The 54880-nt window shown below is 65.7% G+C and carries 52 protein-coding genes, 2 tRNA genes and 2 pseudogenes (1 of these 56 cut by a window edge); 17 read left to right on the forward strand and 39 right to left on the reverse strand.

Features of this window, described 5'->3' with window-relative positions; genetic code table 11:
* Positions 1-51: 51 nt before the first annotated feature.
* Both E5K04_RS13435 and E5K04_RS13440 read right to left on the reverse strand, forming a co-directional pair.
* A complete protein-coding gene (locus E5K04_RS13435) occupies positions 52-525 on the reverse strand; it encodes an arsenate reductase ArsC (RefSeq protein ID WP_136554979.1) in 474 nt (157 codons plus the stop codon).
* Positions 522-896, reverse strand: coding sequence for an ArsR/SmtB family transcription factor (locus E5K04_RS13440; RefSeq protein WP_136554982.1), 375 nt, complete (start codon positions 894-896; stop codon positions 522-524). Before E5K04_RS13440 ends, E5K04_RS13435 begins: the two co-directional genes overlap by 4 nt.
* A gap of 196 nt (positions 897-1092) precedes the next feature.
* On the opposite strand from E5K04_RS13440, the gene E5K04_RS13445 reads away from it, so the two are divergent.
* The 6 genes from E5K04_RS13445 to E5K04_RS13470 all read left to right on the forward strand — a co-directional run bounded on the left by E5K04_RS13445 (position 1093) and on the right by E5K04_RS13470 (position 5535).
* Positions 1093-2049, forward strand: a complete 957-nt coding sequence (locus E5K04_RS13445) for a DUF932 domain-containing protein (RefSeq protein ID WP_136554984.1) — start codon at positions 1093-1095, stop codon at positions 2047-2049.
* Between the two features lie 103 nt (positions 2050-2152).
* Positions 2153-2500, forward strand: coding sequence for a DUF3768 domain-containing protein (locus tag E5K04_RS13450; protein ID WP_136554986.1), 348 nt, complete (start codon positions 2153-2155; stop codon positions 2498-2500).
* Position 2501: 1 nt separating this feature from the next.
* Entirely contained in the window at positions 2502-2924 is a 423-nt protein-coding gene (locus E5K04_RS13455; protein WP_136554988.1) for a hypothetical protein, read from the forward strand.
* 86 nt (positions 2925-3010) lie between these two features.
* Positions 3011-3994, forward strand: a complete 984-nt coding sequence (locus E5K04_RS13460; RefSeq protein WP_136554990.1) for a YqaJ viral recombinase family nuclease — start codon at positions 3011-3013, stop codon at positions 3992-3994.
* Positions 3991-4896 (forward strand): recombination directionality factor, encoded by a 906-nt coding sequence (locus E5K04_RS13465; protein WP_136554992.1) that lies wholly within the window; start codon positions 3991-3993, stop codon positions 4894-4896. Before E5K04_RS13460 ends, E5K04_RS13465 begins: the two co-directional genes overlap by 4 nt.
* A gap of 57 nt (positions 4897-4953) precedes the next feature.
* Positions 4954-5535: a lecithin retinol acyltransferase family protein gene (locus E5K04_RS13470; protein WP_136554995.1), complete on the forward strand. Its 582-nt coding sequence runs from the start codon at positions 4954-4956 to the stop codon at positions 5533-5535.
* Between the two features lie 152 nt (positions 5536-5687).
* On the opposite strand, the gene E5K04_RS13475 is transcribed toward E5K04_RS13470, so the two are convergent.
* The 3 genes from E5K04_RS13475 to E5K04_RS13485 all read right to left on the reverse strand — a co-directional run bounded on the left by E5K04_RS13475 (position 5688) and on the right by E5K04_RS13485 (position 8486).
* The gene (locus E5K04_RS13475; protein ID WP_168929228.1) at positions 5688-7058 is read right to left on the reverse strand and encodes a dihydrolipoyl dehydrogenase family protein; all 1371 of its coding nucleotides are present in this window, start codon (positions 7056-7058) and stop codon (positions 5688-5690) included.
* A 35-nt stretch (positions 7059-7093) separates the two neighbouring features.
* Positions 7094-7552 (reverse strand): DUF6789 family protein, encoded by a 459-nt coding sequence (locus E5K04_RS13480; RefSeq protein WP_136555000.1) that lies wholly within the window; start codon positions 7550-7552, stop codon positions 7094-7096.
* A 328-nt stretch (positions 7553-7880) separates the two neighbouring features.
* A complete protein-coding gene (locus tag E5K04_RS13485; protein ID WP_136555002.1) occupies positions 7881-8486 on the reverse strand; it encodes a helix-turn-helix domain-containing protein in 606 nt (201 codons plus the stop codon).
* A gap of 43 nt (positions 8487-8529) precedes the next feature.
* Between E5K04_RS13485 and E5K04_RS13490 the strand changes: the two genes are divergently transcribed.
* The gene (locus tag E5K04_RS13490) at positions 8530-9225 is read left to right on the forward strand and encodes a B3/B4 domain-containing protein (protein WP_136555005.1); all 696 of its coding nucleotides are present in this window, start codon (positions 8530-8532) and stop codon (positions 9223-9225) included.
* A 10-nt stretch (positions 9226-9235) separates the two neighbouring features.
* Complete coding sequence (locus E5K04_RS13495) at positions 9236-9868, forward strand: LysE family translocator (protein ID WP_168929229.1); 633 nt, start codon at positions 9236-9238, stop codon at positions 9866-9868.
* A 204-nt stretch (positions 9869-10072) separates the two neighbouring features.
* Here E5K04_RS13495 and E5K04_RS13500 read toward each other — a convergent pair whose 3' ends face one another.
* The 9 genes from E5K04_RS13500 to E5K04_RS13540 form a co-directional block, all read right to left on the reverse strand.
* Positions 10073-11344: a tyrosine-type recombinase/integrase gene (locus tag E5K04_RS13500; protein WP_136555008.1), complete on the reverse strand. Its 1272-nt coding sequence runs from the start codon at positions 11342-11344 to the stop codon at positions 10073-10075.
* A gap of 192 nt (positions 11345-11536) precedes the next feature.
* On the reverse strand, positions 11537-12628 hold the full coding sequence (gene ychF, locus E5K04_RS13505) for a redox-regulated ATPase YchF (protein ID WP_136555010.1): 1092 nt from the start codon (positions 12626-12628) through the stop codon (positions 11537-11539).
* Between the two features lie 100 nt (positions 12629-12728).
* Positions 12729-13313 carry an aminoacyl-tRNA hydrolase gene (gene pth / locus E5K04_RS13510; protein WP_136555012.1) on the reverse strand — a complete coding sequence of 195 codons (585 nt, stop codon included), beginning with the start codon at positions 13311-13313 and terminating at the stop codon, positions 12729-12731.
* 97 nt (positions 13314-13410) lie between these two features.
* Positions 13411-13986, reverse strand: a complete 576-nt coding sequence (locus E5K04_RS13515; protein ID WP_136555014.1) for a 50S ribosomal protein L25/general stress protein Ctc — start codon at positions 13984-13986, stop codon at positions 13411-13413.
* Positions 13987-14050: 64 nt separating this feature from the next.
* Entirely contained in the window at positions 14051-15034 is a 984-nt protein-coding gene (locus E5K04_RS13520; RefSeq protein WP_136555017.1) for a ribose-phosphate pyrophosphokinase, read from the reverse strand.
* A 71-nt stretch (positions 15035-15105) separates the two neighbouring features.
* A tRNA-Gln gene (locus tag E5K04_RS13525) sits at positions 15106-15180 on the reverse strand.
* Positions 15181-15190: 10 nt separating this feature from the next.
* The gene (gene ispE / locus E5K04_RS13530) at positions 15191-16039 is read right to left on the reverse strand and encodes a 4-(cytidine 5'-diphospho)-2-C-methyl-D-erythritol kinase (RefSeq protein ID WP_136555019.1); all 849 of its coding nucleotides are present in this window, start codon (positions 16037-16039) and stop codon (positions 15191-15193) included.
* A gap of 40 nt (positions 16040-16079) precedes the next feature.
* Positions 16080-16646 carry a lipoprotein insertase outer membrane protein LolB gene (lolB, locus tag E5K04_RS13535; RefSeq protein WP_235844374.1) on the reverse strand — a complete coding sequence of 189 codons (567 nt, stop codon included), beginning with the start codon at positions 16644-16646 and terminating at the stop codon, positions 16080-16082.
* A complete protein-coding gene (locus tag E5K04_RS13540; RefSeq protein WP_136555021.1) occupies positions 16643-18367 on the reverse strand; it encodes a tetratricopeptide repeat protein in 1725 nt (574 codons plus the stop codon). The genes lolB and E5K04_RS13540 overlap by 4 nt, the downstream gene beginning before the upstream one ends.
* Before the next feature lie 52 nt (positions 18368-18419).
* Here E5K04_RS13540 and mutM point away from each other — a divergent pair, with 52 nt between their 5' ends.
* Complete coding sequence (mutM, locus tag E5K04_RS13545) at positions 18420-19238, forward strand: bifunctional DNA-formamidopyrimidine glycosylase/DNA-(apurinic or apyrimidinic site) lyase (RefSeq protein ID WP_136555023.1); 819 nt, start codon at positions 18420-18422, stop codon at positions 19236-19238.
* A 32-nt stretch (positions 19239-19270) separates the two neighbouring features.
* Entirely contained in the window at positions 19271-20095 is an 825-nt protein-coding gene (locus E5K04_RS13550) for a lysophospholipid acyltransferase family protein (RefSeq protein ID WP_205700374.1), read from the forward strand.
* A 1-nt stretch (position 20096) separates the two neighbouring features.
* Here E5K04_RS13550 and E5K04_RS13555 read toward each other — a convergent pair whose 3' ends face one another.
* Positions 20097-20915 carry a symmetrical bis(5'-nucleosyl)-tetraphosphatase gene (locus tag E5K04_RS13555; protein ID WP_136555027.1) on the reverse strand — a complete coding sequence of 273 codons (819 nt, stop codon included), beginning with the start codon at positions 20913-20915 and terminating at the stop codon, positions 20097-20099.
* A 62-nt stretch (positions 20916-20977) separates the two neighbouring features.
* On the opposite strand from E5K04_RS13555, the gene E5K04_RS13560 reads away from it, so the two are divergent.
* Positions 20978-23014, forward strand: a complete 2037-nt coding sequence (locus E5K04_RS13560) for a UvrD-helicase domain-containing protein (RefSeq protein WP_407920086.1) — start codon at positions 20978-20980, stop codon at positions 23012-23014.
* Between the two features lie 66 nt (positions 23015-23080).
* Here the strand turns inward: E5K04_RS13560 and E5K04_RS13565 are convergent, their stop codons facing one another.
* Positions 23081-23839, reverse strand: a complete 759-nt coding sequence (locus tag E5K04_RS13565; protein WP_136555029.1) for a c-type cytochrome — start codon at positions 23837-23839, stop codon at positions 23081-23083.
* Between the two features lie 131 nt (positions 23840-23970).
* Here E5K04_RS13565 and E5K04_RS13570 point away from each other — a divergent pair.
* Positions 23971-24047: transfer RNA gene (locus E5K04_RS13570), tRNA-Arg, on the forward strand.
* Between the two features lie 411 nt (positions 24048-24458).
* On the opposite strand, the gene E5K04_RS13575 is transcribed toward E5K04_RS13570, so the two are convergent.
* The 7 genes from E5K04_RS13575 to E5K04_RS13605 all read right to left on the reverse strand — a co-directional run bounded on the left by E5K04_RS13575 (position 24459) and on the right by E5K04_RS13605 (position 30747).
* Complete coding sequence (locus tag E5K04_RS13575) at positions 24459-24689, reverse strand: hypothetical protein (protein ID WP_136555030.1); 231 nt, start codon at positions 24687-24689, stop codon at positions 24459-24461.
* A 298-nt stretch (positions 24690-24987) separates the two neighbouring features.
* Entirely contained in the window at positions 24988-25626 is a 639-nt protein-coding gene (locus E5K04_RS16665; protein WP_168929230.1) for a hypothetical protein, read from the reverse strand.
* Positions 25623-26069, reverse strand: a complete 447-nt coding sequence (locus E5K04_RS13585; RefSeq protein ID WP_136555035.1) for a hypothetical protein — start codon at positions 26067-26069, stop codon at positions 25623-25625. The genes E5K04_RS16665 and E5K04_RS13585 overlap by 4 nt, the downstream gene beginning before the upstream one ends.
* Positions 26066-27925: an AAA family ATPase gene (locus E5K04_RS13590; RefSeq protein WP_205700375.1), complete on the reverse strand. Its 1860-nt coding sequence runs from the start codon at positions 27923-27925 to the stop codon at positions 26066-26068. The genes E5K04_RS13585 and E5K04_RS13590 overlap by 4 nt, the downstream gene beginning before the upstream one ends.
* Positions 27922-28344 (reverse strand): CHC2 zinc finger domain-containing protein, encoded by a 423-nt coding sequence (locus E5K04_RS16910; protein ID WP_136555037.1) that lies wholly within the window; start codon positions 28342-28344, stop codon positions 27922-27924. Before E5K04_RS16910 ends, E5K04_RS13590 begins: the two co-directional genes overlap by 4 nt.
* Before the next feature lie 139 nt (positions 28345-28483).
* Positions 28484-28681, reverse strand: coding sequence for a helix-turn-helix transcriptional regulator (locus tag E5K04_RS13600; RefSeq protein WP_136555039.1), 198 nt, complete (start codon positions 28679-28681; stop codon positions 28484-28486).
* Between the two features lie 500 nt (positions 28682-29181).
* Entirely contained in the window at positions 29182-30747 is a 1566-nt protein-coding gene (locus E5K04_RS13605) for a tyrosine-type recombinase/integrase (protein WP_168929231.1), read from the reverse strand.
* 451 nt (positions 30748-31198) lie between these two features.
* Here E5K04_RS13605 and E5K04_RS13610 point away from each other — a divergent pair, with 451 nt between their 5' ends.
* The 3 genes from E5K04_RS13610 to E5K04_RS13620 are packed head-to-tail and all read left to right on the forward strand — an operon-like array spanning position 31199 to position 33199.
* A complete protein-coding gene (locus E5K04_RS13610; RefSeq protein WP_136555043.1) occupies positions 31199-31819 on the forward strand; it encodes a LemA family protein in 621 nt (206 codons plus the stop codon).
* 1 nt (position 31820) lies between these two features.
* Entirely contained in the window at positions 31821-32696 is an 876-nt protein-coding gene (locus tag E5K04_RS13615) for a TPM domain-containing protein (protein WP_136555045.1), read from the forward strand.
* Positions 32696-33199: a TPM domain-containing protein gene (locus tag E5K04_RS13620; protein WP_205700376.1), complete on the forward strand. Its 504-nt coding sequence runs from the start codon at positions 32696-32698 to the stop codon at positions 33197-33199. Before E5K04_RS13615 ends, E5K04_RS13620 begins: the two co-directional genes overlap by 1 nt.
* Positions 33200-33352: 153 nt before the next feature.
* Here the strand turns inward: E5K04_RS13620 and E5K04_RS13625 are convergent, their stop codons facing one another.
* The 4 genes from E5K04_RS13625 to E5K04_RS13640 all read right to left on the reverse strand — a co-directional run bounded on the left by E5K04_RS13625 (position 33353) and on the right by E5K04_RS13640 (position 36456).
* A complete protein-coding gene (locus E5K04_RS13625; protein WP_136555049.1) occupies positions 33353-34354 on the reverse strand; it encodes a sulfate ABC transporter substrate-binding protein in 1002 nt (333 codons plus the stop codon).
* A 180-nt stretch (positions 34355-34534) separates the two neighbouring features.
* On the reverse strand, positions 34535-35587 hold the full coding sequence (gene arsB / locus E5K04_RS13630) for an ACR3 family arsenite efflux transporter (protein WP_136555051.1): 1053 nt from the start codon (positions 35585-35587) through the stop codon (positions 34535-34537).
* A gap of 24 nt (positions 35588-35611) precedes the next feature.
* Entirely contained in the window at positions 35612-36085 is a 474-nt protein-coding gene (locus E5K04_RS13635) for an arsenate reductase ArsC (protein WP_136555053.1), read from the reverse strand.
* Positions 36082-36456 carry an ArsR/SmtB family transcription factor gene (locus tag E5K04_RS13640; protein ID WP_136555056.1) on the reverse strand — a complete coding sequence of 125 codons (375 nt, stop codon included), beginning with the start codon at positions 36454-36456 and terminating at the stop codon, positions 36082-36084. The genes E5K04_RS13635 and E5K04_RS13640 overlap by 4 nt, the downstream gene beginning before the upstream one ends.
* A 123-nt stretch (positions 36457-36579) precedes the next feature.
* On the opposite strand from E5K04_RS13640, the gene E5K04_RS13645 reads away from it, so the two are divergent.
* The gene (locus tag E5K04_RS13645) at positions 36580-37443 is read left to right on the forward strand and encodes an ATP-grasp domain-containing protein (protein ID WP_136555058.1); all 864 of its coding nucleotides are present in this window, start codon (positions 36580-36582) and stop codon (positions 37441-37443) included.
* Positions 37444-37503: 60 nt separating this feature from the next.
* Here E5K04_RS13645 and E5K04_RS13650 read toward each other — a convergent pair whose 3' ends face one another.
* Positions 37504-39150 (reverse strand): methyl-accepting chemotaxis protein, encoded by a 1647-nt coding sequence (locus E5K04_RS13650; protein ID WP_235844376.1) that lies wholly within the window; start codon positions 39148-39150, stop codon positions 37504-37506.
* Positions 39151-39473: 323 nt separating this feature from the next.
* Between E5K04_RS13650 and E5K04_RS16770 the strand changes: the two genes are divergently transcribed.
* Positions 39474-39719 carry a hypothetical protein gene (locus E5K04_RS16770; protein WP_136555060.1) on the forward strand — a complete coding sequence of 82 codons (246 nt, stop codon included), beginning with the start codon at positions 39474-39476 and terminating at the stop codon, positions 39717-39719.
* Positions 39720-39722: 3 nt separating this feature from the next.
* Here E5K04_RS16770 and pepT read toward each other — a convergent pair whose 3' ends face one another.
* The 11 genes and pseudogenes from pepT to recC all read right to left on the reverse strand — a co-directional run.
* Complete coding sequence (pepT, locus tag E5K04_RS13660) at positions 39723-40937, reverse strand: peptidase T (RefSeq protein WP_136555062.1); 1215 nt, start codon at positions 40935-40937, stop codon at positions 39723-39725.
* Positions 40938-41014: 77 nt separating this feature from the next.
* On the reverse strand, positions 41015-42580 hold the full coding sequence (locus E5K04_RS13665) for an AbgT family transporter (protein ID WP_136555064.1): 1566 nt from the start codon (positions 42578-42580) through the stop codon (positions 41015-41017).
* A gap of 141 nt (positions 42581-42721) precedes the next feature.
* Positions 42722-43609, reverse strand: a complete 888-nt coding sequence (locus E5K04_RS13670; protein WP_136555066.1) for an NUDIX hydrolase — start codon at positions 43607-43609, stop codon at positions 42722-42724.
* A 50-nt stretch (positions 43610-43659) separates the two neighbouring features.
* Positions 43660-44091, reverse strand: a complete 432-nt coding sequence (locus tag E5K04_RS16915; protein WP_235844377.1) for a CZB domain-containing protein — start codon at positions 44089-44091, stop codon at positions 43660-43662.
* 143 nt (positions 44092-44234) lie between these two features.
* Positions 44235-44388: pseudogene (locus E5K04_RS17095) on the reverse strand (methyl-accepting chemotaxis protein); the annotation flags it as partial.
* A 525-nt stretch (positions 44389-44913) separates the two neighbouring features.
* Positions 44914-45345, reverse strand: coding sequence for a CZB domain-containing protein (locus E5K04_RS16925; protein ID WP_235844379.1), 432 nt, complete (start codon positions 45343-45345; stop codon positions 44914-44916).
* A 48-nt stretch (positions 45346-45393) separates the two neighbouring features.
* Positions 45394-45648 (reverse strand): annotated as a pseudogene (locus E5K04_RS16930) (methyl-accepting chemotaxis protein); the annotation flags it as partial.
* Positions 45649-46120: 472 nt separating this feature from the next.
* A complete protein-coding gene (recD, locus tag E5K04_RS13685) occupies positions 46121-47833 on the reverse strand; it encodes an exodeoxyribonuclease V subunit alpha (RefSeq protein WP_136555072.1) in 1713 nt (570 codons plus the stop codon).
* Positions 47820-49310, reverse strand: coding sequence for a polyphosphate:AMP phosphotransferase (gene pap, locus E5K04_RS13690; protein ID WP_136555075.1), 1491 nt, complete (start codon positions 49308-49310; stop codon positions 47820-47822). The genes recD and pap overlap by 14 nt, the downstream gene beginning before the upstream one ends.
* Before the next feature lie 17 nt (positions 49311-49327).
* Positions 49328-52885 carry an exodeoxyribonuclease V subunit beta gene (gene recB / locus E5K04_RS13695; protein ID WP_136555077.1) on the reverse strand — a complete coding sequence of 1186 codons (3558 nt, stop codon included), beginning with the start codon at positions 52883-52885 and terminating at the stop codon, positions 49328-49330.
* On the reverse strand, positions 52882-54880 hold the 3' portion of the coding sequence (gene recC / locus E5K04_RS13700) for an exodeoxyribonuclease V subunit gamma (RefSeq protein WP_136555079.1). Its footprint extends 1223 nt past the window's final position; only the last 1999 of its 3222 coding nucleotides appear in the window; its start codon lies off the right edge, out of view — the gene reads right to left on this strand; the stop codon is at positions 52882-52884. Before recC ends, recB begins: the two co-directional genes overlap by 4 nt.

The following is a 54880-nucleotide window of genomic DNA, read 5'->3' on the forward strand; positions in this document are numbered from 1 at the left end:
TCAATCTTTGTCATGTCAATGATCCAATGAATATTGAAATATTGCAGAAAATCAGCACACTTCGCGGCCGATGCGGTCGAGCTCGGCCTTCAGCGCGGCTTTATCCAGCGTTTCCAGCGGCAGCGCGAGCATCGCCTCGATGCGCGCGCGCAAGGTGCGGTACGCCGCCATAAAGGCCGCGTCGATTTGTTCGTCGGTACCGGTCGCGTGCGCCGGGTCGTCCACGCCCCAGTGCGTGCGCAGCACCGGCCCCAGGTAGGCCGGGCAGGTCTCGCCGGCGGCGGACGCGCATACGGTGATCACGATGTCCGGCACCGCCGGCAACACGTCCCAGCTCTTGCTGGAAACACCGTCCGTCTGCATCCCTTCACGCGTCAGCAGCGCGAGCGAGCGCGGGTGGACATAACCGGCAGGCTGGCTGCCGGCACTCATCGCCCACCAGCCTTGCGGCGCCAGATGGTTGAAGGTGACTTCGCCGAGAATGGAGCGACACGAATTGCCGGTACACAGAAACAGCACGTTCATGGTTTGGGTTCCGTAACAGTTGAAACAGGGGGCAACAGCGCGGCCGAACACGATGAAGCCGCACGTGCGTCCAGACACTGCCCGGGCTCGCCGCTGCAACACTCGGCGGTCAGGTAGGCAATCAGGTCCAGCATCAACGTGAGGTTGGCGCGGTAGCGCTGGAAGCGCCCCTCCTGCGTCACCGACACCAGACCCGCGTGGGTCAGCGCCTTCAGGTGGAAGGAGAGCTTGTTCGGCGCGATATCGAGCGCGCTGGCAATCTCGCCGGCGACAAGGCCCGCGTGGCCGTGTTTGACCAAGAGGCGGAAGGCGTCGAGGCGGATGCCCGAGGCGAGCGACTCGAACAGTTGGGTAGCGGTCTGGTTTTCCATTCCCAAACGATACAACTATCGTTGAATTATTGCAATAATAACTACAGCTTGATCTGACCCTTGACCAGTTCCCACTCCAGAATTTTTCAGACACATATCACTCCCTTGAATCAGCCCAAGGTCTGCGTGCAAGCACAGGCCTTCCTTCCCCCAAGCCCCGGCCCTGTGCCGGGGTTTATGCCTTGTGGAGTGTGTGATGTCTCATCTTGTCGAAACCATGGCTTACGTCGGTGCCGTGCCCTGGCACGGTCTGGGCAACCCGCTGTCCCCGCAGCAACCGGAGTCGGTCTGGCTGCGCGAGGCCGGTATGGACTGGACCATCGAGCACGGTGATGTGCTGTTCAACGTGTCGCCGGACGGCGGCATGCATATCCGCCCGTACAGCGACGCGCGGGTGCTGTACCGCTCCGACACCCTGGCGCCGTTGTCGGTGGTGTCTCCGCGTTACAAGGTGGTGCAACCGGCCGAGGTGCTGCACTTCTATCGTGATCTGGTCAGTGCCGGCGGCTTCGAGCTAGAGACGGCCGGCGTGTTGAAGGGCGGGCGCAAGTTGTGGGCGCTGGCCAAGACCGGGCAGGAAACCCTGCTCAAGGGCGGTGATCGGGTGAAGGCCTATCTGCTGCTGGCTACCAGCTGTGACGGCACGCTGTGTACTACCGCGCAGTTCACCTCCTTGCGGGTGGTGTGCAACAACACCCTGCAGATGGCGGTGGCCGACAAGACCGGCGCGGTCAAGGTGCCGCACTCGACGGTGTTCGACCCAGTGATGGTGAAGGAGGCGCTGGGGCTGGGCCTGTCGGGCTGGGAGGCCTTTATCGGCAACCTCAAGGCGCTCAGCCAGCGGCCGGTGTCGCCCGAGGAAGCTCAGCAGTACTTTGCCGAGGTGCTGGACGAACCGCTAGCGGTGGGCGAGGACAGCGTCGCCTCGCGCGCCATGCAGCAGCTGCAAGCGCTGTATAGCGGCGCCGGCATGGGTTCGCTGCTGCCGGGTAGTCGCGGCACGGCATGGGGGCTGCTCAATGCGGTGACCGAGTTCGTCGATCACAAGCGCCGGGCCCGCAGCCAGGACTACCGGCTGGACTCGGCCTGGTTCGGCCAAGGCGCCCAACTCAAGACGCAGGCGCTTGATCACGCGCTGGCTTTGCTCGACTGACGTACTTCCCGTTGTTTCTTCCCGATGGCCGCCCGCGAGGCGGCCTTTTTCATGTCTGCGTGACTGACGCTTGCTGTCCGGAGCGTCGGCTGGAGGTTTGTTCATGACCGAAACCCTGACCGATTCGCGCACCTTGCGCATCCGCTTCTACAACGACCTGCTGCGCCGTTCGCTGTGTTTCGGCGGCATGCTGGTGCTCACCCAGGGCGTGCGTGCCTTACCCACCCCACTGCAACTGGCGCTATTGCGACGCCTGCAGGCATTCGACGACTTCAGCGCCGACAACGACCCGCACGGCGAACACGACTTCGGCAGCCTGGAGATCGACGGGGTGCGGGTGTTGTGGAAGATCGACTACTACGACGCTTCGCTGCGTTACCTGTCGGAAGACCCGGCGGATCTGGCAGTGACTCGCCGGGTACTGACCCTGATGCTGGCCGAGGAGTACTGAGATGGTGCCTTACTACAACTCGGTCGCCGTACAGGCGTCATTCCTCACCGCCGGCATGCTGGTGGGCATCCAGCCGGATGCGCTGTACCAACGCTGGGCACAAGGTGCGCTGGAGCTGCACGACGCGCTGTGCCGTTACGCCGAGCCGCTGTACCGCGTCAACGCGGCGCTATCCGCCCGCTACGCCTTCCCCGGCGTGTTCGAGTACGAGGTCAGCGAAGCGCTGGGCGCGTGGTTCGGCTGCATGGTGGAGGCCGAAGGTGAAGCACCTTCTGCCGATCGTGTCCTTCAGCAACTGGCTGAGCTGACCATCCGCTTCATGGCGGGTGGTGGCCACGGCCAGCAAGCCCTGGCACTGGTCAGCGAACTGTTGCCGCTGTCCGGTGACACCCTGGACCAGCTGGCAGCCATACGCGGCCACTGACGTCTGCTTCTTCCGATTCATTCATCCATCTATCTCGCCCGGTCAGGTTCGCCTGCCGGGCGTTGTGCTTTCTCAAGGAGACTTTCATGCGTGAACGCTACGGCAATGCCCTTCGTCTGGCTTCGACGGTGGGGCTCGATCATCAAAGCTGGCTTGGCCTGCGCCAGCAAGGCATCGGCTCGTCCGACGCGGCAGCGGCCATCGGCCTGTCGCCCTACAAGAGCCCGTTGGCCCTGTGGCTGGAAAAGACCCAGCGCAAAGAGACGGAAGACATTTCCGGCAAGGACGCGGTGGTGTGGGGCACCACCCTGGAGCCGGTACTGGCCCGTGTCTACGCCGAGCGGACCGGCCGAAAGGTCCGTCGGGTCAATGCAGTCCTTCAACACGCTGAACACCGCTTCATGCTGGCCAACCTCGACCGCGAGGTGGTCGGCTGCACGGACGGCCCCGGCGTACTGGAGATCAAGACCGCCGGCTATCACAGCGCGGCGCAGTGGGAAGACGGTGTGCCGGTGGCCTACCAGTGCCAGGTACTGCACCAGCTGGCGGTGACCGGCCACGCCTGGGCGGATGTCGCGGTGCTGATCGGTGGGCAGGACTTCAGGATCTACCGCATCCAGCGCGACGACGACAAGATCGCCGACCTGATCGAACGTGAGACTGCTTTCTGGCAAGCGGTAGAAACCGACCAACAACCGGTGCCGGACGGCTCGGACGACGCCGGCCGCGCCCTGCAATGGCTGTTTCCGCAGGACAACGGCGACACGCTGGACCTCACCGAGTCGAGCGAGTTCAACGCGCTGTTCGGTGACCTGCTGGCCATCCGCCAGCGCAAGGAAGAAACCGAAGCCATCGAAGCCAGGCTCAAGCAGCAACTGCAGGCCGCGCTGGGCAGCGCCACCTCGGCGGTGTTCCAGGGCGGCAAGATCAGCTGGAAGAAGAGCAAGGATAGGCTCGCGCCGGATCTGGAGCGCTTGAGCCTTGAGCATCCCGACCTGCTGCAGCAATACAGCAAACCCGTCAGCGGCAGCCGCCGCTTCGTCATCCAGACCGAAAGGAGTACAGCATGATCAAGGGACTCGCCATCACCCCGCCGGTGATCGGACGCATCAGCATCGGCAAGCTGGTCAACAAGAACGACAAGTGGCTGCCGGAGAAGGACGACAGCTTCACGCTGACCACCCAGGTACAGACCCGCGGAGGCTGGATGCTGCATCCGCTGCACCAGCAGTACAGCGACGCCAGCGCCAACGGCAAGCTGCGCGCCATCCCGGTGCGGCTGCTGTTCAACGACAGCGACCTCAACCTGCGTGCCGAGTACAGCGCCTTCGACCGCAACAACGGTCGCCCGCTGTGCGTCGGCAATGGTGAACACGCCAGACGTAACGGCAAGGAAGGGATGGAGGACGTGGCCTGCCCCGGCCCCGAACGTTGCCGTTTCGGGCTGCAGGCCGGCTGCAAGCTGTACGGCCGGCTCAACCTGCAGATCGACGGTCAGGCCGACGAACTTGGCTGCTTCATTTTCCGCAGCACCGGGTTCAACTCGGTGCGCACGCTGGCGGCACGCCTGCGTTACTTCGAGGCCGTCAGCGGCGGACTCGCCCGTTACCTGCCTTTGATGCTGCGCCTGCGTGCCAAAAGCACCACCCAGTCCTACCGGGCACCGGTCTACTACGTCGATCTGACGCTACGCGACGGCGACACCCTCGCCAGCGTGGTCCTACAGGCCCGAAGCGACGCTCAGGCGGCGCTGGAAGCCGGCGTCGACCAGGAAGGCCTGGAGCAAGCCGCCAAGGCCTTGCTTCGCAACGGCCAGTTCGAGGACAGCGAAGAGGAGATCCCACTACTGCTGCAGGAGTTCTACCCGGAAGGTGACGAACCACCGCCCGACGAAGCACCCGCCAAGACCAGCCCCCGGCCAAGCCGGCTCACCAGCAAGCTTGGCACGACCAAAGAGCCGGAAGTCGCATGACGGCAGATCGCCCCCGCTAAGCGCGGGGGCTTCTTTATTCAGACGAAAGGACACCACATGCAACGAGGCGACCACCTCATTACGCCGCGTGCCGGCTACACCCACCACGGACTCTATCTGGGCCAGCAGCGCGTCATCCACTACGTGCAGGAAGGCGTCGCCGTGGTGACATTGGAAGACTTCCAGCAAGGCTGGCCGAGCAGCGTCCGCCATCACCTGTGCCGGCGCTTTGACCCCGAACAGAGCATCGCCCGCGCCTTCAAGCGTCAGGGAGAGGACGGCTACAACGTGCTGTTCAACAACTGTGAGCACTTCGTGCACTGGTGCATCGAAGGGAGTCACGACAGCCAGCAGGTGAGCCAACTGGTCAGCAGCAGCCTCGCCGCATCACAAGCAGCGAGACTGGCGGCGAGTACGGTTGGACAGCAGGCGGGCAAGCACACCGTGCAACTGGCGGCCCAAGCAGCATCAGCCGCTGTCACCGGCAGTCAGGTTGCCGGTGGCGCCACCGCGTTGGCAACAGGACTGGCTGCGGGCGTCACCGCAACGACACTCGCTCCGCTCGCGTTGACCGTGGCCACCAGCGCAGCGGTGGGGTACGGAGTGGGCAAGCTGCTGGGTTGGGTGTTAGATGATTGAGACTGACGGGCACGGGCGTGTGCCCGTGCCCATTTGGATGCTTCCAACTGATTTCGATTCAGGGCGAATGCAATTCGGCGATGCCCATCGTGAACCGCAAGTGCTCCTCTCCTCAATTCGAATAACTATGTGGATGGGCAGGCTTTGTCTGGCTACGCAAGCGGAGCGGAAAAAAGCGCATTGAGGCCTTCACTCGCAGTCGGGTGTGCCAGAATCGCGTCGCGCAACAGGGTATAAGGTTGGCCTGCCAGCATCGCCGCCTGGACGACGGATACGGTTTCGCCTGCATGAAAGCCCACCATGGCAAACCCCAGGATTCGGCTACTGTCCGCGTCAATCACCGCTTTCATCAACCCTTGCAGTTGGCCCTCCGCGTGCATCCTGGCGACGGCCGCGGCGGGCAAGGAAGCGACAGCAATACGGTAACCTGCTTCTTTTGCCGCCTGTTCGGTCAGCCCGACCCGGCCATATTCCGGGTCGACAAATAGTACCGAGGGCAACAAGCGCCCTTCGGTGGAACGGGCCGGACCTGTGAACAGCGACAACGCGATTCTCGCGTCGTCTACGGCAGCATGGCTGCTCATCGGGTGCCCACATAGGTCTCCCAACGCGTAGACCCCGGGCACACTTGTTTGCAAGTGCGCATCGACCTTGATGTAGCCCGCTTTATCCAACGCTACGCCAACCTGTTCGAGACCGATCCCCTTGGTCTGCGCGACCCGCCCTGTGCAGACCAACAGGTCGCTGGCCGAAATGTCGAAGGGTTCGCCTGCGGCATGCCCATGCGCATGCAGTTTCTCGCCGCTTTTGCCTTGCACCTGCTCAAGCGTTGCCTGGGTCAGGATGCGAATGCCTTCGTCTTCCAGAATGCGCGTGATCGACGCTGCACATTCCGGCTCGTCGTGCGGCAGTATCGAGGGGCCATGTTCCAGCAAGGTGACCCGGGCGCCGAGCCGCCGGAAGGCCTGCGCAAACTCGAGCCCAGAAATCCCCGCCCCCAGAATCAGCAGATGCTCGGGGACGCGCTGGAGAGCAAAGGCCTCGACATGGGTCATCGCTTGAGCCGCTCTGAGTCCAGGAATGTCCGGCAGAGCCGCACGGGTGCCCGTGTTAATAAAAATTCGCGGAGCGGTGTAGCACTGGGTGCTGCCGTTTGGGAGGATTGCCTCGACTTCCGATGGCGAGCGCAATCGTCCCTCGGCAAACACGAGTTGAGTGCCACTACCTTGCAAGGCGCACTGGCTACCCTCACGGATCCGGGCTGTTGTCTGCGCGATGTGCGCCATGATCTGGGGCATGTCGATGCAAACGTCGCTGCCGTGCACGCCACGGGTCGCACCAAAACGAATGTCGTGCGCCAGCCGGGCGCAGCGAATCAGCGTCTTGGAAGGAATGCATGCGACGTTGATGCAGGCCCCGCCAAACTCGCCATGCTCTATCAGCACGCCGGAGAAGCCCGCGTGCCCGAGATCGGTGGCTAGATGCCGGCCGGCCATGCCACCACCGATGATGATGAAGTCCAACTGGATTGCTGTGCCCATTTCCGCCCCCGGCGTGTTTATTTGCCCGACGCAGCCGTCAGGTGGCCATAGACCAGACCGAGGACTGCCCCGTAAGCCAGGTGCAGCATCAACGTGGCCATGGCGGGCATGACGCCCATGCCGTACCCCATGGCAAACAGGCCATGCCCGACCAGTGGCATGAAAAGAACCATCATGGCAAACCAGGCCATGACCGCGAACATCAGGCCGCGAACCAAGGGGCTGCCTTTCAGCTGGGGAGACAGCCATGCGTAGGCGAGCCCCCAAACGACGCTACCAAGCAGGAAATGCATGAGCCAGCCCATCATCATGTTGGGAGCAGATCTAGTGAAGTGGGCAAACAGCAAGGCCAGATCCATCACGGGGTTGACCTGCGGCATCAGCCCCATCACATGTTTGGCCATCATCAACATCGACAGAACAATCGTCGCGGCGAAACCGGCAATAACGGCCTTGCCATATGCGGGCGTGGGCATATGCACCTCCATAAGGAAACAGGGCTCCAGAGCCCATTCGCTTGCTATAGCCCACCACTTGCCAGCTTGCGCTGTTAAGCTGACCAATCTACTCAGTCTTCGTAGCTACTTGCGCCGTCGAACGGGATTAGTCAGTTGAGCTCAGGGTAGTAGTCGGCGACGCTGCCGCTGGCGATCGGTTTGGTTGCTCTACTCAATCTCACTCACTGTGGCCACCTGTGCAGCAGTGGGGTACGGGGTAGGCAAGCTGCTGGACTGGCTGTTGGACGATTGAGTCTGACAGGTACGGGCTTGTGCTCATACCTACTTGGATACAGAGGGTTTCGACTCAGGTTGAGTGCAATTCGGCGACAGTCATTGTGAACACCAAGGGCACAGCCCCTCGGTTTGCGTAGCTGTGTGGCACGTCGGTCCTGGCAACAGCGGCACATCCTGCCGGCACAATCAGCTCGCTTTGCCCAAGGGTCAGCGTCAGTTGTCCCTGCAGTACGTGGAATAACTCGATCGTACCTTCCGGGTGACCCTCAGCATCATCCTGTTCACCCGGCTGCATCTCCCAGTGCCACAGTTCGATCATGTTGGGACCCGTGGTACCCGCCATCAATCGAGCTCTACCTCCTTTGTCACCAGACCAAAGCGTCGGGATATCCTTCGCCTCAATGAGGTGAGCGGAGGGTTCGCTGGCGACGTTGACAATGTCTGCCACCGAAACGGACAGTGCAGCCGCCAGCTTGCACAAGGTGGCGATGCTTGGGTTTGCGGTGCCTTTCTCGATCTCGACCAGCATGCCCTTGCTCACACCAGCTCTCCTAGACAACTCATCCAACGAAAGCTTTTGTGTCTTGCGATAAGTCTTGATCCGCGTGGCAACTGCGTCGCTGATCGCCTGCGCGTCCGCACCGGGATCGGTCGATATATTGACCAAACTAGTCATAGGTCACTATCCTGAACGAAATCAGTCAATGGAGGATTCTCTGATGTTCAAGGTGACACCGTCAATTGATCCGGCGATTGCCCAACTGGCACCGGGGTTTCAGGCGCTCAGCCTCAGTGTCCTTGCCTCTCCGATCGTCCACCCGGAAGTCGCTGCAGAAGCGCTAGTACATGCGTGTCGCTCGGTGAGCGCAGGTGGACCCGCTTGGGCGGAATCCCATCTTGCCGCCTGGGACGAAGTTTTTCGTAAGTTCGGCGCCAAGCCGCAGCGCACGCCCTGTTCAGCCAGTGCCCTGCGCAAGCGTGTATTGCGCGATGGCCAGCTACCCGGCATTGACCCGGTGGTCGATCTCTACAACGCCATCAGCCTGCAGTACGCCGTGCCGGTGGGCGGGGAGAACTTTGCAGCCTATGCAGGGAGCCCCTGGCTCACCATCGCTGATGGCAGTGAACGGTTTGATACGCAGAAAGACGGTGTATTGGTTGTCGAACACCCTGAAGCCGGCGAGGTGGTTTGGCGTGATGAGATGGGTGTCACCTGCCGACGCTGGAACTGGCGGCAAGGCATCCGGACACGGCTGGATAGTCGGTCCGAACAAATGTGGTTTGTCCTTGAGCGACTGCCACAGATGCCCTTGGAAGCGCTGCATGAAGCCGGTGCACACCTCACGCGCAACCTCCTGGCTATGATGCCCGCTGCCACCGTCAGCACCCAGTTGATCGATACCCCCCACATGTAAGGGCTCGACCATGGATCTCCCTGTACTGCCACCGCTATCTTTTTTTGTCGCAGCCTTCCTGCTGGCCATCATTCCTGGCCCCGGAATTGCCTACGTGGTGGCTCGCACGGCCAGTGGAGGCAAAGCCGAGGGTGTTGCGTCCACCTTGGGCACTGCCGTCGGCGGGCTGGTCCATGTACTGGCCGGCGCGTTGGGCTTGTCCTTGCTGATTGCCCAGTCGGCTGCAGCCTTTGCGGTCGTGAAGTATCTGGGGGCCGCTTATCTGATCTACCTGGGCGTAAGAACGTTGATGACCCGGCAAGGCAATGCGGATACACAAGGCTTGCCGCGAGCGGGGATCCACCGGGCCTGGCGGGAGGGTATCGTTGTCGAGGCGCTTAACGTGAAAACGGCGATGTTCTTTCTGGCGTTTATCCCGCAATTTGTCAGCCCTCAACAAGCCCTAGCCCCACAGTTCGTGCTTCTAGGCTGCATCTGTGTGGCCTTGAACAGCCTGGCCGACTTGGTTGCAGTGTTTGCGGCCAATCAGATCCTTCGCGCAGGAGTCGTCAAGGCCACTCGTCAACGCGTGATGGCGCAATGCTCGGGCTTCACTCTAGTGGCACTTGGGGTGCTGGTTGTGCTGACCGGAGGGGAAAAATGAGAGGCATGCCAAAGGTTGCCCTCCCCCTGCCCGAACGGATCTTGACCGCCAGTGCAACGGTGGGGCACAGGGCAGGCAAGCTGCTGGATTGAGTGTTTGATGATAAAAAAACACATAGACGGTAGGTCTTGAGCTAATGTCCGAGCCTACTATGCCGAATGATTATCATTACACATTGCGAATCTCTGCAATTTTTTCCTCATATCAGGAAGCATTTTTCCTGAGAGGCAACACATTGCCATCTCCCACTTTCCAAATATCCAACATATCAGCCCATTGCTGCATCATCATGGCTCTCCCGTCCAGATGTTCTGCCTGGTTGTAAGTGCGCCGCACAGCATTAGGTTCAGCATGGGCTAGCTGTCGTTCGATCCAGTCCGAAGTGAACCCCATTTCATTCAGCCTTGTACTACCAGTCGTTCTGGTCGCATGGGGACTAAACCTTCCACTCCATCCCAGTACCTTCAGCATCTGCCTGAATGACTCGACCACCATCGGCCTTGTTCGATAGTCGCGATGTGGAAACAAATGCGCAAACCTACCCGTCAGCCCCTGTTGGGCACGCAGGATCTGAACGGCCTGTGTCGGTAGCGGGATTGTGTGAGCCTTACGTTTTTTCATGCGCTCAGCCGGAATACGCCAGATAGCAGCATCAAGATCAAACTCATTCCACTGGGCCTCGACCACCTCACTTGGCCGGCACAGCGTCAACCACATCAATCGGAATGCAGTGACTGTCTCGTGGCGGCCGCCATGCTCGTCAACATCGCGTAGCAATTGACCGATTTCTTCGATACTCAGAGGGCGCTTATGCTGTGTTTTGTTCGCCGGAAGTGCCTTACGGACGGGATAAACAGGATCAGTCTCTGCACGTAGAGTCGCAACTGCAAGCTCAAAGACGCCGGACATCGTACGCTTAGCTTCAGCGGCAACGGTTAGACCATTCCTTTCCGCCGCCGTTTTCAACACATCTAAGACATGCGCTGGCGTTATGCTTTTAACTGATAGCACTCCAATTTTTGGAAAGACCACACGTTCAAGCATGTTCAATCGCCTCGCTTTGGTGTGCTCTGTCCAATCCCTAAGTGCCAGCCACTCTTTTGCTACAGCATCGAAAGTTATCGCATTTTCCTGCTCTCTCTTGATGCGTTCGAGCTGACGCTGATGGGCAGGGTTGATACCTTGCACCACGAGCGCGCGAGCCTTAGTCCGTTCCTCTCTAGCCTCGGCAAGAGTAAACCGCCGGCCATTGCGCCGTTGCTGAGCACTCTCCTGGTCTTCCCCCTTGGGTGGAATAGCGTACTCGCCGATAGCAAAAGTACTCTCTTTGATGGCCTCGCCTTCCCGCAACTCAAAGCGATAGCGCCAAGTCTTCACACCACTAGGCTTGACCTCTAGGTACAAGCCCTTGCCATCAGTTAGCTTGTAGGGCTTGTCCTTGGGCTTAGCGGTACGGCATTGAGTATCTGTTAGCATGGCTTACGCTCCGGTTTTGACGTACCCAGTTTTGGCGAACCGGCCTTCAAGTACATACCCGGTAGCGTACCCGGTTTAACCGTAGATCTCAACGGATAGCCATGGATCTCGGCAGACAAAAAAAACCCCGCAAACCTATGATTTGCGGGGTTTTTAGTATCCACGGACATCTACCGTGATCCAACTTAAGGCTTAGACGTTGAACAGGAAGTTCATCACGTCGCCGTCTTGCACCACGTAGTCCTTGCCTTCCGAACGCATCTTGCCGGCTTCCTTGGCCTTGGCCTCGCCGCCGTAGGCGATGAAATCGTCGTAGGCGATGGTCTGCGCGCGGATGAAGCCGCGCTCGAAGTCGGTGTGGATCACACCGGCCGCCTGCGGCGCGGTGTCGCCGACGTGGATGGTCCAGGCGCGCACTTCCTTCACCCCGGCGGTGAAATAGGTCTGCAGGCCCAGAAGCTTGTAAGCGGCGCGGATCAGACGGTTCAGGCCCGGCTCTTCCAGCCCCATGTCGGCAAGGAATTCGGCCTTGTCTTCCTCGTCCAGGTCGGCGATTTCGGACTCGATCGCCGCGCACACGGCGACCACCGGCGCGCCTTCGGCCTCGGCCAGCGCCTTGAGCTTGTCCAGGTGCGGGTTGTTGTCGAAGCCGTCCTCGGCCACGTTGGCGACGTACATCGCCGGCTTGATGGTCAGCAGGCACAAGGGCTTGAGCATGGCGCGGTCGTCGGCATCCAGCTTGAACGCGCGTACCGGCTTGCCTTCGTTCAGGTGCGGCACCAGTTTTTCCAGCAGCGCGACCAGCTTCTGCGCGTCCTTGTCGCCGGAACGGCCCTTCTTGTTCTCGCGCACGATCGCCTTTTCAACTGCGGACAGGTCGGCCAGTGCAAGTTCGATGCCGATGGTTTCCAGGTCGGCCAGCGGGTCGACCTTGCCGGCGACGTGGATCACGTTGTCGTCGTCGAAGCAGCGCACCACGTTGACGATGGCGTCGGTCTCGCGGATGTTGGCCAGGAACTGGTTGCCCAGGCCCTCCCCCTTGGACGCGCCGGCGACCAGGCCCGCGATGTCGACGAACTCGACGATGGCCGGCTGGACCTTCTGCGGGTTGATGATGGCGGACAGCGCGGCCAGGCGCGGGTCCGGCACCTCGACGATGCCGACGTTGGGCTCGATGGTGCAGAACGGGTAGTTGGCCGCTTCGATGCCGGCCTTGGTCAGGGCGTTGAACAGGGTCGACTTGCCGACGTTGGGCAGGCCGACGATGCCGCATTGCAGACTCATGGGAATTCCTTTTTCAAATCAATGGGCGCCCGCCCGGCCGGCCGGCGCTGAATGTTGCGGATTGTAGCACCGTCGCCATGGCGACAAGTGGATGCAGGGCTTATTTGGCGGCGGTGTGCAGCGCCTGCATCGCGCCGGCCATGTCGCCGCCCAGCGCCTGCGGCAGCACGGTGAGCGCGGCGCACATCGCGTCGTCGATCGCCTGCTGCTCTTCGGCGCGCGGCTTCTTCAGCACGAAGTTGACCACCTCGGCGCGGTCGCCCGGGTGGCCGATACCGAGGCGCAGCCGCCAGAAGTTGGGCGAGCCCAGCTTGGCGATGATGTCCTTGAGCCCGTTATGCCCGCCGTGGCCGCCGCCCTGCTTGAAGCGGGCGACGCCCGGCGCGAGGTCGAGCTCGTCGTGCACGACCAGCACCTCTTCCGGCGCGATCTTGTAAAATCGCGCCAGGGCGCCGACCGACTGGCCGGACAAGTTCATGAAGGTCGACGGCTTGAGCAGCCAGACGTCGCCGTGTGCGAGCCGCACCCGGCTGGCCTCGCCGAAGAACTTGCCCTCAGGGCCGAGTTGCGGTGCCTTCAATTGCCAGGCGGCCTCGTCGACAAACCAGAAACCGGCGTTGTGCCGGGTCTTCTCGTAGTCGGCCCCCGGGTTGCCCAGGCCGACGATCAGGCGGATGGCGGACATCTTCTACCTCCAGGCGTGTGGCCGGATAGCGCCGGCCATGAAAAAGGCTCGCAGCCTCCCGGACGGGACGCGGCGAGCCTGGCTTGGCCGAAAGCGATTAGACGGCAGCGATACCGGTGGCGGTCGCCACGGTCGCGTTTTCGCCACGCGCCAGAGCGACCAGTTCAACGCCTTCCGGCAGTTTCAGGTCGGACAGGTGCAGGATGGAGCCAGCGGACATGGCCGACAGGTCAGCTTCGACGAAGGACGGCAGAGCCGCCGGCAGCGAGCGAACTTCGACTTCGGTCGCCACGTGGGTCACGCTACCGCTCTGCAGCTTGACGGCCGGGCAGACATCGCCGCCGACGAAGTGCAGCGGAACCTTCACGTTCACTTTCTGGTTCGGGTTCACGCGCTGGAAGTCGATGTGCATGACTTGCGCCTTGTACGGGTGCATCTGGAAGTCGCGCAGCAGCACGGCTTCTTTGGCGCCGTCGATCACCAGGTCCAGCACGCTGGCGTGGAAAGCTTCTTCTTTCAGCGCGTAGAACAGGGTGTTGTGGTCCAGGGTCAGGGACACGGCGTCCTTGTTGTCGCCGTAAACGACAGCCGGCACCTTGCCAGCGTGACGCAGGCGGCGGCTCGCACCCGTACCCATCTCTTCGCGCTTGGCAGCAATCAGTTCGTAAGCCATGGAAATACTCCGTTTATTTCAGGGTTGAATTCGATCCGCCCACCGCGACCAGCGGGCGAACCGTTTACGGCAGGCAGGCGCCTGTCGAAACCAGATCCTCATTGAAGAGGTAGGACACCGACTCTTCGTTGTTGATGCGACGCAGGGTCTCGGCGATCAGCCCGGCGATCGAGCAGACGCGGATGCGGCTGCTCTGGCGTGCCTGGGCCGACAGCGGGATGGTGTCCGTCACCACCACCTGGTCGATGTCCGAATTGTTGATGCGGTCTACCGCCTGGCCGGAGAACACGGCGTGCGTCGCGTAGGCGAGCACGCGCTCGGCCCCGCGCTCTTTCAGCGCGGACGCGGCCTTGCACAGCGTGTTGGCGGTGTCGATCATGTCGTCGACGATCAGGCAGGTACGGCCCGACACGTCACCGATGATGTTCATGACCTCGGCGACGTTGGCCTTCGGACGGCGCTTGTCGATGATCGCGAGGTCGGTGTTCAGTGCCTTGGCGACGGCACGCGCACGCACCACGCCGCCGACGTCCGGGCTGACCACGATCAGGTCTTCGATGCGCTGCGCGCGGATGTCTTTGAGCAGCACCGGCGTCGCGTAGACGTTGTCCACCGGCATGTCGAAGAAGCCCTGGATCTGGTCGGCGTGCAGGTCGACGGTCAGCACGCGGTCGATGCCGGCGCTGGTCAGCATGTTGGCGACCAGCTTGGCGGTGATCGGCACGCGGGCCGAACGCGGACGACGGTCCTGGCGCGCGTAACCGAAGTACGGGATCGCCGCGGTAATCCGGCCGGCGGACGCACGCTTGAGCGCGTCGGCCATGGTCAGGATTTCCATCAGGTTGTCGTTGGTCGGCGCGCAGGTCGACTGCAGGATGAACACGTCGCGGCCGCGCACGTTCTCCAGCAGTTCGACGGCCACTTCGCCGTCGCTGAACTTGCCGACGTCGGCACGCCCCATCGAAATGTCCAGATGCTTGACTACATTCTGAGCCAGTTCCGGGTTTGCGGTCCCGGTAAATACCATCAAGCTGTCGTAAGCCGCCATCGCCAATTCGCCTGTCACTGAGCTGAATAAAGAAAAAGCGTGTAAGGGTTCCTTACACGCTTTTCTGGATCTGGCTGAGGAGGTAGGGATCGAACCTACGAATGCCGGAATCAAAATCCGGTGCCTTACCACTTGGCGACTCCCCAGTAAACTGCTTCAGACCTTGTCGAACAACGGATGCGCCTGTAAACCCTTGGCGACGAACCCGTCGAATTTTCTCGACACTGCCTCGAAAATCTTGTTTGCCTGGCTCTGCGACCTGCACTCCAGAAACACACAACTACCGGAGCCGGTCATCAGCGGCGAACCGTATTGCGCCAGGTCATTCAGCGCCTCGTTCACCACCGGGTACATCTCGCAAACAACTGACTGCAAATCGTTTTGTTTTTGCTGTGTCGTTTGGAGGACTCGAATTATGGAGAAACCGGTTTTTCCTGTCAACACCCTTTGCGCGAAATTTTTGAAAATATCTGCTGTAGGCACATTTACTGGTGGTTTCAATACCACATACCACGCCTCGGGCACCTTGATTTCATTGAGTCTCTCGCCGATGCCCTGCGCACGCGCGGCACGCCCGAAAATGAAGACAGGCACGTCGGCGCCCAGTTGCACGCCCAGTTGCATCAGCGCTTCGCGGTCGAGGCCGCAGCCCCACAGCCGGTTGAGCGCGACCAGTACGGTCGCCGCGTCCGAACTGCCGCCGCCCAGCCCCCCGCCCATCGGGATACGTTTGGTCAGGCGGATGTTCACCCCCAGTGCGCTGCCACTCGCCTCTTTCAGCAGGCGCGCCGCGCGCACCGTCAGGTCCGCTTCGGCCGGCACGCCGGCGATCGGGTTGTCGAGTACCACCGCTCCGTCGTCGCGCAGCGCGAGCTCGACGGTGTCGGCGCGGTCGATGAAGACGAAGTCGGTATCGAGCAGATGGTAGCCATCTTCGCGGCGGCCGACGACGCGCAGCTCCAGGTTCAGTTTGGCCGGCGCGGGAAAGGCAAGGTAGTTGGACATGGGTGTCTACAAGATATCTATATGGGGGAAGCGCCGGCGCTTACGGCGTGACGGCCAGCGGGTACGGCCGCCACTGGCTGGCGACGATGCGCAGCACGATGCCGTCGCGCGACAGTTCGATGCGCCGCGGGTAGGCCGAACCGGCCTCGTCGGCGGTGAAGCGGATCTGCCAGCCCTGCTGCTCGAGTGCGCCGTCGGGCAGCGTCACGGCCGGCACGCCCGGCGCGCGGTGTCCGCGCACCCACCACACCAGGTTGGACAAGGGCAGCGGCCAGCCGAGCACCTGTTCGGTCAGCGTCTCGACGTCGTCCGCCTGCCAGCGCTTGCCGTCGGCCTCCAGCACCACGCCCGCGGCGTCGCGGGTCACCCGTGCGACGGTGTTGCCCAGCGGCGTGTTGACCGACAGCGCGTCGCGCCCGGCGGCGTGCGTCCAGTCGAACTGGGCGAGCTGGCCCTTGCCGTCGACCTGCACCGACAGGCGGCCGGACAGCGCGAACGGCGCGTCCGCCACCATCTCCTGCTGCGGGCGGAACGCGACCTGCGTCGCGCACGCGCCAAGCAGCAGCGGCAGCGTCATGCACGCCGCGCGGATCAGCGCGCGCTTCATGGCGCGAAGCGCCGCATGGTTTCGAGCAGCACCGGATGGTCCGGCGCCTTCGCGCGCTCGGCCTGCCACAGCTTGCGCGCCTCAGCGCGCCGGCCGAGCGTCCACAGCACTTCGCCTAGGTGCGCGGCGACCTCGGGGTCGGGCATTGCCTTGTACGCCCGTTCGAGGTAGGGCAAGGCGTCGGCGCTGCGGCCGGCCTTGAACAGCGCCCAGCCCATGCTGTCGAGGATCATCGGGTTGTCCGGGTCGGCCCTCAGCGCCTGCTCGACCAGACGCAGCCCCTCGGTGTGGCGGCCGGTGCGGTTGACGAGCAGGTAGCCCAGCGCGTTCAGCCCCTGCGCGTCGTCGGCCTTCTGCTTGAGGTAGGCGCGCAGGTCGCGCTCGGCGGCCTTGTAGTCGCCCCGCTGCTCCAACACCAGCGCGCGCTCGTACAAGAGTTCGGGGCTGTCCGGCTGGTCGGCCAGCGCGGTGTCGAGGTAGCGCTCGGCCAGGTCCAGCCGTCCGGCCTCGCGGGCAAACTGCGACTGGTAGAGCACCAGCTGCACCTGCTCGGCCGCCGTCGCGTCGAGCGCGCCCATGCGCGCGAGCACCGCGTCGACGTCGCCATCCTTCAGGTCGAGCGCGGCGAGGCGTATCTGCGCCGGCAAGTAGTGCTGTCCGGGCGCAACCTGCGCGTACCACCTGCGCGCTTCCTGCGGCGCCTTGTTCGCCTCGGCCAATTGCCCAAGCGTCAGACGCAGGTAGTCGGCCTCTGGGTGGCCGCCTGCGAGCGCCTGCTCGAGGTAGGGGCCGGCGGCAGCCAGGTCGCGCAACTGGAACGAGAGCAGACCCAGCGCGTAGAGGATGTCGGGGTTGCCCGGGTTGCGCCCGAGCGCGGCGGCGAACGCGTCGCGCGCCTCGGGGAAGCGCTTGCCGTTCACCAGGAGGCGCGGGTACGCGAGCTGCAGCTCGACGCCGGCCTGCGGGCGGCGGGCGAGTTCGCGCGCAAGGAAGGTAAGCGCCGCGTCGTTGCCCTTCTGGCGCAGGCGGTCGACCTGCCAGGCGACCGGCAAGTCCCAGCGCGGGGCGACGCGGGCGAGCGTGTCGAATTCCGCGGCCACCGCCTGCTCGTCCCCCGCCTCGGCCGCTGCCGACAGCACCGCGAAGCGCGCCTCGGGCAGTTCGGGAAACGGCGTGGCCAGCCTCTGCACCAGCGCGTACGCCTGCTTCGGGTCGCTCTGCCGCGAAGTGAGGCGCGCCAGTTGCACGAACACCGCGGCCGCACGCTCAGGGTGGTCGGCCAGCAGGCGGCTGACCAGCGCCTCGCTGTCGGAGAGCTTGCCGCCGCGCAACTGCGCAACCAGCAGTTGTTCGCGGGCAAGGTCGGACGCGGGGTCGAGCTCGACCCACTTCTCGAGCGCCTGTGTCGCCGTCGTCAGCTGGCCTGCGAGCATCGCGAACTCGGCCGCGCGCCGCGCGAGGCGCGGGTCGTTCAGCTCGCGCGCGAGCTCAAGATAAGTGGCGGCGGAGACTGCCGACGCGCCGCGCTGCGCGGCCAGTTCGCTGGCGAGCACGCCGTAGACGATCTGCGGCGTCAGCGGGTGCGCGGGCAGCTTCGCTTCGGTCGCGGCAGGCGCCGCAGCCACTGCCGGCGCGGCGGGCTTGGCCGGCGTACGCAGTTGGGCACAGCCGGAGAGCAACAGCGCGGACAAGGACACGCACAAGGAAAAATACGTTTTCATAGGGTTTCCCGTTAAGCGCCTAGAATAGCATGTCGTCCACCGGAGGCTCAGCATGCCAGAACTGCCAGAAGTCGAAACCACCCGCCGCGGCGTCGAAGCGTTGCTGACCGGCGCCACCGTGCGCGATGTCGTCGTGCGCAACGGCGCCTTGCGCTGGCCGGTGCCGCCCGACTTGCCGGCCATCCTCACCGGGCAACGCATCGAACGCGTCGCGCGCCGCGCCAAGTATCTGTTGGTCGAATGCGCGCAAGGCACGCTGATCATTCATCTGGGCATGTCCGGCAGCCTGCGTTTCGTCGACACCGGCACCCCGCCCGAGAAGCACGACCATGTCGACATCGTGCTGGGCAGCGGCCATACGCTGCGCTACCGCGACCCACGCCGCTTCGGCGCGGTGCTGTGGCAATACGGCGACGCCCGCAGCCACCCGCTGCTTGCCCGCCTCGGCCCCGAACCGCTGTCCGACGCCTTCGACGGCGACGTGCTGCACAGGGCGACGCGCAAACGCTCCGGCGCGATCAAGGTCGCGCTGATGGACAACGCGCTGGTGGTCGGCGTCGGCAATATCTACGCGAACGAGGCACTGTTCATCGCCGGCGTACACCCGGCGCGCGCCGCGTGCGGACTTGACCGCGACGCCTGCCACCGGCTCGCGGACGCGGTACGCGACGTGCTCACCCGTGCCATCGCCGCCGGCGGCAGCACGCTGCGCGATTTTGTCGACGCCGTCGGCAAGCCCGGCTACTTCCAGCAGCAGTATTTCGTGTACGGGCGCACCGACCTGCCCTGCCTGCGCTGCGGCACGCCGATCCGCGCCCTGCGCCTCGCACAGCGGACCGCGTTCTTTTGCCCGCATTGCCAGCCATGCTAGAGTGCGCCTTTGCCCGACCCCGCCAAACCCCCGTGAGCACCAAGACCACCCCGTATCTCGTGCGCGCCTGGCGCCTGACCCGCATGCTGCTGCACGTGCTGCACGGCGCGCTGATCCTCGCCGTGCGCTACCCCCGCCTGACCAACCCCGAACGCGCGGTGATCACCCGCGCGTGGGCACGCAAGATGCTCGACATCTTCGGCGTGAGGCTGGCCATCCGCGGCGACAATCCGGGCTTCTACCCGGCCAATACCCTGCTGGTCGCCAACCATGTGTCGTGGCTGGACATCATCGCGCTCTCCGGCGGTACGGTGTCGCGCTTCGTCGCCAAGAAGGAAATCCGCACCTGGCCTGCCATCGGCTGGATGGCGGCCAACGGCGGCACGCTGTTCATCGACCGCAGCAACCGCCGCGACGCCAGCCGCGTCAACGGCCAGCTGGCCGAGGCGCTCGAGCAGGGCGGCTGCATGTCGGTATTTCCGGAAGGGACGACCAGCGACGGCTTCGGCCTGTTGCCGTTCAAGTCGTCCCTGTTCGAGTCGGCGGTGATCGCCGGCAGCCAGGTGCAGCCGGTGGCGATCCGCTACCTGGACGAGACGGGCGCGCTGACCGACAAGGTGGCCTTTATCGGCGAGGCGACCATCGCCCAGACGCTGGGCCGCCTGCTCGCGACGCGGCGCCTGACCGTCGAGCTGGTTTACGGCCAACGCCTGCAGGCCGGCGCGCCGGGGCTCGCCACCCGCTTCGAGCTGTCGGCCGCCGCGCGCGAAGAGATCCTCGCCGCGCTGGGCCTCAAGGAAGAGCGCGTAGAGGCGCCGTGCGACCAGGCTGCCGACCCGGCGCTCGCGCCGAACTGAGCTAGCCGATCGCCCGAAACGCCGGGCAAGGCTGGGCGAACACCTGCCTGTCCTCCAGCCTTAACGCAGTCAGGCTGCCGCCCCACAGGCAGCCGCTGTCGATCGCGCACACGTCCTCTTCCATCCGCAAGCCAAGCGCCGACCAGTGCCCGCACACGATGGGCGTGCCGGCGCTCTTGCGCCCCGGCGCGTCAAACCACGGCACCAGGTTGGCCGGCGCGTCCGGCAGCTCGCCCTTGAACGCGAAGTCGATCTCGCCGTCGCGCCCGACCAGCCGCATCCGCGTCATCGCGTTGACCGTCAGCCGCATGCGGTCGATGCCGCGCAGCTCCTCGCTCCAGCGCGCAGGCTTGTTGCCGTACATCCTGGAGAGGAAATACCGGTAGTCCTTGCCGGCGAGCGTCTCCTCCACCTCTTCGGCGAGATCCAGCGCCTTCTCGATGTCCCACTGCGGCAACAGGCCCGCGTGCACCATCGCCCACTCGCCGTCATACAGCATCAGCGGCTGGCAGCGCAGCCAGTCGAGCATCAGCTTGCCGTCGGACGCGTCGAGGATGGGCGTGAGGGTGTCGCTCTTGCCCAAGCGGCCGTAACCCTCGGCCACCGCCAGCAGGTGCAGGTCGTGGTTGCCGAGCACCATGTGCAGCGAATCCTGGTGGCGGAACGCCCAGCGCAACACGTCGAGCGAGCCCGGCCCGCGGTTGACCAGGTCGCCGGTCAGCCACAGCGTGTCGCGCGACGGGCTGAAGTCGATGCGTTGCAACAAGTCGAGCAGGGGCTGGTAGCAGCCCTGGATATCGCCGATGGCGTAGGTGGACATGGCAGGCCTTGCAAGCGGGAGTCTTTGTCTGTGGCCATGATACCGCAAGGGGGCGTGCTAGAATGCCCACCCGCACCACCGCCCCCCGCCCGCCGATGTCCACCCTGCTCAACCCCCCGCAACGCGAAGCCATCCACTACCTGGACGGCCCCCTGCTCGTGCTCGCCGGCGCAGGCTCGGGCAAGACGCGGGTGATCACCTTCAAGATCGCGCACCTGATCCGCGAGGGCGGCATCAGCGCGCGCAATATCGCGGCGATCACCTTCACCAACAAGGCGGCGCGCGAGATGATGGAGCGCGCGGCCAAGCTGCTGTCGTCCGAGGAAATCCGCGGGCTGACCGTGTCGACCTTCCACTCGCTGGGCATGCAGATCCTCAGGCAGGAGGCGCCGCACCTCGGCTACAAGCCGCAGTTCTCCATCCTCGACGCGTACGACGCGGGCAAGATCATCTCCGACATCCTCAAGAGCACCGCCAAGGACGAGGTGCGCAGGGTGCAGAGCCAGATCTCGCTGTGGAAGAACGACTTCAAGACGCCGGACCAGGTGCTGCTGGACGCCGGCAACGAGTGGGAATCGGTGTGTGCGCGCACCTACCTCTCCTACCAGGCGACGCTAGCCGCCTACCAGGCGGTCGACTTCGACGACCTGATCCGGCTGCCGGTCGAGCTGTTCGAGCGTTTCCCCGAGGTGCTTGGCAAGTGGCAGAACAAGCTGCGCTACCTGCTGCTCGACGAATACCAGGACACCAACACCTGCCAGTACCGGCTGGTGAAGCTGCTCACCGGCGTGCGCGGCATGTTCACCGCGGTCGGCGACGACGACCAGAGCATCTACGCGTGGCGCGGCGCCAATATGGAAAACCTGCGCCTGCTGCAGCAGGACTTCCCCAAACTCAAGATCATCAAGCTCGAACAGAACTACCGCTCGACCGTGCGCATCCTGCGCGCGGCCAACTCGGTGATCGCCAACAACCCCAAGCTGTTTGAAAAGCAGTTGTGGAGCGAACTGGGCCTGGGCGAGCCCATTCACGTCGTGCAATGCAAAGATGAAGAGCACGAGGCGGAAACCGTCGTGCAGCGGCTCCTGGCGCACAAGTTCGAGTGCCGCACCGACTTCAAGGACTACGCGATCCTCTACCGCGGCAACTACCAGGCGCGCATCTTCGAGCAGGCGCTGCGCACCCACAAGGTGCCATACCAGATGGCCGGCGGGCAGAGCTTCTTCGACAAGCCCGAGATCAAGGACGTGCTCTCCTATATGCGGCTGGTCACCAACCCGGACGACGACCCGGCCTTCATCCGTGCGCTGACCACGCCCAAGCGCGGCGTCGGCGCGGTGACGCTGGAGAAGCTCGGCGCGTGGGCCGGCCAGCGCCAGGTCAGCCTGTTCGCCGCCGCGCACGAGACCGGTTTCCAGAGCCAGGTGCAGGCGGCGCAGCTCGAGCCGCTGACCCAGTTCTGCGCCTTCATCGACGCGCTGAAGATGCGCGCGCTGCGCGAGGGCGCCGGCACGCTGATCCTCGAGATGCTCGGTGCGATCGGCTACGAGGCGTGGCTGTACGACAGCGAGGACAGCCCGCGCGCCGCCGAGAACAAGTGGAAGAACGTGCTGGAACTGGCCGCGTGGCTGACCCGCAAGGGCGACGAGGACAACAAGAACCTGATCGAGCTCACGCAGACCATCGCGCTGATCACCATGCTCGAGGGGCGCGACGAGGGCGAGGTCGACGCGGTGAAGATGTCGACGCTGCACGCGTCCAAGGGGCTGGAGTACCCGCACGTGTTCCTGGTCGGCTGCGAGGAAGGCATCCTGCCGCACAGCGAATCGGTCGACAACGGCATGGTCGAGGAGGAGCGCCGGCTGATGTACGTCGGCATCACCCGCGCGCAGAGGAGCCTGACCCTCAGCTACTGCGTGAAGCGCAAACGCGCCGGCGAGTGGCAGTTCGTCGACCCCTCGCGCTTCATCAGCGAGATCGGTGAAGGCGACCTGCGCCACTTCGGCCGCCCGGGCGCCGAACCCCTAGTCAGCAAGCAGGAAGGCAAGAGCCGGCTGGCCAACCTGAGCGCGCTGTTGGACGCCAAGAAGCGCGACTGAAGCCGTTGCTCTCCCCCAAATAGAAAACGCCGCGCGATGCGCGGCGTTTTCTCTGGCAAAGCAGCCTTACTTGGCGGCGTTCACCATGTACTGCACGGCGGCCTTGAACTCGGCGTCCGGGCCGGCGAAGGTGCCCTTGGGCGGCATCGCGTTCAGGCCCTTGATGCCGGAGGCGACCAGCGCGTCCTCGCCCTTGGCGATGCGCGGCGCCCATGCGGCCTTGTCGCCGAACTTCGGCGCGCCGGCAACCCCTGCCGCGTGGCAGGCGACGCAAGCGGCGTCGTAGACCTTCTTGCCGACCACGGCCGGGTCGGCGGCTGCCACGGCTCCGGCCGGCGCGGATGCGCCTGCAGCGGCACCGGCTGCCGGCTCGGCAAACTTGGCACCACCGTTGTTGGCCATGTACACCACCGCACGCTTCACTTCGTCGTCGGTCAGGTCGGCACCACCGCCGCGCGCCGGCATCGCGTTGAAGCCGCCGATCGCGTGGGTGAACAGCGTCGCCTCGCCCTTGGCGATGCGCGGCGCCCAGGCCGCGGCGTCGCCGAACTTGGGCGAACCGGCCAGGCCGGCCGCGTGGCAGGACGCGCACAGTGCCTTGTAGATGCCCTCGCCGGTACGCGAGCCCGGCGGGTCGCCGGCGACGGAATCGCCGACCGGCTTCAGGCGGGCGGCAACGGCTTCCTTGGTCATGACTTCTGCATTAACGTCAAAGCCGCTGGTGGCCAGCTTGGCCAACAGGTAAATCGCCACCACGACAAAGACGATGATGCCTACCAGCACCTTGATGATCTGTGCGGGAGCCATCTTGTTTTCGTTGCTCATACAGCCTCGCCTGGAGAAATAAAATGACAATTACAATCGCCAGCAATTATACGCAAACTGCATCGGCAAGGAAAGAAAACCATGCTGGACTGTAGGCTGAAGCTGGGCTATCATCGCGCCTCGATAGCACAGCATCCGTAGCTCAGTTGGATAGAGTGTCAGTTTCCGAAGCTGAAGGTCACAGGTTCGATCCCTGTCGGGTGCGCCAGATAAATCAGGGGGTTACGTCATTGCGGCGTAACCCCCTGTCCGTTTCCAGCCCTCAAAGCGTCAAACTGGGGGCAAACTGGGGTGCAGTTGGCGCAGGCTACAAAAAAAACCCGCCACTCGGGCGGGTCTGTCAGCAGCGGGTCAGCGGTCAGTTGGAGGTCGCCAACATAGCATTACTGGCTGTACGGTTTTGGCTACAAGTACACCCTCACCGCCTTGAGGATCGGTAAAAAGCCGCCAAGTTACCAGCGCGAGTCGGCTTGGGTCTGCACCGGCTCGACTGGCGCCCGACGCGATCCACTCGCCCAGGCTCGAACAGTCTGCGGCTGCACTCGGCTCAGCTTGGCTGCTTGCTGGTTCGTCAGCAGTGCTATCCGACTCGATGGCTGGAGGCACTGGTTTGTAGCCGCTACTCAAAAGCAGGACGGATGCCAGCAACAGAGGCCTCTGCAAACAGCAGCGAAAAGCCAATCTGATCCCAATGGATACGATAGCCACTCACTCGGTAATCATCGAACTGCTCAGCAGAGGCCTCAACCAGAGCAGGCAAGAGCGCCGACGGGTAGTGGAGCGCCGCTGCGTTTCCAGTGATGATTTTCACGAACCCATCTTCACGAACAACCGAAACATTCTGAGCCATTGCCATCTCCATTCGCCATTTGTTTGTCCTTCACTAATGGATTTAGCATATCCAAATGCACTTTCAACCCATGCGAGTTACCCTCGATTTGAGTGCCGCACTTTTTGTTTTGACCGCCCCAACCTCTAGAAAACCCTAGCTCGATAGACGCTCAAAAACCCGCCGAAGCGGGTCTAGTTGGGTTAGCAGTCAGTCCTCGCGCAACCGGCGTGCCATGTGCCGAAGCAACGCTCGAAGCTCGGCTCGCTCGGCCTTGGCGGCCTTGGAGTACAACCCGTGCTTGGTCGAATTGCGGGCACTAGCGGCCTTTCCCTCTGCCGTCCTTGCGCCCGTGGATTTCGCCCAAGGTTGCCATTGCCGGATCAGCTCGGCCTGTTTTGCCCGTCGCTCGGGTGTCCAGCCATTGCTCATGTTCTCGATCCTCCAAAAGTTCGTTTGACTGCTTGCCGGATTTTCCCGTGCGCGCGGGCGGCAGGCCGTTGTTGACCTGCTGCGGGCCACTGGTGATGTTGGCTTGGCGGGCGAACACCTTGGGCGCCGGCTGCTTGATCTCGGCCAGCGCCTCGACCGTCGAGCGGCATTGCGCCTGCGCCTTCAACGCCAGCTTCAGATCCACCTCGCGCCCCTTCTGGTGCGACGCCCCCAATGCGCGGCGGGTTAGGTCGCCGAACAGCTGGTCGAGCACGACGGCCTGCGCGGTCAGCATCTTCTCCAGCGGCGTCAAATCCCCGGCAGACACCTGCGCGCCTAGCTCCTCGACGGCTTGCAGGCAGGCCGTCAGGTCTACCCTCCCCTCGCCAAACAGACGGCCAGCCAGAATGTTTGTGCTTGCGGCTGCGCCGACCTGTCCCCCTGCTGCGGATCGGGCAAGCGCGTCCTCGTCGCGTTCGTCGTCAGCCTTGGTCAGCCGGAGCGGGGCATCTTTGCTGGTGGTCATTGTTCCCCCCTTTTCGATGCCAGGATCACGGCCTCGGCTTCGGCCAGCGCCACGCGCAACGCCTCTGCGTCCGGCGCGGATTCGGCCACGATGGCGAAGCGCTCGCGGATGCGTTCCAGCAGGTCATCCATATCCAGCCGGGACTTGTAGCGCTCCATCAAGTCACGCACGGCGCCGACCAGATCATCGTCAATGATGACCCCGCCGCTATTGCCCCCGTTCGTGCCATCCAGCTTGTAGCGAAGGCTCACGCGCCTCGGCGGTGCCGGCGTCGGATCGTTGGCGGCAACCAGTGCGCGGATGATCTCGGGCTTGTACGCCTTCACAGACGCCATTGTCGGCGCCGGGACAGCGGACGCTGGCCGGATGACCAGCACCCCGCCCTCGACCTTGATCGTCGCCCCGGCGTCGGCCACCTGCTTGATGATCTCGGCGGCGCTCATATGCGAGCCTCGTCGCTGTTCGCGTCGTAGCCGGCCAGCCAGTCAGGGTCGGGCACGGCCTCCTCGTCCAAGTCGTCGTCCGCGTCGAAGTCGGTGTCGACGCCCCGAAGATGCTCAATTTTCCCGAAGGTGCTCATCTTTTTTTGTTGAGCATCTTCCCGTTTTCTTGAGCATCTTCCACTTTCGGCCTCTTTTTCGACGTAGGTGTCGGGCAGTCGCCAGTGCCACTGGCCATTGGCCAAGCCCTTCCCTTTCTCGGCTACCACGCCCAATGCGGTCTGCGCCCTGCGGATGGTCGCCCACGAATAACCAGCGCCGTCAGCATCGGCCTTCACGGACTTTGAGGACACCGGCCCATCCTCCAGCAGCGAGCGCAAGAAGCGCTTGGCGTCGGCCAGCGTGCCGCCTTCACCATCGCCGGCAGGCTCTGGCGTCCCAAGTAGTTCGCGCGCCTCGCCTTCCAGCGCCTCGCCCCACATAACCCGCGATGCAAATACGCCGGGGTGATCGGCAAGCTCGACCTGTTCGAACTCGTAGGCGAAGCCGCCATGATCCTGTCCAATGTTGGACTTGGCACGTGCCAGCACCTGAGAGCGGTTGCCGTCGTCGTCCTCACGCTTCGCGGTCGCCAGCACCACACGCGCCAGCGCCGTGAAAGCGATCGACCCCGTAACGCGCTCGGCAGGGTCTTTGCCGCCCGTGCCTTTGCTGAAGTGCGTGATACCCACCAGCGCGCAGCCGATGGTGCCGGCCATCTCGACCAGCGGTTGCAGCGCACGGCGCACCTCGGTGTTCTTATGGGAGTCGCCACTCACGGCGGACACAACGGGATCAACAACCATCAGGCGGACGTCGCCGGCCTGCCTGACGGTTCGCTGCAACAGATCAAGGTCAGCGGCAGGGTCGAACGGTCGCACCTCATCAGGCGTCGAGCGGGTGCCCGTAACAAAGAACACTCTCGACAGGTCAGCGCCAGCCGCCATCAGACGCGGCACCAGCGTATCCTGCGGATCGTCCTCACCCGACCAGATCAACACGCTGCTACGCGCACAGCGGCTTCCATCCGGCCACCGTCCGCCCCGCGTCACCGTTGCGGCCATCGCCATTGCGATAGTCGTCTTACCTGTCCCCGGCGCACCGGCCAAGATGTGCAGCTTCCCGCAAGCAAGCCAGCCATCCCACAACCAGCGGATCGGCTCAATCTTGATCTGGTCGGCGCGCACCAGTTCGACGCGAGCAGCTTCCGGCACCAGCGCCTCGGCCTCGACCATCGGCAGGTCATCCAGCGCCTCGATGCCGTACAGCGGCAGCCAGTCGGCCACGTCGCCACTCTCGGCAAGCTCCAGCTTATTGACGTCGACCACGCGCACCTCGGCGCCGATACGCGCCAGCTCCGGCAACAGGTCGGCCAGCCACTTTGCCCCGGGCTGGTCGTTGTCCGGCCAGACGATCACGCGCCGGCCTGACAGTGGCGTCCAGTCGGCGCCGGGTACGCTGGTCGCCCCGCCTGAAGTCGCCGCCAGCTTACCGGCGTCGGTCAGCACGGTGGCGCACTTCTCGCCCTCGACCAGCCACACCTCGTCGTCCTGGTGCGCGGCCAGCAGCGGCAGGTTCAGCAGTGGCTTCTTGCCCTCGAAGGTCGGCTCGCCTTGCTTCCAGCGGTCGCCGGCCAGATGGAACGGGCGGATGGTCTTGTCGGTCGCGGTGTCGATCCTGACGCGGGCGAACAGCAGGTCGCCGGCTGCGTCGAAGTAAGGCGACACCTGCCACTTGTTGTCAGGGTTGCGGGCACGCTTTACGGCAGCCAGCAGCGCCTGCTTGTGCTCGACGGGAAATCGCATGGTCAGCGAGGTCATCGGCCAGCCCTCCACGCACCAAGCGCCTGTGCAGCGGTCTTGAAGTCCTGTCCGGTCAAGCGCTGATGAAAGTCGAGCACGTCGCGGCAATGAACCCCACACCCGAAGCAATGGAACCCACCGTCCGCACGGTAGGCAATGGCGCTCGGCGTAGCGTCATCGTGGAACGGGCAGCGCACCAGCCAACCCTTGCTCGTAACCCTCATACCGTCGCCAAAGTGCTGACGATAAAAGTCGCCAGCCTCGGGCAGCAGATCGCGGCAGAATGCGCCGGTCGCGCTATAATTGGCAGGCATTTCCCTTGTGCGTGCGCCGTTCCGGTCCCTCTCCCCGGCGGCGCTTTTCTTTTTGCCGATCCCAAGCGCGACTCGGTATTTCAGAGTCGCCCTTACGGCGTCGAAAAAGTCGGTCAAATCCATCCCCTCCAAATGATCAGCACGGCCAGCACAAGGCCGGCGCCCAGGTGGCTGGCAACGACAGCGCCAGCCAGCAGATCCAGCACAGCGCGCAGACACGCCAACCCCTGCGAAGCGAATCGCATACACATGGCTGGTGTCCTCAAGCTGCGGCGAATTGCGGGCGGGATTGCTCCCAGGCTTCAAGGTCGTCGATGCTGAACAGCGTCGCGGAGCCAAACTTGCGCGGCTTCGGGAACTCGGGATCAGTGGCAAGCCACCGGTAAACGGTCGTGCGCGTCACGCTGTAGCGTGCGGCGACTTGGGCGGGGCGGATGAATTTCTGGTCTGTAGAGATCATAAAGCGCCTTATCTTGGTGCCAAGGCGGCAGCAAACGGCGACAGACGGCGCGAAACGGGGCTATGCAACTGCACATAACTAGTTGTAACATCCCGTAACTCGACGCTAGTCGGGTATTCCCTTCCAAGGAATGTGTGCTGGCCTTTGGCTGGTTACTGCGCCGTCCTCTGCGTCAACAGAGTCCTGCGCCAGAAATGGCTGCCCAACTGGGCGGCCTTTTTTTGTGCCTGTATGTATCACCGGCAAACGAGATTGTACGGACTGTGCCCCACGCACGCCATCATTGACACGCACGCCTTTCCCCGCCCGACGGCCTGTGACCAAACTGTGCCCACCCATGAACAGGCGAAGGGCTTTTGTTGGAAAACAAATGGCGCGGAATGGCGCATGCAATTTGTTTTGTTGGTGTGCGCTTTTTTTCGTGCGCCCCTCCCATTCGGTGAAAAAAACCGGTCGGGGTGCCGCCTAAAGTGTTGTGTTTTAAATACAAGCCTAAAAAATCATCCCGTCTTGCGTGCAAAGCCGATGACGTTGGTCGAGTCGGCGCTCGGTTGCTCGCCTCGCTGGCACGCCTCAAGCGCACGCCCTAGCTCGTCCAGCGCCTTGCAACGATCATCCCAAGCTGAAAAACGGACATAGCGCCCCGTCACGCCATGCGGGTCAGCGTGGGCAAGGATGCGCTGAACAACGTCCCAATCGGCAGCCACCAGCCCCATCAGTAGCGTTGCCGCCGTGCGTCGCAGGTCATACAACGTCCACTTGCCGAACGGCATGTTGTACAGGTCGGTTTCCTTGCGGCAGCGCCGGCTTTCCATGCGCTTGGCAACCCTGGCGGCGAACTCCTCGTCGGTTGCAGATGCATCCTTGTAAAGCTGGCGCTTGGAAATGTCCGTCCCCACGTTGTCACGCCGAACATGCGCGTTCGCTTTGCGCGGCGCCTGGAATACGAACTCGCCGGTCTTGAACTCCAGCATCTGCGCCAGTTGCGCAGCGGCGTAGTCGGACAGGTGAACATGATGCGTCTTGCCGGCCTTCATGGTTCCAGCCGGAAAGATGATGACGCGGCGATCCAGCAGCACCCACTTCCAGCGCAAAGCCACAGCCTGACTGGCACGGATGCCGGTCGCCAGCATCAGACGGATGATCGCCTTGCCGGTCTCGGCCTGACTGCTCGCCGGCAGCTTCTTGTTCAGTAACTCGACCACCTCTTCCAGCTTCAGCGCGCGGCCTGCCTTGTCGTCCTCGGCATCCTCACCGATCACGCCATCACCATGCTTTGCCAGGTACTTGGCGGCGTCGAATGAATCAGGGGACTGGCGCTTGCCGGCAATCCGGTTGGCGCGCGGCACTCGCAAGTGCAGCAGCGGGTGCGACTCGTCCACCAGCGCACGGTCGGCGCCCCAGGCGACCACCTGTTTGACCAGCGCAAGCGCGACCTTGGCAGTTGCGTCCTTGCCGGCCTTCTTCAGCCGGTCATAGTGCTTGATAAGCGGCGCGCGGTCGGCTTGACTCACCTTCAGTCGGCCAACCAGCGGCGACACATGGCAGCGCCAGTGCGACTGCCTCACGGCTCGCCAGTGCGGCGCCAGCATCACACCATGCGATGCGTCCCACTGCGCGAACAGCTCGTCCATCGTCAGTTCGGCAGCAGCGCGTTCTTCTGCCTCGCGCTCGGCCTTGGCTCTGGTCTCTTCAGCTTCGATGCGCGCCCTCTCCGCTTCCTCTTCGCGTTGGCGCTCGACAGCAGCAGCGGCCAGCACTTCGCGCGGGTCTCTTGGTTCGGTTCCGCTCCCGTCTTTGGGCGGGCGCAACCAAGCGCGGTACTGGTCGGCGGCGGCTCTGGCGATTTTGGTCGATTGCGCGCGCTCGGCTTTGGTCTCGCCAAACGGGCAGATGATGATCGCCGCACGCCCACCATTCCAGGAATACCGGAACCTCCACTGCTTGTTCCGTGGCCTTAGGCGAAGCTCAAGACCATCCCCATCGCGCAGCACTAGCTCTGCTTCACCGGCTGGCAGCTTTGCGTTCTCGATTTCCTTCGCGGTCAAAAGACGTGTAGCGGGCATGGCAGTCCTCGAACTAAAAAACTGGGGGCAAACTGGGGTACAGTTGGCGCGCGCTACCATGATACACGCTGATAGATGATGCGACACACGCTTGGAATGAAGCCTTGTAAAATAAGGCTTTGCGCGGATTTGGGTTACGCGGACTTTCAACAGATGACATAAAACAGCCTGTTTCCGAAGCTGAAGGTCACAGGTTCGATCCCTGTCGGGTGCGCCAGATAAATCAAGGGCTTGCGTTTATACGACGCGAGCCCTTGTCCGTTTCTGCTCCCTGCCGTCATGCCGGCGCCACGCCGGTGCACCCCCGCGCCAAAACGCCGATCCTGCCCGTCCTGATACTTCCTTATCCGTTTTTCCTGTCCTAGGCTAGTAAACGTGCGAAAAGCATGCCTGACGCTTTCTCTTCGCAGCCCCCGCCACGATCAGGTGGCCTGCCCGCAAAGGACGCCAAATGCCCCGGAACATATGGATGCTGCTGCTTGCGGCGTGGGTGTCGCTGCTCTCCGGCTGCGGCTACAACACCCTGCAGTCCACCGACGAGCAGATCAATTCCAGCTGGTCCGAGGTGCTGAACCAGTATCAGCGCCGCGCCGACCTGGTCCCCAACCTGGTGCGGACCGTCCAGGGCTACGCCAAGCACGAGCAGGCGGTATTGCTTCAGGTGACCGAGGCGCGCGCCCGGGTGGGTAGCCTGCAGATCACGCCGGAACTTGCCAACGACCCGGAAGCGCTGGCGCGCTTCCAGGCGGAGCAGGCCAAACTGGGCGGCGCGCTGTCCCGCCTGCTGGCGGTCAGCGAGAACTACCCCCAACTCAAGGCCGACGCGGGCTTCCGCGACCTGCAGGCCCAGCTTGAAGGCACGGAAAACCGCATCGCGGTCGCCCGCAACCGCTACATCAAGGCGGTGCAGGACTACAACCTGACCGTGCGCAGCTTCCCGTCCAACCTGACCGCGATGGTGCTGGGCTACAAGGTCAAACCCAACTTCACCGTCGAGAACGAGAAGGCCATCAGCACGGCACCGCAGGTCGACTTCGGCGCGCCGCCCCCCGCCCCAGCAGCCGGAAACTGACATGTCCGCCCTGCTGCCCCGCACCCTGGTCTGGCTTTGCTGCCTATGGCTCTCTTGCGCGGGCGCCGCCTTGGCCGAAGTGGCGGTCCCGCCGCTCAAGGCGCGGGTCACCGACCTGACCGGCACGCTCAGCGCCGAACAGCAGGCCGCGCTGGAAGCCAAACTGGCCGCCTTCGAAGCCGAAAAGGGCAGCCAGATCGCGCTCTTGATGGTGCCCGGCACGGAAGGCGAGCCGATCGAACAGTACGCGCTCAGGGTCGCCGAGCAATGGAAGCTGGGGCGCAAGGGGGTGGACGACGGCGCCTTGCTGGTGGTGGCCAAGGACGACCGCGCCTTGCGCATCGAAGTGGGCTACGGGCTGGAAGGCGCGCTGAACGACGCGACCAGCAAGCGCATCATCAGCGAGGTGATCGTCCCCCGCTTCCGCCAGGGCGACTTTGCCGGCGGCGTTAACGCCGGCGTGGACAGCATGCTGCGGGTGGCCGGCGGCGAGCCGCTGCCGCCGCCTGCCAAGGCCGAGCCTTCCGCGCAGTCGCAACTGATGGAGCTGGCACCGCTGATCCTGCTGGTGGTGGTGTCGCTGGGCAGCCTCTTGCGCCTCGCCGTGGGCCGGCTACCGGCGGCCCTGCTGACCGGCGGCGGGGTATCGGTGGCGGTCTGGCTGCTGCTCGGCGCGGGCGGTGTGGCGCTGCTGTGCGGCGCGCTGGCCTTCCTGTTCACCCTGTTCGGCAGGCTGGGCGGACATGGCGGCTGGCGCAGCGGCGGCAGGGGCCGCGGCGGTGGTTTTGGTGGCGGTTTCGGTGGCGGTTTCGGGGGCGGCGGCTTTGGCGGAGGGGGCGGCGGCTTCGGGGGCGGCGGCGCCTCGGGGAGATGGTGATGAACAGCCTGCCACGCATTCTCCGCCACCTGGGCATGAGCGGCCGCCAGCTTGGGCGGCGCTTTCCGCCGACCACGCTCGCCGCCATCGAACAGGCGATCCGCGACAGCGAACGGCTGCACGGCGGGCAGATCTGCTTCGCGCTGGAGGGCGCCCTGTCCGCCAGCGCGCTGTTTGCCGGCGAGCCTGCGCGCGAGCGCGCGCTCGAGGTGTTTTCTCTGCTGCGCGTGTGGGACACCGAACACAACAACGGCGTGCTGATCTACCTGCTGCTGGCCGACCGCGACGTCGAGATCGTCGCCGACCGCGGCATCCATGCGCGGGTCGACCCGCAGGAATGGGAAGCGGCCTGCCGCGAGATGGAGGCCGCGTTCCGCGACGGGCGCTTCGAAGCGGGCGCCATCGGCGGCATCCAGGCAGTGGCCCGGCTGCTGGCCAGGCACTTCCCCGCCCCGGCTGCGCCTTCCCGCAACGAGTTGCCCGACCGGCCGGTGGTGCTGTGAGCCCGGCCGGAGTGTCCGTAAAGAGGCGCGTGCTTGTCCTGCAGGAAGAAGGCCCGGTCCGGCCAATCAGGACGTCACCCCGGCAGCGATGCGCGGGCCGCCACACCGCCGCGCACGATGCCCTGCCCGGTCAGGCTCGGGAGGCAACCGTCATCACTTGCCGGTGGTGATGCGGTCGAACACGCCACCATCGTCGAAGTGCTTGGTTTGCAACGCCGTCCAGCCGCCCAACTGGTCGATGCTGACCAGCTTGACCTTGGGGAAGGCTGCGGCCGTTTCGCGCGCTACCGCCGGATTGGTCGGCCGGTAGTAGTGCTTGGCAGCGGCACGTTGTGCGTCCGGGGTGTACAGGTAGTTCAGGTAGGCTTCCGCCTGCTTGCGGGTACCGCGCTTGTCGACGACCTTGTCGACGACGGCCACCGGCGGCTCGGCCTTGATCGACAGGGGCGGCACCACGATGTCGACCTTGTCCGGCCCGAGTTCCTGCTTGGCCAGAAGCGCCTCGTTCTCCCACGCCAGCAACACGTCGCCGATGCCGCGCTGCACGAAGGTCATGGTCGAACCACGCGCGCCGGTGTCCAGCACCGGCACGTTGGCGTACAGCTTTTTCAGGTAATCCTGCGCCGATGCCTCGGTGGCGCCGGGTTGCTTGAGCGCCCACGCGTAGGCGGCGAGGTAGTTCCAGCGTGCACCACCGGAGGTTTTCGGGTTCGGGGTGATCACCTGCACGCCGGGTTTAACCAGGTCGCTCCAGTTCTTGATCTGCTTCGGGTTGTCCTTGCGGACGAGGAACACGATGGTCGAAGTGAACGGTGTACTGTTCTGCGGCAGCCGCTTTTGCCAGTTGGCGGGCAGCAGTTTGGCATGGGTGGCGATGGCGTCGATGTCGGAAGCCAGGGCCAACGTCACCACGTCGGCTTCCAGGCCGTCGATCACCGAACGCGACTGTTTGCCCGAACCGCCGTGCGACTGCTTGATGGTCAGCGCCTCGCCGGTCTTCTTCTGCCACTGTGCGGCAAAGCCCTGGTTGATGTCCTTGTACAACTCGCGGGTCGGGTCGTACGACACGTTGAGCAAGGTTGCCTCGGCGGCAGCAGTGCCCACCAGCGACAGCGCCAGCAAGGACGCGAGCAGTTTTTGCGTGAACGGCTTCATGGATCACTCCCTGTATATGTCTTTTGGAAGCTCCATTCTGAACGAACCGTATATATTGAAAAATAATATAAAATGATTTTGTAATTCCAGATGGGAATTTAAACGTTCTGCCACGCCGCCCTGCCTGCAAGCGGGTACGGCCAACCGGCCCCGCCGCCGTCGCCCGCCAGACGCCCCCGCTCACGCCGGCGCGCCGCGCCCGGCAAACCAGCGCCGGCCCATCCACAGGGCCGCATTCACCAACAGGATCAGCACCGGCACCTCGACCAGCGGGCCGATCACCGCGGCAAACGCAACCGGGCTGGCCAGCCCGAAGGCGGCGATCGCCACCGCGATGGCCAGTTCGAAGTTGTTGCTGGCGGCGGTGAAGCTCATCGCCGTGGTCTTGGCGTAGTCCTCGCCGGCCAGGCGCCCCATCAGGAAGCTGACGAAGAACATCACCACAAAATAAATCGTCAGCGGCAAGGCGATGCGCAGCGCGTCGAGCGGCAGGCGCACCACGTCGGCGCCCTTCAGGCTGAACATGGCGACGATGGTCATGAGCAGTGCGACCAGCGTCAGCGGGCCGATCTTCGGCAGGAAGCGCGTCTCGTACCAGGTGCTGCCGCGGCGCGCGACCAGCCACTTGCGGGTCAGGAAACCGGCGGCGAACGGGATGCCCAGATACACCAGCACCGCCTCGGCAATGGTGGTGAAGCCGACGTCGATCACCTGTCCCTGCAGGCCGAACAGCGGCGGCAGCACCGAGAGATAAACCCAGGCGAACACGCTGAAGAACAGGATCTGGAAGATCGAGTTGAACGCGATGAGGCCTGCGACGTACTGGTTGTCGCCGCGCGCAAGCTGGTTCCACACGATCACCATCGCGATGCAGCGCGCAAGCCCGATCAGGATCACCCCGGTCATGTACTCGGGCGAGTCCCCCAGAAAAATCACCGCCAGCGCGAACATCAGCGCCGGGCCAACCACCCAGTTTTGCAGCAGGGACAGCGCCAGCATGCGCTTGTCGGCGAATACGCGCGGCAGGTCCTCGTAATGCACGCGGGCGAGCGGCGGATACATCATCACGATCAGGCCGATGGCGATCGGCAGGTTGGTCGAACCGACCGACAGGCTGTTCAACCACCCGGGAAAGCCGGGGATGACAGTGCCCAGCACGATCCCCAGCGCCATCGCGCCGAAGATCCAAAGGGTCAGGTAACGGTCGAGGAAGGACAGGCGTCCGGCTTGCATGCAAGGCTCCTTCAAGATTGGGGCTCAGCCTACTTCGCGGCCGATGCGGTCGAGCTCGGCCTTGAGCGCGGCTTTATCCAGCGTTTCGAGCGGCAGCGCGAGCATTGCCTCGATGCGCGCGCGCAAGGTGCGGTACGCCGCCATGAAGGCCGCGTTGATTTGTTCGTCGGTGCCGGTCGCGTGCGCCGGGTCGTCCACGCCCCAGTGCGTGCGCAGCACCGGCCCCAAGTAAGCCGGGCAGGTCTCGCCGGCGGCGGACGCGCACACGGTGATCACGATGTCCGGCACCGCCGGCAGCGCGTCCCAGCTTTTGCTGGAAACACCGTCCGTCTGCATTCCTTCACGCGCCAGCAGGACGAGCGAGCGCGGGTGGACGTAACCGGCAGGCTGGCTGCCGGCACTCATCGCCCGCCAGCCTTCAGGCGCCAGATGGTTGAAGGTGACTTCGCCGAGAATGGAGCGGCACGAGTTGCCGGTGCACAGAAACAGCACGTTCATGGTTTGAGTTCCGTCGGAGGTGAAACAGGGGGCTGCAGCACGGCCGGACACGCTGGCGCCGCGCACGCGTCCAGACATTGCCCGGGCTCGCCGCTGCAGCACTCGGCGGTCAGGTAGGCAACCAGGTCCAGCATCAACGCGAGGTTGGCGCGGTAGCGCTGGAAGCGCCCCTCCTGCGTCACTGACACCAGGCCCGCGTGGGTCAGCGCCTTCAGGTGGAAGGACAGCTTGTTTGGCGCGATAGCAAGCGCGCTGGCGATCTCGCCGGCGACAAGGCCCGCGTGGCCGTGTTTGACCAAGAGGCGGAAGGCGTCGAGCCGGATGCCGGAGGCGAGCGACTCGAACAGTTGGGCGGCGGTCTGGTTTTCCATGCTTCAATATTACGACGATTATTGAAGTGTCTACCAGCCAGATTTGGCAATCTTAAATATTTAAAAAAACACATTGGCGTATTTGCTAAAAATAAGACGTGACCGGACAGGAGTCTCCCCCCGATGAGCCCCCTCATTCCCGCGCTACAACGCACCGACGCCCGTCTGCGCAAGGCAGCCTTCCTGCTTTCGTCCCGCTGGGAGGTACGCCGACGCGGCACGCCGGACGCGTGGCGCATCCTGTTCTCGCCCAAGCCGGGTTGGAAGGATGCGCTCAGGAAGGGTTTTGCCGGCAGTCCGCACACGCTCAGCTTCGCGCCGCTGGAGGGTCAGGCGCTCGCGGACGCGGACCTGGTCGTCCCGCTGGACATCGAACCGCTGCTCGGGCTCAGGCGGCAGTCGCAAGCGCTATGGGCAGACAACCCGCTGCCGCTGCCCAGCGCCGAAAGCGTCTTGCTGTGCGACGACAAGCAGCACTTCTACCGCCACCTGGAGCAGGCGGGGTTTACCCACGCAATGCCGCGCATCGCCGAGGCAGGCGTGCTTGCGCTGCCCTTCATCGTCAAGCGGCGGCACGACGTGATGGGCCAGCACTGCCACGTGGTGCGCGATGAAGCGGACTTGCGCCGCTACGCCCCGCTCTTCGCCGACCCGGATTACTTCTGCCAGGCGCTGGTGCGCGGGGAAGAGGAGTTCGCGACCCACCTGCTGTTTCGCGGCGGCCGCGTCGAGCACGCGCTGAACATCCGCTATCGCTTCGCCGACGACACCCCGGTCAAGGGCAAGACGCCCGCCAGTTGGGCGCCGGTCGCCGCGCGCCACCTCGCGCTGTTCGGCGACATGCTCTCCGCGCTCGGCTTCGAGGGCCTGTGCTGCGTGAATTACAAGGAAGAAGGCGGCGCGCCCAAAGTGTTCGAGATCAATCCGCACTTTGGCGGCAGCCTCTGTCCCTACTTCTTCACCTTTGTCCGCCACCTGCAAGGCTGAGCAAGCACAAAGAAAACAGGGCAGGCCAACGGCCTGCCCTGTGTGCGGCTGAACCGGGGCTTACAGCTCGAAACGGCTGACCGACGAGCGCAAGGACTGGGTGAGCCGGTTGAGCGCCTCGGTCGCTTCGGCCGTCTGATGAGCTTCGACAGCGCTGGCGCCCGCTCCCTGCGAAATCTGCTCGACATGGCGGGCGATCTCCTTGCTTGCCTCACTCTGCTCGCCCAGCGCGTGCGAGATATCCCCGATCACACCGACCACCCCCGCCGTGCTCTGGCGGATGCGCTCGACCGCCTCACCCCCCTCGGCGGCCAGCGTGACGCCGTTACCGGCGCGGGAGACCGCCTGCTCGATGGTCGAGCGCGACGCGTCTGAAGCCACATGGATCGCACCCAGCATCGAGGCGATCTGCTGGGTCGACGCGGTGGTGCGCTCGGCAAGTTTCCGCACTTCGTCGGCGACCACCGCGAAGCCGCGGCCCTGCTCGCCGGCGCGCGCCGCCTCGATCGCCGCGTTGAGCGCCAGCAGGTTGGTCTGGTCGGCGACGTCGCGGATCACCTCCATGATCGAGCGGATCGACTCGGTCTTGTCGACCAGCTCGCCGATGGTCGTACTCGCCGCCGACACCTCCTGGCTGATCATTTCCATTTCGCCGACCGCACGGTTGATCACCTCGCCGCTCTGGCGCGATTCGTCGCCGGCCTGCTGCGAGCGTTCGCGTGCCTGCTGCGCGCTGTCGGCGATATGGTGGATGCTGGTGGTCAGCTGTTCGATCGCCGCCGCCATTGCCGAAGCGGCCTGGCTTTGCTGTTCGGACTGCTGTGCATTGTGCTCGGCGGAGGATTCGATAGAAACGGACATCGCCGAGAGCCTGTCGGCACTCGTCGTGATCTCTCCGATCAGCTCGCGCAGCGCGCCCTGCATCTGCGCGATCGACGCGAGCAGGCTGTCCTTGTCGCCTGCGGCCAGCTGGACCGGCTCGTTCAGGCGGCCGGCGGCGATCTTGCGCACCACCTCGATCGCGTACGCGGGCTCGCCGCCCAGGCCGCGGATCAGGTTGCGCACGATCAGCGTGCTGACCACCAGCAACAGCACCGAGAGCACGCCGACCACGCCCAGCAGCAGCGCGGACTGCCGCCAGAACGCCGCGTCGATATCGTCCACATAAATGCCGGTGCCGACATGCCAACCCCACTGGCTAGAGGCCCCACCCAGCCAGACCACCTTGCCGACAGGATCCTCCTGATCCGGCTTGTTCCACCGGTACTCGGCGAGCCCGCCACCCTGGGTCGCCGCGGTCCTGAACAACTGGCCAAGATTCTGACCATCCACGTCCTTGATGCCGTCCATCGACTTGCCGAGCAGCCTGGGGTTGACCCCGTGCGCGACGGTCACCATGTTCCCGTCAAGGATGAAGAAATATTCGTCTTGGTCGAAACGCTGCGCAGTAATCGCCGCCAGCGCAAGACGCTGCGCGTCAGGCTGCGCCAACTTGCCCTCACGCGCCTGCGCCTCGTAATACCCGATCATGGACGCACTGGATTCGACCAGCGCGCGGACTTTGTCGATCCGGTCTTCGAGCATCACCTTACGCTGCCCGACCAAGGCAAGCGCACTTAACACAAGCAGGCCGGCGACCGCCAGCGCGATCAGGGCGTACAGCTTGCCGCGCATCGACAGCGCAGCCCGGTGATTTTCTTTTGCCATAGCAATCCCCACTAGCTATTCAAACAACTCAGAACTCTTAAAGATATTCGCACGCCATTAATGCCAAACAACTATACTACACAAAAACACTATGAATAATATGGGTATGCCCAGAGTGGGCGACCAAGCATCACGGCTGATCGAATAAGAGCACAATGTTTTCGCCAAACTCAGCAAAAGCCACATGCAGTGGCTGCCACATCACGCAGCAGACACTGCCGACGCTGCGCGAGCTCTACCAAGCCTCCGACGGGGACCTGACGATGATGCTGGTGCTGCTCGAAGTCTGGTCACACACACATTGCCACTGCAAGCAGGGCGACATGCCCCGAGCGACCAACGGCCATTCGATCGCGCTGGTCACCGGCATCCCGCGCGAGACCGTGCGCCGCAAGCTCGTCAAACTCACCGCGCTAGGCTGGCTCACCGAAAACGCGCACGGCCAGCTGCTGCCGGCACCGCATCTGGGCGAACAATTGCACCCCTTGCGCTCGCATTGCCTCGCGCTGTTGGCTCGCGATAAAAAAGCCCTGCACGCTGAAGCGGCAGGGCTGTCGATGGCGCCTTGAGCGTCAGCCGCGCGCGGCCAGCTCGACGATGCGTTTCGTCAGCGCGTACGATTTTTCCAGCGCCCCCAGCGGCAGGAACTCGTAGATCGAGTGAAAGTTGTGCGCGCCGGTGAAGTAGTTCGGCGTGCACACCCCGCGCGGCGACAAGGCCGAGCCGTCGGTGCCGCCGCGCATCGGGATCACCTTGGGCGCGATGCCCAGTTCTGCCATCCCCTCGAAGATCAGGTCGATCGCGCGGCGGTCTTCACCCAGCGACTGCGCGATGTTCGCGTACACATCCTCCACCCGGAACTCGACCCTCGCCTTCGGGTGGCGCGCCGCCACCAGCGCGACCGCGTCGCCGATGAAGCGCTTGCGCGCCTCGAACGAGGTAAGGTCGAAGTCGCGGATCGCCATCTTCAGCGTCGCCTGGTTCGGGTTCGCCTGCAGGTCGGTGAACCAGAAGTAGCCGTCGCGACCGGCGGTGTGCTCGGGAGTGTCGGTGCGGTCGAAGTGCGCCATCAGGTCGGTCAGCACGCGGATCGGGTTGACCAGCACGCCCTTGGCCGACATCGGGTGCGCAGTCACGCCGGTCACCTTCACCTCGACGGACGCCGCGTTGAAGGTCTCGTACACCACCTCGCCCGTCTCGCAGCAGTCGATGGTGTACGCGAAGTCGACGTCGAAGCGCGTGAGGTCCAGCAGCTTGGAGCCCTTGAGGCCGATCTCCTCGTCCGGCACGAAGGCGACCACGAGGTCGCCGTGCGCGGCGGGCAGGTCGGACAGCAGCGTCATCACCACGGCGATCGCCGCCTTGTTGTCGGCGCCCAGCACGCTGGTGCCGTCGGTCACCACGATCTCCTCGCCGCGGTAAGGCAGGATCTCCGGGTGCTCGGCGACGCGCAGCCAGATGTCCTGGCGCGGGTTCAGGCAGATGTCCGTGCCGTCGAACGCCACCACCTGCGGCAAGATTTCGGGCGAGATGCCGACGTCGACGGTATCGAGGTGCGCGACAAAGCCGATGCGCGGCGCGCCGGGCAGGTTGCCGGTTTTTTTGGCGGTGAGGATGCCGTGCCCGTCGACATGCACGTCCGAGAGGCCCAGCGCTTCGAGCTCGGCCGCGAGCACGCGCGCGAGTTCAAGCTGGCCGGGGGTGGACGGGACCGAAGCGGCGGACGCGTCGCTCTGGCTGGGGATGGCGACGTAGCGCAGGAAGCGCTCGAGCAGTTGTTGTTTCATCGGGAATCCTTGCAAGGCAAGACTTGCGATGGGTCAGGCCCACGGCCGTCACCCATCACATACAGTCAGGGGGTGACTTAGCGCACCGGCGGGTAGACGTAGCCGCTGTCAAAGCCCAGCGGAATGCCCAGCCCCCAGAACAGGTAGAGCGTCGCGGTCAGCACCACCAGCAGGCCGACGGTGTACGGCAGCATCATCGAGCACAGCGTGCCGACGCCCGAATCTTTGCAGTACTGGCGGCAGTACATCAGGATCAGCGGGTAGAACGCGAACATCGGCGTCGAAACGTTGACCGCCGAATCCGAGATGCGGAACGCCGCCTGGGTGAGCTCCGGCGAGATGCCCACCGCCATCAGCATCGGCACGAATACCGGCGCCAGGATCGCCCACTTGGACGACGCCGAGGTGATGATCAGGTTCAGGCAGGCGGTCAGCATGATGATGCCGAACACGGTGAAGCCCGCCGGCATCGCCAGCTCCTTCAGGAAGTCGGCGCCGGAGATCGCGATCAGCGTGCCGATGTTCGAGCGGCCGAACGAGTACAGGAACTGGGCGCAGAAGAAGCCGAACACCATGAACGAGATCAGCGAGCGGGTGATGTTCTCCATCGACGCGGTCACGTCCTTCGAGCTCTTGAACTTCTTCACCGCGAAGCCGTACACCAGGCCGGGGATCGCGAAGAACAGGAACAGCAGCGGCACGATCGCCTGCATCACCGGCGCCTTCGGGCTGGTCAGGCTGCCGTCCGGCGCACGCCACAGCGAACCCTCCGGCGCAAGCAAGAGCGCGAGGCCCGCGATCAGCGCGAGCATGGTCAGGCCGGCGTAGCGGAACGCGCGGTTCTCTTCCGGCGTGATGTGGCGCAGGTCCTCGTCCTTGCCGGTATCGAGCTCCTTGTTCAGCGGCATCGACGCCTTGAGCCGGGGCTCGACGATGCGGTCGGTGATGAACCAGCACACCGCGATCACGCCGAAGGTACCGCCCAGGCTGACGAAATAGTTGCACAGCACGTTGACGTCGTAGGCCGGGTCGATGATGCGCGCCGCGCCCTGCGTGAAGCCCTGCATGATCGGGTCGATCGTCGAGGGGGTGTAGCTCGCGGTGAAGCCACCGGCGAGACCGGCGAACGACGCGGCGATGCCGGCCAAGGGGTGGCGGCCGCAGGCGTAGAACATCATCGCGGAAACCGGCATCAGCACCACGTACGCCGAGTCGGACGCCATGTGGCTGACCACGCCGACGAACACCACGGCCGGGGTCAGGATCTTCTGCGGGGTGATGTTGAGCAGCTTTTTGAGCAGCACCTGGATGAAGCCGCTGCCCTCGGCGATGCCGATGCCCAGCGTGGCGACGATGGTGATGCCCAAAGGCGGGAAGCTGATGAAGTTCTTCACCATCAGCGTGACGAAGGTGGTCAGCTCGTCGGGCGAGAGCATGTTGACGACCTGGATCACGTCGCCGGTCAGCGGGTGGCGGTAGTCGAAGCTGACGAAAGACAGCGCCCACGACAGGCCCCAGCACACGAACAGCGCGTACAGGAACAGCATCGTGATGTCGGGCAGCTTGTTGCCGACCCGTTCGATCGCATTGAGAAAGCCGCCCGCACGGGACGGCGGCGGCAGGGAGTCGCCGATGGCAGCCATTGTTGTTCTCCTCGGATTCTGGCTGTCCGGGTCGGCCTGCGGTGGTCCGCCCAGACATGAACGGATCACTATATAAGAACTAACTACTTGCTATTTTTGATACAGGTCAAGCCAAGGCAGATCCTGCTGCCACGCGCGCGCCTATACGCCTAGCGCGTCGGCCGGCTCGACCCGCCCCGCCACCGCCTCGCGCAGTTCGGCGAAGACGCGGACAAACGGCGCGGCCTGCCCCGCCCAGTGGCCGTGCCTGAGCAGGCAGTCGATCGCGACCAGTGCCGCGTCGATCATGAAACGCCCGTCCAGCAGCAAGGCCTCGACCTCGGCGAACGGCAGCAGCACGTGCTCGGAAAATTCGCCGTCCTGGTTGCAGGGAGTGATGCCCTCGGGCAGCCACAAGTCGTGCACGTACAGCCACTCGCGGTGCAGGCCGCGCGCGACCGGCCGCTCGGCCAATAACCGGCACACCGGTTCGAGCGCCGACAGCCGGGCGGCGTCGATCCCCGCCTCCTCCCAGCCCTCGCGCAGGCAGGCGTCGCGCAGGGTCTCGCCGGCAGCCACCCCGCCGCCGACCAGGTTGTCCATGCGGTTGGGCTCGTACGACTTCTCCGGGCTTCTCCGGCCGACCCACATGCGGATCTCGCCATCCGCCAGGCGGGTGAGCCCGTTGATGTGGATCGCCCGGCTGGTCAGCCCCAGCGGACGGAACGCCGCGCGCTCGAGCTCGAACAGCAGCTCGCCCTTCTCGCCGTGCGCGGCAAATTGTTCGTTCCGCCAGCCGGTCAGCCAGCCCGCGTCGCGCCAGCCTGCGGCCGCCGCGCCCAGTTGCCGGCTGCGCGCGGCGGCGTCGCCCTCAAGCGCGCACACCAGCTTGTCGCCGTGGCCGGCAAACAGCCCGGACGGGCAGGCGAGCAGGCGTTCGCGCCATTCGCGGTTGACCGAACCCAGCGTCTGCTCACACACGACAAGCGGGGAAAAATCGGACAGGTCGTGGCGCGCGATGCGCTCAAGGTAGGCGGCGGCAGGATGCATGGCGGCGGCTCGGCAGTCAGAAGCGCACAAGTTTATCCATTTTTCATTTTTTAGGCTTGCCATGAATCAATTTTGGCTAACCTGGCGAGCCGTCCGGGCAGGTCAGCCTGTTCGCCCAGCTTCAGCAACAGGGCCAGCACCTCGGCGCTGGCACGCTCCATCTCTGCGAGCGCCGGCGCGACTGCTTCGTCTTCCGCGCCGGCGAACGCGGCAAGCGCCTGGCGGCCCGCCGCGTGTACCCGCTCGTGCGGCGCAGAAACCGCCCGGTACGCGGGCAGCGCGCTGAAGTAGTCGCGCCCGCGACCGCTCTCGTACCAGCGGCCGAGGCGGCAGCCGTGGTGGTCGGGCAGCGCCCCGGGCGACGCTTCGGCCCGCCCCCCGCACAGCAAGGCCTCGTAGATGCGCAGCTTGTAGACGAGGTGGTCGAAGCGGGTGACCTCGAGGAAGGAAACGTTGGCGGTATGGTCGATCGCGTCGCGCATCGCGTGGCACAACGTCAGCAGCGCGTCGAGGCGGGCGGCGCTTCGCGCGCCCTGCGCGCGCTGCGCCTCGGCCTCCCCTGCCGCGAGCGCGGCGCGTTCGCCGGTGTTACGCGAACGCTCGTCGATCGACTCGACGAGAAGGCCGATCTCGCCGGTGGCCTGGCTGGTGCGCTCGGCAAGCTTCCTCACCTCGTCGGCGACCACCGCGAAGCCGCGGCCGGCCTCGCCGGCGCGCGCCGCCTCGATCGCCGCGTTCAGCGCCAGCAGATTGGTCTGGTCGGCGACTTCGCGGATCAGCGCGACGAAGCCGCCGATGCGGCCGGTCAGCTCGTCGAGTTGGCGGATGTCGGCGGCGACCGCCAGTTGGCGCTCGATCATCGCGTCGAAGCTGCCGATCAGGGTGCTCACTTCGGCGACACTGGCCTCGAGCGCCTCCAGGTGACCGCCGTTGCGCGTGCGCTCGGCGTCCAGTTCGTCGGCCAGTGCCGCGAGCGAGCGCTGCACGTCGAGCGCGGAGCCGGTGAACGCGCCGAACGCGTCCGCGTAGCGGCACTGGCCGGCCTGTTCGCGCAGACGCGCCCCGGCCGCTTCCAGCTCGGCAATGCGCGCGCGCGCCGAGGCGAGTTCCGCGTCCTGCGCGTCGCAACGCGCCTGCAGCACGCGCTGGTCTTCTTGCGCCTGGGCAAGCGCCCGCCTGGCCGAATTTCCGAACATATCCGAGCAATCCGCGTAAATTTGATAGCGAATTGTATCGAACATACGCGAAGCAGCTTATGACGACGGTCAAGCCCTGTCCGGACAGCGTGCCGCTACGGCAAAGGCTCAGGCGGTCAGGGACTCCATCTCGGCCTGCGCGCGCTTGTAGCCCTCGGGCTCGGCCTGCTGGCCCAGCCGGTGAAGCAGCTCCAGCACCTCGCGGCTGGCGGCCTCCATCGCCGAGAGCTGGCGTGCCAGTTCGTCAGGCTGGCGTGCCGCGAAGGCCCGCAGCGCCTGACGACCGGCTTCGTGCACGCGCGCATGCGGGCGCTCCAGCTCCCGGAAGGCCGGGAAGCGGGCAAATTCCTCGCGGCCGCGCCCCTGCTCGCACCACTGGCCAAGCCGGCACTGGTGGTGGTCGCTGAGCGCCTCGGGTTTGGCGTCACCCGGCTCGCCGGTCAGCACCGTCCGGTAGACCCCCAGCTTGAATACCACATGATCCAGCCGCGCGACTTCCAGGAAGGAGATGTTCGCGCCTTGCGCGATCGAGTCGCGCATCGCGCGCGACAGCGTCAGCAGCTCCTGCAGGTTGTTGGCGGTACTCTCGCCCTGGTTGCGGTGCTGCTCGGCCTCGCCCGCGGCGGCCTCGACGCGCACGCTGGTCGTGCGCGTGCTCTCCTCGATCGAGCTGACCAGGCTGCCGATCTCGCGGGTCGCCTGACTGGTGCGCTCGGCGAGCTTCCTCACCTCGTCGGCGACCACCGCGAAGCCGCGGCCGGCCTCGCCCGCACGCGCCGCCTCGATCGCCGCGTTCAGCGCCAGCAAATTGGTCTGGTCGGCGACGTCGCGGATCAGCTCGACGAAGCCGCCGATCTTGCCGGTATGCTGGTTGAGGTTACGGATGTCGCCGGCGATGTCGACCTGCTGTTCGACCAGCGCGCGGAAGCTGCCGATCATGTCGAATACCGACGTCAGGCTACCCTCGAGCGCCTGGACCGCGTCACCGGTGCGCACCCGGTCCCCTTCCAGTTCGTTCGCGAGTTCGGCCAGCGACTGCTGCACGCCGGTGACGCTGTGCTGGCACTCGGCAAAAGCTTCGCGGCCCCCCGCGCCCTGTTGCGCCTGCCGGCGCAAGGCCTCGCACTCGTCGTTCAGCGCACGCTGCTCGCGCTCCAGTTGTTCGACGCGTGACTGCAAGGCCTGACGCTGGCGTTGCTCTTCCTGCAAGGCGGCCTTCGCCTCCTCCAGCGCACTTCCTGATCCGAACCCGAACATGGCATCACCGTTAGCTATTGAAATACTAGTTAACTATAAACCATTTTCATTGGTCATATTATTGAGATGAATCAAACCACAACCTATCCCCCAACCCGGACTCGCGCCCGGCCAGTTGGCCGCACGCTGCACGCAGGGTCTCACGCGGCCCCACCAGCCGGCATTGCCTGCGCGCGCGGGTGATCGCGGTGTACAGCAACTGGCGGGAAAAGAGCGGCGTCGGCTGACCTGGCATCACCAGCCACACCGTGTCGAACTCGGAGCCCTGGCTCTTGTGCACGGTCATCGCGAACGCGGTCTCGTGCCCGGGCAGGCGCGCCGGCGAGATGGCCCGAAAGCCGCCGTCCGCATCCGGGAAATACACCCGCAAGGCCCCCTCGTGCGCGAGCGCGATACCGATGTCGCCGTTGAACAGGCGTACGCCGTAGTCGTTTTCGCGCACCATCACCGCCCGCCCGGGGTACCAGTCGGAGGCCGCGTCGCGCAGGCCGCCTGAGGCGAGTTGCGTCTCGACGTCCCGGTTGAGGCGCTCGACCGTGCCGCGGTCCGCGCACAGCAGCATGAAGCGCAGGAACTCGGCAAACACCTCGGCTGGCGGCGCGCCGGATACGACCCGTTCGAAGTAGCTCGCGCGTTCGCGGTAATGCTCGGCGGCGGCGAGCGACACGGCCATGCCGATGTCGGAAAACTGGCTGTCGTCCAGCAAGCGGCAGGCCGCGTCGGCGTCGCCGGCGTTGACCGCGCGGGCGAGCCGGCCGATCCCGCTGTGTTCGCCAAAACGGTGGCTGTGCGTGAGGAAGACCACGCAGTCGGACAGGGGCTGCGCGTCCGACGCCCCCGCGGGCGCCGGCAGGCCGCAGCGCACCAGCCAGTCCAGCGTATCCGCGCGCCAGGCCTCGAGCGCCGCGACGTCGCCCAGCACCGCGCCGGCGTCGACCGACGAGAGCTGGTCTCGGTCGCCCAGCAGGATCAGCCGTGCGTGCGCGGGCAGCGCGGCGACGGTGTCGTGCATCAGCGAGAGGTCGACCATCGACGCCTCGTCGACGATCAGCACGTCCAGCGGCAAGGGGTTGCCCGGGTGGTGGCGCGGCGCGTCACGCCCGGGCAGCACGCCGAGCAGGCGGTGCAGCGTCTGCGCGGATTCGGGCAGGCGCTCGGCCACCGCGGCCGGCAGCTGAAGTGACGCGCGCGACGCACGCATCGACTCGGCCAGCCGCGCCGCCGCCTTGCCGGTCGGCGCCGCCATCGCCATCACCAACGGGCGCGGGCTGAGCAGGCAGAGCAGCGCGAGCAGGCGTACCACGGTGGTGGTCTTGCCGGTGCCGGGGCCGCCCGAGATCACCGTCAGGTGCGTGCGCGCGGCGAGCGCGGCGGCGAGACGCTGGCGGTCGAGCGCCTCCGGTGCCGGCCCGAATAGCGTATCGAGCGCGCCGCGCACCGCGTCCGGGTCCACCTCTTCGCGCGTGCCGGCCAGCGCCGCGAGACGGCGCGCCAATTCCACCTCCTGCCACCACTGGCGCGCGAAGTAGAGCCGGTCCCCGTCGAGGATCAGCGGCGTGTAGTCGCCGGCGCGCCCGGTAAGCGGGCTTTGCGCGAGCGCGCGCAGGCTGGCACCGTCCCGCACCGGCAGGCAGACATGGCCTGCGCGCGTGGCGCCGATCAGCGCGTGCACGGTTGCGGCCGCGCGCGCGTCAAGCTTGGGGTCCAGCCGCGCGAAGAGCGCGCCCAGCACCTCGGGCAGCGCGTCCGGCTGCGCTTCAGTCGCCGACATTCAGCCTCGCCTCCAGCGCGTCGCACACCGCGGTGAGCACCTTCACCCGCGCGTGGTACTTGTTATTCGCCTCGATCAGCGTCCACGGCACCTGCGTGGTGCTGGTGCGGTCTATCATGTCGCACACCGCGAGCTTGTAGTCGTCCCACTTCTGGCGGTTGCGCCAGTCCTCGTCGGTGATCTTGAAGCGCTTGAACCCGGTGTCCTCGCGCGCCTTGAAGCGCGCAAGCTGGGTGTCGGCGTCGATCGCCAGCCAGAACTTGAGCACGATCGCGCCGTCGTCGACCAGCTGGTGCTCGAAGTCGTTGATCTCGTAGTAGGCGCGCGCCCAGTCGGCCGGCTCGCAGAAGCCCTCGACACGCTCGACCAATACTCGGCCGTACCACGAGCGGTCGAAGATGGCCGTCTCGCCCTTGCCCGGCACATGGCGCCAGAAGCGCCACAGCCACGGCTGCGCGCGCTCCTCCTCGGTCGGCGCGGCGACCGGCACCACCCGGTAGCGGCGCGCGTCGAGCGCCTGCGTGATGCGGCGGATGCAGCCGCCCTTGCCGGCCGCGTCGTTGCCCTCGAAGGCGAGCACCAGCGCGTGGCGCGCGAAACGCGGGTGGCGGGTCAGCCGGTTGAGCCTCGCCTGCAGCGTGTCGAGCAGCTCCGCGTAGTCGTCCTTGGCAAGCGGCTGGTCAAGCTCGAGGGTATCGAGCAGCAGCTTGCCGTCGATCGGCAGCGACGGCGGCGGCGCGTCGGCGCGCGCGACATGCGCGTGCGCGCGGTCCAGCCGCTGGCGCAGCGCGGCACGGATCGCCTCGCCGACTGCCAGGCTGCGGTAGCGCGCGTCGGCGCCGTCGACCACGATCCACGGCGCGTACGCGGTATTGGTCAGGCGCAGGATGTGCGCGGCCGCCTTGCGGATGCGCGCGTAGTTGCGGTGGTTCTCCCAGTCGCGCTCGCTGACCCGCCATGCGGTCTTCGGGTCCTTCTCCAGCAGCTTCAGGCGCGCCTTCTGGGAACCCTCCGACAGATGGAACCAGAACTTCAGGACCAGCGCGCCGTCGTTGGCGAGCATGCGCTCGAAGCGCAGGATGTCGCCGATGCGCCGGTCGGTCTTGTCGCGCCCGGCGCGCCCCTCGGCACGGTCGAACAGCGTGTCCGAGTAGTAGGAGCCGAAGAACATGCCGAGCCGCCCCTTGGGCGGCAGCTCGCGCCAGTAGCGCCACATCCAAGGGCGCGCGCGCGCCTCGTCGTTGGCCGCATCGAACGCCACCGCGTCGATCAGGCGCGGGTCCAGCCACTCGTTGATCAGTTTCAGCGTCTCGCCGCGGCCGGCGCCGTCAAAGCCGTGGATCAGGATCAGCACCGGGAAGTCCGGCTTCTCCTTGAGGTCGTACTGCGCGTCGAGCAGCGCCTCGCGCAGCGCGGGCACCCTCGCCTTCCACGTTTCCTTGTCGACGCTGTGGCCGATTTCTGCGGATTCGAACATTGTTGTCTCCCGGGTTGTCAGGCGCCCGCCTTCACTTCGAACAGGGCGTCGAGCGCGTCGAGCAGCGCAATCGACGGCGTATCGCGCCACTGGCCTGCGCCGCTGCCGTCCAGAGCCCGCACGAACAGGTAACGCACCTCGATGCGGGGGGCCTTGATGCCGCGGCTCGCCAGATATCGCCTGAGCGCGCTCGCGTAAAACAGGTACTGCAGGTAGTAGTGCGCGTGCGCGATGGCCGTCTCGAGCTTGCCGGCCGTGTAATCGGCACCCGTGCCGCCCAGGTAGTTGGACTTGTAGTCGACGACGTACCACACCCCGCCCGACTCGAAGGCAAGGTCGATCGAGCCGGTCAGGTAACCCTCGACCGTCCGGAAGTCGAGCGACGCGAGGGCCGCGACAAACGCCGGCGCAAGCCCCAGCGCCGGGTCGGCCAGCAGCCGTTGCAGGCGCGCAGCGGAGAGCCGGCCCAGGGGCCGCGTGAAGTTGAGCTCGGTCAGCCGGCGCCGCGCGGGGATGTCCGCCAGCGTCAGCCCCGGCGCGATCGGTTCGGCGAGCGTGCGCAGCACCAGGTCGCACGCGCCGTCGACGTTGTCGGCGGCAAGGCCGAAACGCGCGAGCACCCCGGCCGCCTCTTCGCGGATCGTGTCCTCGGACGCGGCAGGCGCGATGCGTTCAAACAGCGCATGCAGGGCGATGCCGGCGCGGGTGCCGCGCGCGAACGCGAAGCGCGGCTCGATTAGCAGGCTGTCCGGCGCGTCGGGCGCCGCCGGCGGCAGCGCCTGGTCGTGGTCGGGCGCCTCGGCCTCGGCGCCATGCGCGCGCGCGGTCAGCGCGGTAAAGCTGCTGACCCGCCACGGCGTGTAGAGCGGGCGCGCGAGCGTCGCCAACTGCAAGGGCTCGTCAGGCGGCAGCGCAGGCTCGACATGGACGCGGTCGGCGGACGCCTCGCGCACCCGCATCGCGCGCCCCAGCCGCGCGCCGAGCAGCGCTAGGCCGGCCGCGACTTCGGCGTCGCCCAGCTCCAGCGCCTCCATCGCGGACAGCGAGTCGGCACCCTGCGCGTGGATCAGCCAGCTCAAGGCCGCCGTCTTCATGCCCGACACCGGCCGCCACGCGATCAGCTGGCGGTACTGCGCGCGGGTCAGCGCGACGTACAACAGGCGCAGCTTCTCGGCGAGCATCTCGCGCCGGGCCGCGTCGCGCGCGGCGCCCGTGCCGTCCAGCGCCGGCACCACGCGCGAGTGCGCGCCGTCGTGGTAGCGCCAGAACGCGGTCTCCTTGCGCTCGAGCGCGCCGTCCCACAGGAAGGGGCAGCACACCAGCGGGTACTGCAGGCCCTTGGACGTGTGGATGGTGACGATCTTCACCAGGTCGGCGTCGGTCTCCAGCCTGAGCATCGCCTCCTCGCCGGCGCCCGGGTCGGCCACCTTGGCCTCGAACCACGCCATCAAGGGCGCCAGCGCCGAGCGCTCGTCGCCCTCGGCCTGGATCAGCTCGCAGAGGTGGGCCAGGTTGGTCAGCCGCCGCTCGCCGTCCATGTCGTCGATCAGCCGTGCCGGCAGGCCCGTGCGCACGCTGAACGCGCGCCACGCGGCGGCGAAGCCCTGGTCGCGCCAGCGCGCGTGGTCGGCGAGGTTGGCCGTGAGCGCCGCCTCCCACGCCGTCTCGTCCTCGCCCAGCGCGAAGAGTTCGGCGGCAGACAGCCCGGACAGCGAAGTGGCCAGCGCCGCGCGCAGCAAGCGTTCGGACGCGGGCTCGGCCCACGCGCGCATCAGCGCGAGCATCTCGCGCGCGTCCACGCTGGCGAACACGCTCTGTTGCGTCAGCGCGACGCTGGCGACGCCGCGCACCCGCAAGGCCTGGCGCATGGTCTCGCCCTGGCGGTGGGTCGCCACCAGCACGGCGACGTCGCCTCCGGCAAAGGGCCTGGCGCGCTCGCCCGACACGATGCGCGCGCCGCCCGCCGCACCCAACCGGATCAGCCGCGCGATCTCGTCGGCGCAGGCGCTCGCCGCCCACTCGGCCGCCGCGTCCTTGGACACTGGCTTGCCTGCGGCCGGCGCTATCAGCCAGGTCAGCGCCGCGTCTTGGTCGTCGACTTCCAGACGCGCGCGCGGCGCGGGGTCGAAGCCGACCGGGTGGTACTCGATGCCCGGCAGCACGAAGGGCGCGGGCCTGGCGAACAGCGCGTTGACCGCACCGACCAGCTCGCCCGACGAGCGGCGGTTGACGTCCAGCGTGTAGTGGTGGCGCGCGTCGTCGCGGGCCGCCAGGTAGGCGAAGATGTCGGCGCCGCGGAAGCTGTAGATCGCCTGCTTGGGGTCGCCGACCAGGAAGACCGGCGCGCCCGCCTCGACGAAGCAGCGGCGGAACACCTGGTACTGCACCGGGTCGGTGTCCTGGAATTCGTCGATCAGCGCGACGCGGAAGCTGCGCGCCACATGCGCGGCGAGCAAGGGCCCCGCCACCGGGTCGGCCAGGCCCGCGGCAAAGTCGGTCAGCAGGTCGTCGAAGCCGCGGGTGCGCGTCGCCTGGCGGCGGCGCGCGCGCTCGCCGTCTATCCAGCGCACCAGTTCCAGTTTCAGGCGGGCGAGCTCGCCGCCCAAGGCCCCTTGCAGCATGGTCATCGCCAGCAGCCATTCTTCCAGCGCGTCAAACAGCGGGTGTACCGGCGGGGTCTTGCCCTTGTTGACGCCCTTTTCGAGCGCGGCGGGCGTGAACTTGGCGAAGAGGTCCAGCACCTTCCTGTCCGGCTCGGGCGGCGTGCGCGCGTCGGCGCACAGGTGTTCGAGCAGCCGGCACGCGCGCCCGATGATGGCCGGGCTGTACGAGCGGCCATTCAGCCCGTCTGCCGCGCGCAGGCAGGCGGTACCACCTGCGACATCGGCCGCGCACAGCGCCTGCCACGCCGCGTCGCGCGCGGCGAACAGCGCCGTGAAATCAGCCTTGCGCGGCTCTTCCAGCTCGAGGTAAGGCCGCGCGAGAAAAGGCCGCACCTCGGCGAGCCACGCCTCGGGCGTCTGCCCGGTCTCGGCGATCAGGCGCGCGAGCTGCGCGTCGTTCACCACCCGCGCGCGCCAGAAGTCGCCCGCCAACTCGGCGAGCAACAGCGTGTCGTCGGCGATGAGCTCCGCTTCGAAGGTCTGCCCGCTCTCGAACGCCGCCTCGCGCAACACGCGCTGGCAAAAACCGTGGATGGTGTAGATCGCCGCGCCGTCGAAGCCGGCGATGGCGGCGGTGAGCCGCGCGACGGCCTCGCCGCGCGCCTCGCCCGCGAAACGCGCACGCAGCGCATCCACCAGCGGGTCGGCCGCCAGCGACTCGTCCTCCAGGCAGTCGCGCAACTCGACCAGGCGCGCGCGCAGGCGGCCGCGCAGCTCGGCGGTCGCCGCCTTGGTGTAGGTGACCACCAGCACCTGGTCGACGGCGGGCGGCGCATCGCCCTCCAGCAGCAGGCGCACGAACAGCGCGGCGATCGTCCAGGTCTTGCCGGTGCCGGCCGACGCCTCGATCAGGTTGACCCCGGACAGCGGGCAGTTCGCCGCGTCCAGCGGCGTAATTAAGGGCGCGCTCATGCCTCTTCCCCTTTCTCGGCCGCGACCATCGGCCGCAGCAGCACTTCGACCATCTGCATGAAACGCACGTCCGTGAGCGGGTCGGTGTCGCGCCACACCCGCTCGTTGGCGATCTCGTCACGCTGCGGGTACTTGTTCGAACCGGCAGGCGGCGCCCACTCGGCGTACGCGGCCTGCAAGGCGCCCGCGGCGGGGTCGGTCTCCCCCTTCCTGGGTTTTTCCAGCGCCCCGGCCGCCGCCAGGCTGGTGCGCGCGAAAAACGGCAGGGGCTCGCGCACGCCGGTGGCGAACCACGCAAGCCACGGCGCGAGCAGCTCGCACGCCGCCTCGCTCGGCATCGGCCCGAACACGAAGCTGTCCTTTTCCGCCACCAGTTGCGAGCTGGCGAGCACGCCGTCGGGCGCGCACGCGCACAGCACCAGGTGGTTCAGCCACAGCGCGACACGCTCGGCCGCGTTTGCCTTGCGCGGCACCTGCGCGATCAGCCCGGCCGCGCGCAAGCCGGTGAGCTCTCCGAACAACTGCCAGCCCCCGATGGACAGCGACACCGGCAAAGGCGGCAGCACCGGCTCGGCGAGCGCCGCGGGCAGGCGCGCGGCGAAGCGCGCGCTGGCGGACACCTCGTCCTCGAGGCAGGCCTCGCCCAGCGCGGCCGGCGGCAACAGGCCCATGCCGCGCACCCGGTCGCGCGCGGGGCCAAGCGGCGTGCGCGCGAACAGCGCCTCCACCAGCGGCGTGCGCACCGCGACCCGCGTATCGCGCCCGAGCGAGAACGGCTCGGCCACCGGCAGCGCCTCTTCGCCGCCGTACACGCGCACGCCCAGCGCGTGCGCGAGCCACCCCTTGACCGGGTTGCGCCAGAACGCGAGCAAGGCGGAGAGCGGCACCACCTCGGGCGGGGTGATCGGCAGCGCGCCGGCGAACGGCGGCGCCAGCCTGGGCGACACCAGCGCGGCGTAGTACGCCGGCTCGAAGCTCGGCCCGCCCGCGCGGCCCGCGCGGTAGTTCTCGCGCGAGAACGCCTGCAGCGGCGCCTCGACCAGCCGGTGGGCTAGCACGTCGCCCCCGCACATCGCGCCCAGGCAGTCGGCCAGCTCCGACACCAGCGCCGACGGCGGCAGCGGCTCGTCGCTCCGCGCCGAGCGGCCGACCCACGACAGGTACAGCGCCTCGCGCGCGGAGAGGATGGCCTCCAGGAACAGGTAGCGGTCGTCGAAGCGGCGGGAGCGGTCGCCCTTCTTAGGCGAGCGCGCGATCAGGTCGAAGCTGACCGGCCGCTCGTCGCGCGGGTAGGCGCCGTCGTTCATGCCGATCAGGCAGATCAGGCGGAACGGGATCGAGCGCATCGGCACCATCGCGCAGAAGGTCACCCGCCCGGCGAGGAAGCCGGTGCCGCTGCTCTGGGTCAGCGCGCGGCGGACGGTGTCGCGCACCGGCGCGAGCCCCACCTCGCCGCCGAAACGGGCGAGACAAGCGTCTTCTTCCAGCGCGGCGCACGCGTCAAACAGCACCGTGAGCGCCGCCTCGTCGTCGCCCTCGGCGAGCATCAGCGTATCTGCCGCCGCGCGCAGCCGCGCCGCCCACGCCGCGGGCGACGCGGGCTTGGCCCACGCCTCGGCCAGCGCGCACAAGGCGTCGACCAGCCGCGCGAAACGCGCCAGCGTCTCGGCCAGCTGGCCGGACGCGCCCTTCATCGGCAACAGAGCGCCGAAGAGCGGCGAGCGGTGCGTCCCCGCCAGGGCGTCGGGCAGCACCGCGCCCAGCAGCAGGCGGTCCAGCCCCCAGCGCCAGCTGTGCGCGGGTTCGGACGGCAGGCCGAGGTCCGCCTTGTGCGCGGCGTCGCGCCCCCAGCGGATGCCCGACTCGCGCACCCAGTCGTGGATCAGCGGCACGTCGCGCGCGTCGAGGCCGAAGCGCGCGAGCAGCGCGTCGCAGTCGAGCAGCGCGAGCACGCGGTCGGCCTCGAAGCGCGAATCGGCCAGCGCCAGCACCGCC

The organism is Crenobacter intestini, assembly GCF_004919095.1.
GTDB lineage: Bacteria > Pseudomonadota > Gammaproteobacteria > Burkholderiales > Chromobacteriaceae > Craterilacuibacter > Craterilacuibacter intestini.

What these genes read in the sequence shown, in the direction of transcription:
- E5K04_RS13555 (WP_136555027.1), bottom strand. Translation starts at nt 20,915, where the DNA reads ATGTCCACCTACGCCATCGGCGATATCCAGGGCTGCTACCAGCCCCTG.
- E5K04_RS13600 (WP_136555039.1), bottom strand. Translation starts at nt 28,681, where the DNA reads ATGATCTCTACAGACCAGAAATTCATCCGCCCCGCCCAAGTCGCCGCA.
- E5K04_RS13650 (WP_235844376.1), bottom strand. Translation starts at nt 39,150, where the DNA reads ATGGCAAAAGAAAATCACCGGGCTGCGCTGTCGATGCGCGGCAAGCTG.
- E5K04_RS13455 (WP_136554988.1), top strand. Translation starts at nt 2,502, where the DNA reads ATGGTGCCTTACTACAACTCGGTCGCCGTACAGGCGTCATTCCTCACC.
- E5K04_RS13485 (WP_136555002.1), bottom strand. Translation starts at nt 8,486, where the DNA reads ATGACTAGTTTGGTCAATATATCGACCGATCCCGGTGCGGACGCGCAG.
- E5K04_RS16915 (WP_235844377.1), bottom strand. Translation starts at nt 44,091, where the DNA reads ATGCGCGACGCGATCGACCATACCGCCAACGTTTCCTTCCTCGAGGTC.
- pap (WP_136555075.1), bottom strand. Translation starts at nt 49,310, where the DNA reads ATGTTCGAATCCGCAGAAATCGGCCACAGCGTCGACAAGGAAACGTGG.
- E5K04_RS16770 (WP_136555060.1), top strand. Translation starts at nt 39,474, where the DNA reads ATGCCCCGAGCGACCAACGGCCATTCGATCGCGCTGGTCACCGGCATC.
- arsB (WP_136555051.1), bottom strand. Translation starts at nt 35,587, where the DNA reads ATGCAAGCCGGACGCCTGTCCTTCCTCGACCGTTACCTGACCCTTTGG.
- E5K04_RS13620 (WP_205700376.1), top strand. Translation starts at nt 32,696, where the DNA reads ATGAACAGCCTGCCACGCATTCTCCGCCACCTGGGCATGAGCGGCCGC.
- E5K04_RS13515 (WP_136555014.1), bottom strand. Translation starts at nt 13,986, where the DNA reads ATGGCTTACGAACTGATTGCTGCCAAGCGCGAAGAGATGGGTACGGGT.
- E5K04_RS13645 (WP_136555058.1), top strand. Translation starts at nt 36,580, where the DNA reads ATGAGCCCCCTCATTCCCGCGCTACAACGCACCGACGCCCGTCTGCGC.
- E5K04_RS16910 (WP_136555037.1), bottom strand. Translation starts at nt 28,344, where the DNA reads ATGGATTTGACCGACTTTTTCGACGCCGTAAGGGCGACTCTGAAATAC.
- E5K04_RS13465 (WP_136554992.1), top strand. Translation starts at nt 3,991, where the DNA reads ATGATCAAGGGACTCGCCATCACCCCGCCGGTGATCGGACGCATCAGC.
- E5K04_RS13450 (WP_136554986.1), top strand. Translation starts at nt 2,153, where the DNA reads ATGACCGAAACCCTGACCGATTCGCGCACCTTGCGCATCCGCTTCTAC.
- E5K04_RS13615 (WP_136555045.1), top strand. Translation starts at nt 31,821, where the DNA reads ATGTCCGCCCTGCTGCCCCGCACCCTGGTCTGGCTTTGCTGCCTATGG.
- E5K04_RS13480 (WP_136555000.1), bottom strand. Translation starts at nt 7,552, where the DNA reads ATGCCCACGCCCGCATATGGCAAGGCCGTTATTGCCGGTTTCGCCGCG.
- E5K04_RS13445 (WP_136554984.1), top strand. Translation starts at nt 1,093, where the DNA reads ATGTCTCATCTTGTCGAAACCATGGCTTACGTCGGTGCCGTGCCCTGG.
- E5K04_RS13560 (WP_407920086.1), top strand. Translation starts at nt 20,978, where the DNA reads ATGCCCACCCGCACCACCGCCCCCCGCCCGCCGATGTCCACCCTGCTC.
- E5K04_RS13490 (WP_136555005.1), top strand. Translation starts at nt 8,530, where the DNA reads ATGTTCAAGGTGACACCGTCAATTGATCCGGCGATTGCCCAACTGGCA.
- recD (WP_136555072.1), bottom strand. Translation starts at nt 47,833, where the DNA reads ATGTCGGCGACTGAAGCGCAGCCGGACGCGCTGCCCGAGGTGCTGGGC.
- E5K04_RS13590 (WP_205700375.1), bottom strand. Translation starts at nt 27,925, where the DNA reads ATGACCTCGCTGACCATGCGATTTCCCGTCGAGCACAAGCAGGCGCTG.
- pth (WP_136555012.1), bottom strand. Translation starts at nt 13,313, where the DNA reads ATGTCCGCCATCCGCCTGATCGTCGGCCTGGGCAACCCGGGGGCCGAC.
- E5K04_RS13540 (WP_136555021.1), bottom strand. Translation starts at nt 18,367, where the DNA reads ATGAAAACGTATTTTTCCTTGTGCGTGTCCTTGTCCGCGCTGTTGCTC.
- E5K04_RS13640 (WP_136555056.1), bottom strand. Translation starts at nt 36,456, where the DNA reads ATGGAAAACCAGACCGCCGCCCAACTGTTCGAGTCGCTCGCCTCCGGC.
- E5K04_RS13605 (WP_168929231.1), bottom strand. Translation starts at nt 30,747, where the DNA reads ATGCCCGCTACACGTCTTTTGACCGCGAAGGAAATCGAGAACGCAAAG.
- E5K04_RS13670 (WP_136555066.1), bottom strand. Translation starts at nt 43,609, where the DNA reads ATGCATCCTGCCGCCGCCTACCTTGAGCGCATCGCGCGCCACGACCTG.
- pepT (WP_136555062.1), bottom strand. Translation starts at nt 40,937, where the DNA reads ATGAAACAACAACTGCTCGAGCGCTTCCTGCGCTACGTCGCCATCCCC.
- recB (WP_136555077.1), bottom strand. Translation starts at nt 52,885, where the DNA reads ATGAGCGCGCCCTTAATTACGCCGCTGGACGCGGCGAACTGCCCGCTG.
- lolB (WP_235844374.1), bottom strand. Translation starts at nt 16,646, where the DNA reads ATGAAGCGCGCGCTGATCCGCGCGGCGTGCATGACGCTGCCGCTGCTG.
- E5K04_RS16665 (WP_168929230.1), bottom strand. Translation starts at nt 25,626, where the DNA reads ATGACCACCAGCAAAGATGCCCCGCTCCGGCTGACCAAGGCTGACGAC.
- E5K04_RS13585 (WP_136555035.1), bottom strand. Translation starts at nt 26,069, where the DNA reads ATGAGCGCCGCCGAGATCATCAAGCAGGTGGCCGACGCCGGGGCGACG.
- E5K04_RS13495 (WP_168929229.1), top strand. Translation starts at nt 9,236, where the DNA reads ATGGATCTCCCTGTACTGCCACCGCTATCTTTTTTTGTCGCAGCCTTC.
- E5K04_RS13435 (WP_136554979.1), bottom strand. Translation starts at nt 525, where the DNA reads ATGAACGTGCTGTTTCTGTGTACCGGCAATTCGTGTCGCTCCATTCTC.
- E5K04_RS13610 (WP_136555043.1), top strand. Translation starts at nt 31,199, where the DNA reads ATGCCCCGGAACATATGGATGCTGCTGCTTGCGGCGTGGGTGTCGCTG.
- E5K04_RS13460 (WP_136554990.1), top strand. Translation starts at nt 3,011, where the DNA reads ATGCGTGAACGCTACGGCAATGCCCTTCGTCTGGCTTCGACGGTGGGG.
- E5K04_RS13440 (WP_136554982.1), bottom strand. Translation starts at nt 896, where the DNA reads ATGGAAAACCAGACCGCTACCCAACTGTTCGAGTCGCTCGCCTCGGGC.
- E5K04_RS13625 (WP_136555049.1), bottom strand. Translation starts at nt 34,354, where the DNA reads ATGAAGCCGTTCACGCAAAAACTGCTCGCGTCCTTGCTGGCGCTGTCG.
- E5K04_RS13665 (WP_136555064.1), bottom strand. Translation starts at nt 42,580, where the DNA reads ATGGCTGCCATCGGCGACTCCCTGCCGCCGCCGTCCCGTGCGGGCGGC.
- mutM (WP_136555023.1), top strand. Translation starts at nt 18,420, where the DNA reads ATGCCAGAACTGCCAGAAGTCGAAACCACCCGCCGCGGCGTCGAAGCG.
- E5K04_RS13520 (WP_136555017.1), bottom strand. Translation starts at nt 15,034, where the DNA reads ATGGCGGCTTACGACAGCTTGATGGTATTTACCGGGACCGCAAACCCG.
- E5K04_RS13500 (WP_136555008.1), bottom strand. Translation starts at nt 11,344, where the DNA reads ATGCTAACAGATACTCAATGCCGTACCGCTAAGCCCAAGGACAAGCCC.
- E5K04_RS13470 (WP_136554995.1), top strand. Translation starts at nt 4,954, where the DNA reads ATGCAACGAGGCGACCACCTCATTACGCCGCGTGCCGGCTACACCCAC.
- ychF (WP_136555010.1), bottom strand. Translation starts at nt 12,628, where the DNA reads ATGAGTCTGCAATGCGGCATCGTCGGCCTGCCCAACGTCGGCAAGTCG.
- ispE (WP_136555019.1), bottom strand. Translation starts at nt 16,039, where the DNA reads ATGTCCAACTACCTTGCCTTTCCCGCGCCGGCCAAACTGAACCTGGAG.
- E5K04_RS13565 (WP_136555029.1), bottom strand. Translation starts at nt 23,839, where the DNA reads ATGAGCAACGAAAACAAGATGGCTCCCGCACAGATCATCAAGGTGCTG.
- E5K04_RS13575 (WP_136555030.1), bottom strand. Translation starts at nt 24,689, where the DNA reads ATGGCTCAGAATGTTTCGGTTGTTCGTGAAGATGGGTTCGTGAAAATC.
- E5K04_RS16925 (WP_235844379.1), bottom strand. Translation starts at nt 45,345, where the DNA reads ATGCGCGACTCGATCGCGCAAGGCGCGAACATCTCCTTCCTGGAAGTC.
- E5K04_RS13635 (WP_136555053.1), bottom strand. Translation starts at nt 36,085, where the DNA reads ATGAACGTGCTGTTTCTGTGCACCGGCAACTCGTGCCGCTCCATTCTC.